Below are 57,671 nucleotides of genomic sequence, written 5' to 3'. Positions count from 1 at the left end.
TCCTGGTGCCAGCCCTCGCCGCTCGGCGGCTCCTCGTTCGGTCCGACGCAGACGACCTCGCCGCTGGGCCCGTACCAGACCGGGATGCGGTGGCCCCACCACAACTGGCGGGAGATGCACCAGTCGTGGAGGTTGTCGACCCAGTCGAAGTACCGCTTCTCCATCTCCTGCGGGTGGATCTTGACCTTGCCCTCGCGGACCGCGTCACCGGCGGCCTTCGCGAGCGGTCCGACCTTGACCCACCACTGCATGGACAGCCGCGGCTCGATGGTGGTCTTGCAGCGGGAGCAGTGGCCGACCGAGTGGACGTAGGGCCGCTTCTCGGACACGATCCGGCCTTCGGCGCGCAGCGCGGCGACGATGGCCGAGCGGGCCTCCAGGCGGTCCAGGCCCTGGAAGGGGCCGTGGGTGGTGATCACCGCGTGCTCGTCCATGACGGCGACGGACGGCAGGTTGTGCCGCTGCCCGATCTCGAAGTCGTTCGGGTCATGGGCGGGCGTGACCTTGACGGCGCCGGTGCCGAACTCGGGGTCGACGTGCTCGTCGGCGACCACGGGGATGCGGCGGCCGGTCAGCGGCAGCTCGATCTCGGTGCCGACCATGTGCCGGTAGCGGTCGTCGTCCGGGTGCACCGCGACGGCGGTGTCGCCGAGCATCGTCTCCGCGCGGGTCGTCGCGACGACGATCGAGGCGTCGCCCTCGCCGTAGCGGATGGACACCAGCTCGCCGTCGTCGTCCTGGTACTCCACCTCGATGTCGGAGATGGCGGTCAGACAGCGCGGGCACCAGTTGATGATGCGCTCGGCGCGGTAGATGAGTTCGTCGTCGTAGAGCCGCTTGAAGATGGTCTGAACGGCCTGCGACAGCCCCTCGTCCATGGTGAAGCGCTCACGCGACCAGGCGACGCCGTCTCCCAGGCGCCGCATCTGACCGGAGATCTGCCCGCCGGACTCGGACTTCCACTGCCAGACGCGGTCGACGAAGGCCTCGCGGCCCAGGTCGTGCCGCGACTTGGCTTCCTTGGCGAGCTCCCGCTCGACGACGTTCTGCGTGGCGATACCGGCGTGGTCCATGCCGGGCTGCCACAGCGTCTCGTAGCCCTGCATGCGCTTGCGGCGGGTGAGGGCGTCGATGAGGGTGTGCTCGAAGGCGTGCCCGAGGTGCAGGCTTCCGGTGACGTTCGGCGGCGGGATGACGACGGTGAAGGGGGGCTTGTCGCTCTTCTCGTCGGCCTCGAAGTAACCCTGCTCTACCCAGCGCTCGTACAGCGGCCCCTCTACGTCGGCCGGCGCGTACTGGGTCGGCAGTTCGGTGGAGGGCGCTGATGGCTGCTGCTGAGCGTTATCGGTCACGGGGCCAGTTTAGGGGTGGTACGGGCCAGCCCCGAAACGCCTTTGTTTGGTAACGGTGTGCGGCCCGATGACGTGCGCGCGCCATATCTGAGCCAGGATGTCTTGAACGTATAAGCACCTGGAGGGGAACCCACGCAATGAGCTACAACCAGCCGGGCCCGTACGGCGGGCAGCCCCAGCAGCCCGGACCGTACGGCCAGCCGGGGCAGCAGCCTGGGCCCTATGGCCAGCCGCCGCAGGCCCCCCAGCCCGGCTACGGCTACCCCCAGCAGGCCCCGCCGGCCCAGCCGCAGCCCGGGTACGGCTACCCGCAGCAGCCCCCGCAGGGCGTCCCGCCCCAGCAGAACCCGTACGGGCAGCAGCAGCCGCCGTACGGTCAGCAGCCCCAGTACGGCCAGCAGCCGCCTTACGGCGCCATACCGGAGCCGCCGCCGGCCTCCGGTGGCGGCGGGAAGAAGACGGCCCTGATCATCGGCGCGGTCGCGGTCGTGGCGGCGATCGCGGTGGGCGCGTACCTCGTGATCGGCGGGGGTGGGGGTTCGGGCATCAAGGATGACGGCGCGCACAAGCTGACGACGCCGGCGACGGTTCTCGGCGGTAAGTTCAAGAACGCTGGCAGCGACAAAGGCGGCGGCTTCAGCAAGAGCGACGTGCAGGACGCCGAGAAGCACGGCGTGAAGAATGCCAAGGATGTGAACGCCGCCTACCAGGCCGGGGACGAGGCCAACCCGCTGAGCGCGCAGGCGATCAACTTTATGGGCGTCTACGGCGAGATCGACGATCCGGAGAAGGTCGTCGATCTCATGTTCGCCGATACCAAGAAGAACGCATCGAAGGACAGCGACGGCGAAGTCATCGGCAGCCCGCAGGCCTACAAGCCGAGCGGTCTCGACGGTGCGGTCCTCAAGTGCCAGGAGATGAAGGTCAAGGAGGGCTCGCAGGATATCCACTTGCCTGTGTGCATCTGGGGCGACCACAGCACGATCGGCGTCTTCATCCACGTGGACATGGCCGACGCCGCGTCCGGCAAGAGCCCCGATCTGCAGAGCGCGGCCGAGCTGACCGCCAAGTTCCGCAAGGAAGTTCGCGTCAAGGCCTGATGCCAGGCGCGTGACATGGGAAAGGGGCCCCGGTCGACCGGGGCCCCTTTCCCATGTGTGGAACCGGCGGCTACGCCGTCTTCTGCTCCCCCGACCCGAGTCCGCGTGAATCCCGCGGGATCAGCGTCGGGTTGACGTTCGACAGGACCACGTCCGCCGTGATGACGACGCGGGCCACGTCCTTGCGGGACGGGACCTCGTACATCACCGCCTGGAGGACCTCCTCCATGATGGCGCGCAGGCCCCGGGCGCCGGTCTGGCGGAGGATCGCCTGGTCCGCGATCGCCTCCAGCGCCTCGCGCTCGAAGTCCAGTTCCACGCCGTCGAGTTCGAAGAGGCGCTGGTACTGCTTCACCAGCGCGTTGCGCGGCTCGACGAGGATCTGGAGGAGCGCCTCGCGGTCCAGGTTGTGCACCGAGGTGATGACCGGGAGGCGGCCGATGAACTCCGGGATCATCCCGAACTTCACCAGGTCCTCGGGCATCACGTCCTCGAACTGGTCCTTCGCCGCCAGTTCGCGCTTCGAGCGGATGGTCGCGCCGAAGCCGATACCCTTCGCGCCCGCCCGAGACTCGATGATCTTCTCCAGGCCCGAGAACGCGCCGCCCACGATGAACAGCACGTTCGTCGTGTCGATCTGGATGAACTCCTGGTGCGGGTGCTTGCGGCCGCCCTGGGGCGGGACCGAGGCGGTGGTTCCCTCGAGGATCTTCAGCAGCGCCTGCTGGACGCCTTCGCCCGAGACGTCCCGCGTGATCGACGGGTTCTCGCTCTTGCGGGCCACCTTGTCGATCTCGTCGATGTAGATGATGCCCGTCTCGGCCTTCTTGACGTCGTAGTCGGCGGCCTGGATCAGCTTCAGGAGGATGTTCTCGACGTCCTCGCCCACATACCCCGCCTCCGTCAGCGCCGTGGCGTCGGCGATGGCGAAGGGGACGTTGAGCATGCGGGCCAGGGTCTGCGCGAGAAGCGTCTTGCCGGAGCCCGTGGGGCCCAGCAGCAGGATGTTCGACTTCGCCAACTCGATGGCGTCGTCGCGGCCTTGGGCGCCGCCGTTCTCACCGGCCTGGACCCGCTTGTAGTGGTTGTACACCGCGACGGAGAGGGCCTTCTTGGCCGCCTCCTGGCCGACTACGTACCCCTCGAGGAACTCGTAGATCTCGCGGGGCTTGGGGAGTTCCTCCCAGCGCACCTCGCTGGTCTCCGCGAGTTCTTCCTCGATGATCTCGTTGCAGAGATCGATGCACTCGTCGCAGATGTACACACCGGGGCCTGCGATGAGCTTCTTGACCTGCTTCTGGCTCTTGCCACAGAACGAGCACTTGAGCAGATCGCCGCCGTCACCGATGCGTGCCACGGTGTGCTTCCCCTTCGCCTGGGAGACGCCTTGGGTCCAGCGGCTCCTGGTGCTGCCTTATATCCGACGGTACCTTGCCGAGCCCCCCGTTCGGGCCCCCCTCGGCACGGTTCACTGGGAGGTGCACCGTGCCGAACCGTGCCGAGGAGCGGCAGACGATACAGGCCCGGACGACGAATCGAGTGGATTCGCGTCAGCGGACCGATGCGTTGTTCATCTTGCGGGTCGAGACGATCTGGTCGATCAGACCGTACGCCAGCGCGTCCTCGGCCGTGAGGATCTTGTCGCGCTCGATGTCCTCGCGGATCTTCTCGATCGGCGTGTTCGAGTGCTTGGCCAGCATCTCCTCCAGCTGCGCGCGCATCCGGAGGATCTCGTTGGCGGCGATCTCCAGGTCGGAGACCTGGCCGCGGCCCGTCTCGCTGTACGGCTGGTGGATCAGCACACGGGCGTTCGGGAGCGCCATGCGCTTGCCCGGGGTGCCCGCGGCCAGCAGGACCGCCGCGGCGGAGGCCGCCTGGCCCATGCAGACCGTCTGGATGTCCGGCTTCACGAACTGCATCGTGTCGTAGATGGCCGTGAGCGCGGTGAAGGAGCCGCCGGGGCTGTTGATGTAGACCGAGATGTCACGGTCGGGGTCCATCGACTCCAGGCACAGCAGCTGCGCCATGACGTCGTTGGCGGAGGCGTCGTCGATCTGGACGCCGAGGAAGATCACGCGCTCCTCGAAGAGCTTCGCGTAGGGGTCGTACTCGCGGACGCCCTGCGAGGTGCGCTCCACGAAGCGCGGGATGACGTAACGGGACTCGGCCACGGGGGCGGTGTACTCGGCGCGCACACGGCCGTAGAGGCCGCTGCCGGGGAAGTCGTTCACGATGTCTCCTGAAAAGGGCTGAGGCGGTGGCTTGGGGCTGGAGGGGCGCTGGGAGCCTGTGGGGCCCTCGCGGCCTTGCGAGGGCCTGGACCGGCCCTCCTGCTGGCCTCCGGGCCAGTACGGCCCTTGAGGCGCTGGTGGCCGGTGCAGGCGGCCGGCCGGGCCGGGCCCGGCCGGGTGGGAGCCCTTACGAGCCCGCCCCGGTGCCTCCGCCACCCGGCATGCCGACAGCGGTGGTGATGACCTCGTCGATCAGGCCGTACTCCTTGGCCTCGTCGGCGTCGAACCAGCGGTCGCGGTCGGAGTCGCGGGTGACCTGGTCGACCGACTGGCCGGTGTGGAAGGCGGTGAGCTCGGCCATCCGCTTCTTGGTGTGCAGCAGCCGTTCGGCGTGGATCTTGATGTCGGACGCGGAGCCGGCGAGGCCGGCCGAGGGCTGGTGGATCAGGATCTCGGCGTTGGGCAGGGCGAAGCGCTTGCCCGGGGTGCCCGCGCTGAGCAGGAACTGCCCCATGGACGCCGCCATGCCCATGGCGATCGTCACCACGTCGTTCTTGATGTACTGCATGGTGTCGTAGATCGCCATGCCGGCCGTGATGGACCCACCAGGGCTGTTGATGTACAGGTAAATGTCCTTGTCCGGGTCGGCGGCAAGGAGCAGCAGCTGTGCGGTGATCCGGTTGGCGATGTCGTCGTCGACCGGCTGGCCGAGGAAGATGATCCGCTCGTTGAGCAGCCGGCTGTAGACCTGGTCACCGAGGCCGCCACCAATGGAAGGCTCGCCGGCGGCGGAGGGCATCAGATTCGTCACGTATCCACCTGCTCGTCTTACGACGGCGCGGGGCCGTCTCACGTGTTCTGCTGGGGCGTGGGACCCCGCGCGGCCTCTGCCGGGGCGGCTCCGGGGACTCCCCTGCCCTCGTATTCATGGACCCTAACGCGCAGGCAGGCGGGTGCCATCCCGCTTCCGCGGGTGTTCGCTGTCAGCGCATGGGCCCTGGCCCGTACCGGGTCCGATGGCCATGGCGCCGTTGCGGACCGCGCCCCGGACCCGGGTCCATTGTCGCCGCAGGCGCCGCAGTCGTCGCGTCGGTGGGGTCGATCCGCGCTCGCTCGGCGCCACGGACGTCACGGCCGTGGATCGCGTCCGTCATCGGGCGGGCACAGACGGCGACGGGCCCCAGGGCGCTGTGCGTCCTGGGGCCCGTCGTACAGCTGTCGTGCCGCGGGGAGGTTACGCCTCCGGCTTCTCCTCGGCGGAGCCCTCCGCCGTCTCGGCCTCGGCCTCGTCCTCGTCGCTCAGGTCGACGATCTCACCGTTGGTGTCCTTCACCGTGGCGGCCTCGACGACCACCGCGAGCGCCTTGCCGCGGGCGACCTCGCCGACCAGCATCGGGACCTGGCCACCCTCGACGACCGCCTGGGCGAACTGGTCGGGGGACATGCCGGAGGAAGCAGCGCGGCGCATGAGGTGCTCGGTGAGCTCCTCCTGGCTGACGCTCAGCTTCTCCTTGTTGACCAGCTCGTCGAGCACGAACTGGGTCTTGATGCCCTTGACCGCGGCCTCGCGCGTCTCGGCGTCGAACTCCTCGGCGGTCTTGCCCTGGATCTCCAGGTACTTGTCGAGGGTCAGACCCATCTGGGCGAGCTGGTGGTGCTCGAGGTTGTGCTTACGGGTGTTGACCTCGTCCTCGAGGAGCTTCTCGGGGACCGGGACCTCGACCAGCTCCAGCAGCTTGTCCAGGACACGCTCCTGGGCCTGCGTCGCCTGGTCGAACTCCTTCATGTTCTCGAGGCGCTTGCGGCTGTCCGCCTTCAGCTCCTCCAGCGTGTCGAACTCGGAGGCGAGCTGAGCGAACTCGTCGTCCAGTTCCGGCAGTTCACGGGCGGCGACCTGGGTGACCTTGACGGTGACCTCGGCCTCCTTGCCCGTCGCCGAGCCGCCCTTGAGCTCGGAGGTGAAGGTGGCCTCCTGGTCGGCGGACAGACCCTTCACGGCGTCGTCGATGCCGTCCAGCAGCTCGCCGGAGCCGATGGTGTAGGAGACGTCCTTGGCGACGCCGTCCTCCAGGACCTCACCGTCGACCTTGGCCTCCAAGTCGAGGGTGACGACGTCGCCGTCCTCGGCGGCACGCTCGACCGGGTTCGACGAGGCGAAGCGCTCACGCAGCTGCTCGACCGACTTCTCGATGTCCTCGTCGGTCACCTCGACGACGTCGACCTCGACCTCGATGCCGGAGTAGTCCGGGATCTCGAGGGTCGGGCGGACGTCGACCTCGGCGGTGAAGGACAGCACCTCGTTGTCCTTCAGCTCCTTGATGTCGACCTCGGGCTGGCCCAGCGGGTTCAGCTCGGCCTCGTTGACCGCCTCGGTGTAGAACTTCGGCAGCGCGTCGTTGACGGCCTCCTCCAGCACGGCACCGCGGCCGAACCGCTGGTCGATGACCCGGGCCGGGATCTTGCCCTTGCGGAAGCCCTTGACCGTGACCTGCTGGTTGATCTTCTTGTACGCCGCGTCGAGGCTGCCCTTGAGCTCCTCGAAGGGCACCTCAACAGTGAGCCGAACCCGAGTCGGGTTCAGGGTCTCCACGGCGCTCTTCACGGTTCGGTCTCCTTGTGGCTGACTTCTTGGGTTCTGCCGAGCTGCTCCGCCCGGGACGGGCGCTGCCTTCGGCGGATTCGCGGGCCCCGGCCTGAGAGACATGACAATGCAGACACACGGGCGCGCAGCTTGCATAGTAACCGCAGGCGGTACACGCCCCAAAAGGTGATCTTGCGAGGCCGCGCCGGAGGGCGCCTGCCGGTGGTCGGGGTGGCGGGATTTGAACCCACGGCCTTCCGCTCCCAAAGCGGACGCGCTACCAAGCTGCGCCACACCCCGTCTGGTGCGACACGTAGGGTACATGGCCGGGCTTGCTGCGTCGGCCGCTTTCTCTGCCTGACCGGCGTGCGGATCAACACGTTGGCCTACGAGGGTGACGACCCGCTACGATGCATCCTGTGCCGCGGTCACTGACCTGCGGCGCAACCTGTTGCGGGCGTAGCTCAATGGTAGAGCACTAGTCTTCCAAACTAGCTACGCGGGTTCGATTCCCGTCGCCCGCTCCATCCGCCGGAGGCCCGGCGAGGGACCGCTTCCCTCGCCGGGCCTCCGGCGTTCCCCGGTGCTCTGCGGGTGCCGTACGCCCGTGGCGCGCACCGCACCCCGGCGAGGGCCTCGGCCGGCCCCGTCGCCGTGTGCACGCCACGGCCCGTGCGGCGCCGTCGGCTCGCGCCCCGATGCGGTGCGCGTCCGGCCGGGTGCCGTCCGTACGGGCATGCGCGCCCGCGGGCCGCCCCGGGCGAGCGGTTCACGGCCCCGAGCCCGCACGGGGGCGGCCGTCCGCCCGCGCCGGTCCGCGGGCGGACGGTCGCCCCCTTCAGAATCTGATCGAGTTGATCGTCTCCGCTATCGAGTTCAGGAACCGGTTGATGTCCGGAGCCATGCCGGTCGAGGCGAGGAAGAAGCCGAAGAGGATCGCCACGATCGCCGGTCCGGTCTTGATCGAGCCCCCTCGGATCAACACCACCAGGATGATCGCCAACAGCAGCACCACTGACAGCGAAATGGCCACAACTGATCACACCCTCGGTCGGTCCGTTCTCCCGGCCCGGGTGCACCGTCCCCGCGCACCCCCGCCAGAACCATCGTGCCACCAACTGGCCCTCCGTATGCGGCTGGTGACACATCGTCGGCCATCCGTGCCGTGAGTCCACCCACGGGTACGCCGGTGGCCGCGGTGAACCCGGTCTTCTCTCCGGGCATTTCGAAGGACCCTCCGAACTGAAATGAACGTGGACGGTTTCCATGTCCACACATCGCGTTTACAGGGAATTCAAATACCGTCACCGGTCGGGCATTTCGCCGGAGCCACCCGAAGATGGTGGGTGTTTTGGGTTCATTCGTCATGGTGAAAACGGACACAACACCCCAACGGCATTGGGCAATCGACACTCTCCCCGATGTGTGCAAGAACACGTCCCGGCAAAACGGATCCTGGTGAATCCGGAGTATCCGCAGGCGATAAGGAGGATGCACATCGAGCGTTTTACGCGGCCCCACGGGAGCGTTAGGGTTTCTCAAATGTTCCACGCCGCCTCGTCCTCCTCAAGAGCAACGGGCCCGTCGTCGGCGCCCCCGTTGCGCGCGCCGCTCACCCCGACGCAGCCAACAGCGGACGCAGTGCCGAGTCCGCGCGAACCGCAGGCCGCCAGACCTCCCGCCAAGCAGCGTGACGCCTTCTTCGACAACGCCAAGTACCTGGCGATCGTCCTGGTGGCCATGGGCCACTCCTGGGACCCGCTGAAGGACGGCAGCCGCACCCTCCAGGCGGCGTACATGGTCGTCTACGCCTTCCACATGCCGGCCTTCATCCTCATTTCCGGCTATTTCTCGCGTAGTTTCGACATGCGCCCCGAGAAGCTGAAGCGCCTACTGACCGGCGTCGTCGTGCCGTACATCGTGTTCGAGACCGCGTACACCTTCCTGGCGCGCACCGTCGGCGGCGAGACCGACATGCCGATCAGCCTGCTCGACCCCTGGTATCTCACGTGGTTCCTGATCGCGCTCTTCGTCTGGCGACTGACGGCCCCGCTGTGGAAGGTGGTGCGCCATCCGGTCCCGCTGTCCATCGCGATCGCCATGCTGGCGTCCATGTCGCCCGACATCGGCAACGATCTGGACCTCCAGCGGGTGCTGCAGTTCCTGCCGTTCTTCGTCATCGGCCTGTCGATGAGGCCGGAGCACTTCCAGGCGGTGCGCGGCCGCAGGGTCCGGATGCTGTCCGTGCCCGTGTTCCTCTGCGCGTCGGCCGTGGCGTGGTGGGCGGTGCCGCGGATGAACCCGGCCTGGTTCTACCACCGCGACAGCGCCCAGGAACTGGGGGCGCCCTGGTGGTGCGGTCCGGTGATGGTCCTCATACTGCTGGGCTGCTCGCTGCTGCTCACGGCCTGCTTCTTCGCCTGGGTACCGCGCCGGACGATGTGGTTCACCACGCTGGGCACGGGCACGCTGTACGGCTACCTGCTCCATGGTTTCGTCACCAGGACCGCGGCCTACCAGGGCTGGTTCGACGCGAAGTGGCTCCACCGGCCGCTCGGTGAGGTGTGCGTGACCCTCCTTGCGGGCGCCCTGGTGACGGCCCTGTGTACGGCACCCGTGCGGCGCGTCTTCCGCTTCGTGATGGAGCCCAGGATGGAGTGGGCGTTCAGGAAGGACGCGGCACAGGTCGCTCGTGCGCGTACGAAGGCCTGAGCAAGTACGAGGACCCGGGCAAGGGGGCGCCCTCATCGTGCGCGGCGACCGCGATGAGGGTGCCCGCCGGCCGAAGGCCGACCGTACGGAGCGCCACCGAGTACGCGCTGCCACGGCCCTTGGGGGGCAGGCTCAGCGCGCTGCCTGGGCCGTCGGGCCCTCGCGGCTGATCAGCAGCAGCGCCCTGTCGTCGTTCACGTCCTTCGCGACCGCCTCGATGAGATGCCAGGCCGCGCCGTGGAAGCCGCCGGTCACATAGCGGTCGGCCTCGCCTGTGAGCCGGTCGATGCCCTCGACGATGTCGCGTTCGGCGGTCTCCACCAGGCCGTCCGTGAACAGCATCAGGACGTCCCCGGGGCGCAGCGAGCCCTTCACGGGGTCGAACTGGGCGCCGTCGTACACACCGAGGAGCGGCCCCTCCGCCGCCTTCTCCTCCCAGCGGCCGCTGCCCGCGCAGAGCTGGAGGCCCGGCGGGTGTCCGGCCGAATAGAGTTCGTAGTCGCCCGAATCCAGGTCCAGGACCAGGTGGATCGAGGTCGCGAAACCCTCGTCCCAGTCCTGGCGGAGCAGATAGCCGTTCGCCGCCGGCAGGAACGCGTGCGGTGGGAGCGATCCCAGCAGGCCGCCGAACGCCCCGGACAGCAGCAGGGCGCGCGAGCCCGCGTCCATGCCCTTGCCCGAGACGTCCGTCAGGACGACCTCCAGCGTGCGGCCCCCGTTCGTCCGGGCCGCCACCACGAAGTCGCCGGAGAACGACTGCCCTCCGGCCGGCCTGAGCGCCATCTCGCGGTGCCAGCCCAGCGGCAGCCTCGGCAGCTTGCTCTGGACACGGATGCGTTCGCGCAGATCGAAGAGCATGGTGCCGCCGCGCCGCCACGGCACCCCGACCCGGCTGCGGAACTGCGCGATCAGCAGCCCGAAGAACCCGCAGGCCGCGACCACGAGCACGATGCCGGGCGTGACCCGGGACGGTCCCTCCGTGTACGGGCCGAGCCGGACGGACTCGACGATCAGCGCGGTGGCGGCGGCGGCGTACAGCGCGAGCAGGCTGGAGGGCCTCAGCAGCAGGCCGCCCGCCACGATCGGCAGGACGAGGACGGCCGGCGAGCACCACACGGGGTTGGCCAGGGTCGTCGCCGCGATGAGCGGAACCGTCAGCAGCAGACCGGCCAGCGCGATCCAGTCCGAGCCGTCCCCGCGGAAGTAGTCCACGGCGGATCTGCGCAGGCCGGTGCGGACCCGGTGCCACTGCTTCTTCAACCGGGCCGTGATCGTCTCGGCTTCCGCGCGCCGCACTCGTCCTGCTGCCATCGTTCGGGACCCTATCCATCCGGCCTGCCGCTTGGCACGGGAGGTCCCACTTGTCCCTCCTCCGAGCGCTGAACTTCACACGGATCCGCCCCCCGCAACAGGAGAGAAATCCCCTCGCTCGCCCCGCATTGCCCTGGTAGGCATGGCCCATGGCGACTGATGTGCGACTGCTGCGGCAGGACGAGTGGAACACCTGGTACGACAACCTCCTCCGGGCCTTCGGCGGCGTGGACGAATCACCCGAAGAACGTGGACTCTGGAATCAACTCTCCGAATACGACAGATTCCTGGGCGCATGGGACGGAGAGGACTGTATCGGCACGGCGGGTGCGTTCAGTTTCCGTCTCACCGTCCCCGGCGGCGCCTCGGTCCGCGCGGCGGGTATCACGGGGGTGAGCGTCGCGGCCACACACCGCCGGCGCGGGGTGCTGACGTCGATGATGCGCCGGCAGCTCGACGACATCCGCTCCTGGGGGGAGCCACTCGCGGTGCTGACCGCGTCCGAGCCCGTGATCTACGGCCGGTTCGGCTACGGCATCGGCACGCTCCATGTGAACGCCGAGATCGACAGCCACCGGGTACAGCTGTCGGTGCCGCCCGGCACGGACGACGTACGCCTGCGGTACGCCGCTCCGGCCGATGTCCTCGACGTGTGCGAGGAGGTGTACGCGCGACTCGTGCCGGGGCGGCCCGGCATGCTGGCACGACAGCCCGACTGGGAGCGGCTGGCGCTGCTGGACCCGCAGAGGGAGCGGGAGGGGGCGTCGCCACTGCAGTGCGTGGTCGCGGAGCGGGACGGCGAGACCGTGGGCTACACCCGCTTCCGCGTCAAGCCGGATTGGCACCAGTCCAGCGCCAACGGCACTGTGATCGTGCAGGACTTGGAGGGCCTGGATGCGGCGGCGTGTGCCGCGCTGTGGCGGTTCGTCCTCGACATCGACCTGACGTCGCGGGTCATCGCGCACGGACGGCCGATGGATGACGCCTGGCAGTACCAGGTGTCGGACATCCGCCGCTGCGGCATACAGACGAAGGACTCGCTCCATGTCCGGCTGGTGGACGTGGGCGCGGCGCTTCAGGCGCGCACGTACCAGGCGCCGCTGGACGTGGTGTTCGAGGTCGAGGACTCCTTCTGCCCCTGGAACGAGGGGCGTTGGCGGCTGACGGGCGACGGGAAGGGCGCGTCCTGCGCACGGACGACGGACGCGGTCGATCTCTCCCTGTCCGTACGGGAGTTGGGGTCGGCGTATCTCGGCGGGATCTCGCTCACGGCGCTGGCGGCGGCGGGACGGGTGCGGGAGCTGCGGCAGGGGGCGCTGGCGGAGGCGTCCCTGGCGTTCGGCTCGGCGGCGGCGCCGTGGCTGCCGCACGGGTTCTAGGCCCGGATGCTAGGCCCGGGTGCTAGGCCCTCTGGCAGCTCGGGCACCAGAACAGATTGCGGGCGGCGAGATCGGCGGTGCGGATCTCGCCGCCACAGATGTGGCAGGGCAGGGTGGCCCTGCGGTACGCGTACACCTCGCCGCCGTGGTCGTCCACACGCGGCGGACGGCCCATGGCCTCGGGGGTGTGTTCGGGGCGGACGGTGTCGATGCGGTTGTTCCGGACGCCCTCGCGCATGAGCTCGACGAGGTCGGCCCAAATCGCGTCCCACTCGGCCGGGGTGATGCCCCTGCCGGGGCGATACGGGTCGATGCCGTGCCGGAAGAGGACCTCGGCGCGGTAGACGTTGCCGACACCGGCGATGACCTTCTGGTCCATGAGCAGGGCGGCGATGGTGGTGCGGCTGCGGCGGACCCGGCGGTAGGCGGCCGCGGGGTCGGCGTCGTCGCGCAGCGGGTCGGGACCGAGGCGGCCGTGGACGGCGGACTTCTCGGCGTCGGTGATCAGCGCGCAGGTGGTGGGGCCGCGGAGGTCGACGTACGAGGCCGGGTTCGCGAGCCGGAGACGGACCGTGTCGGTGGGCGGGGGCGCGGGGGCGTCACCGAAGGTGACCTTGCCGAAGAGACCGAGGTGGATGTGCACCCATTCGCCGCCGCGGAAGCCGAGGAAGAGGTGCTTGCCGTGGGCGTCGGCGGTGTCCAGCTCGGCCCCGTCGAGGAGGGCTGCGGCGTCGGCGAACTTGCCCTGGGGGCTGCGGACGGTGACGGGGGCGCCGGCGAACCGTGCCGAGTAGTCCTCGGCCAGCCGATGAATGGTGTGCCCCTCTGGCACGGTTGCCCTACCTCCCGGTGAATGTCACGGGGCCGGGGTTCCGCCCGGAACCCCGGCCCTGTCCGGACCTGCTCGGGGCCGTGCCCCGTACTCCTCTCCTCCGGATGCCGGAGGGGTGTCCTCAGCCCTGCGGGTGGTGGGAAGGAATCGGCGGGAGCTCGCCGGTCGTCTCGTACGACGACAGCATGGCGATGCGCCGCACGTGTCGTTCGTCACCCGAGAACGGTGTGTTCAGGAACGTCTCGACGAACTTCGTCGCCTCCTCCTGCGTGTGCATCCGCGCACCCACGGCGACGACGTTCGCGTTGTTGTGCTGCCGACCCAGCGAGGCCGTCTCCTCGCTCCAGGCGAGGGCCGCCCGTACGCCCTTGACCTTGTTCGCGGCGATCTGCTCCCCGTTGCCGGAGCCGCCGATCACGATGCCGAGGGAGTCGGGGTCCGCGGCGGTACGCTCCGCGGCGCGCAGGCAGAACGGCGGGTAGTCGTCCTGGGCGTCGTAGATGTGGGGCCCGCAGTCGACGGGCTCGTGCCCGGCTGCCTTGAGCCACTCGACGAGGTGGTTCTTCAGTTCGAATCCGGCATGGTCTGAGCCGAGATACACGCGCATGATCCGAGTGTGACACGGCTGTCGCGCTGCGGCTTCGCCGGGTGTCGGCAACACCACATGTGACCGTCACTACAGAACCTGAGGGGAACCTGCAGTAACAATCGGGGGTCGAAGGTTCTCGAATTCATAAGCCTCGGATTCACAGGACCGGCGCGTCACACCGCTCGTACGAGCCCCCGACTCCGCTCGTATGGGCCCCGTATTCCGCCCGTAGGGACAGAAGCGTCGCTACGTACGGGTGCCCCCACGTCCCCACACCCGGCGCAAAGGAATTACCCCCTATGACCTCGCTGCCGACCCCCAAGGCCGGAAACGACCCTGGCCGCCCCGGAGAGACCGGTGGCGGCCTTCAGGCCGGACTCAAGAACCGCCATCTTTCGATGATCGCCATCGGTGGCGTCATCGGTGCCGGTCTGTTCGTCGGCTCCAGTACGGGTATCGCCACCGCCGGTCCCGGCATCCTGCTCTCCTACGCGCTGGTCGGCACGCTCGTGGTACTCGTGATGCGCATGCTGGGCGAGATGTCTGTGGCGAACCCCACGTCCGGCTCCTTCTCCGCGCACGCGGACCGCGCGCTCGGTCGCTGGGCCGGTTTCTCGATCGGCTGGCTGTACTGGTTCTTCTGGGTGGTCGTGCTCGCCGTGGAGGCCACCGCGGGCGCCAAGATCCTCGAGGGGTGGATACCTGCCGTGCCCCAGTGGGGCTGGGCTCTCATCGTCATGGTCGTCCTGACCGCGACCAACCTGGTCTCGGTCGGCAGCTACGGCGAGTTCGAGTTCTGGTTCGCCGGGATCAAGGTCGTGGCGATCGGCGCGTTCATCGTCGTCGGCGCCCTCGCCGTCTTCGGGGTGCTGCCCGGCGTCCACAGCGACAAGGCGGGCCTGAGCAACCTCACCGCCCACGGCGGCTTCCTGCCCCATGGGCCGGGCGCCATCCTCACCGGTGTGCTGCTGGTGGTCTTCTCCTTCATGGGCAGTGAGATCCCCACGCTGGCGGCGAGCGAGGCGGAGGACCCGCAGCAGGCCGTGACCAAGGCCACCAACAGCATCATCTGGCGTATCGCCGTCTTCTACCTGGGCTCGATCTTCGTGGTCATCTGTCTGATCCCGTGGAACGACCCGTCGCTCGAGAAGAAGGGCTCGTACGTCGCAGCCCTGGACTCCCTCGGTATCGCGCACGCCGGCCAGATCATGAACTTCATCGTGCTGGCGTCGGTGCTGTCCTGCCTCAACTCCGGGCTCTACACGGCCTCCCGCATGGCCTTCTCGCTCGGTCAGCGGGGCGACGCGCCGAAGTCCTTCGCGCGGACGACCCGTCGTGGCGTGCCGTTGGCGGCGATCATCGTCTCCGTCCTGTTCGGCTTCCTGGCCGTCTTCTTCAACTACAAGTTCCCGGACTCGGTCTTCCTCTTCCTGGTCAACTCCAGCGGCGCGGTCGCCATCTTCGTCTGGCTGGTGATCTGCTTCTCGCAGCTGCGGATGCGGAAGATCATCCAGCGCGAGGCACCCGAGAAGCTGACCGTGAAGATGTGGCTGTACCCGTACCTGACCTGGGCCACGACCGCGCTGATGCTGGCCGTCCTCGGCTACATGCTCACCGACACGGAGCACAACGGACGCACGACCGTGTCGCTGTCCCTGCTCGTCGCCGCGGTGGTGGTCGCGATCGCTCTGGTGAAGCAGAAGCTGAGCCGCGACCGGACCGCCGAGGCGGTCACGGACGGGGAGGCGGACCAGGCACCGGCGAAGGTCGGCGCCTGACCGGCACACGAGCCCATACGGAAGGGCCCCGCGGCGTACAACGCCCGCGGGGCCCTTCCGCATACAGGGCCGCCGGGTGCGGGACCGCGCGGGCGGTGCTGGTCCCGGCGGTCGGAGAGGTGGCGCCGTGGACGGCCGGGCGGGCGCGGGGCTTCGCGTTCTGGGCCGGGGGCTGTACGGCAACGCGAAAGAGGCCCGCCGGGGTGAAGGCGCGTACGCCCCGGCGAGCCTCTTCCGCAGAACTACGGCGTCACTTCCTGACGAGCTTCCAGGCGGTGGGCAGCAGGCCCATCGCCAGGGCGGCCTTCAGGACGTCGCCGATCAGGAACGGGGTGAGGCCGGCCGCGATCGCCGCCGTGAGGGACATGCCGGTGACGACGGCCAGGTACGGGACGCCGACCGCGTAGATGATCGCCTCGCCCAGCAGCATGACACCGGCCGTGCGCAGCACCGAGCGGTCGGCGCCGCGGCGGGCCAGGGCGCCCACGACGGTGGAGGCGAGCAGCATGCCGAGGACATAGCCGAAGGAGGCGCCACCGGCACCGGAGGCGCCACCGGCGAACCACGGCACACCGGCCATGCCGACGAGCGCGTACAGGGCGAGCGACAGGAAGCCGCGGCCGGCGCCGAGGGCCGTGCCCACGAGCAGCGCCGCGAAGGTCTGTCCGGTCACCGGAACCGGGGTGCCGGGGATGGGCAGCGAGATCTGCGCGGCGAGCCCGGTCAGCACGGCGCCGCCGAGCACGAGGCCGGCGTCCAGGACGCGGGAGTCCGGCAGCAGATCGGCGAGGACCTCGCCGGGGCGGGCGGTGGCGGTGGCAGTGCTCATGGGACTCACTCCGGCGGTGGGACGGTTCGGGACACGGTGACGCTATCCCAGGCCGCATGAGCCGATCACCGTCAGCGCTCGACAAAGCGCGAAACAACGGCTTGGTGGGCTCCTTACAAAAGGCGCGCGCTACACCTGAGGCGACGTGATGCTGGTCACTGAGGTGGAGGGGTGTTCGGGCGCCCAGGCGTCAAGATGGGACTGTAGGTTCCGGCCAATTGGGCTGCCTCCTCGTGATCGGCGCCGCGCCGCCCGCAGCCACCCGGTGACCGCCCTCTCACCATCCGTGCCGCGCATGTCCGCATGGTGGTCGGCGGCCCCCTCGAAGTGGACAGGACGCCGAGACTGTGGGGGTCCTTCTCACGTACCGAACGGGTCGCAGCCATGCCAAGCCGCACCACCGTCGAGACGCCTCCCACCGCGGATGCCTCCCTCTCTCAAGGCCTCAAGCAGCGCCATCTGTCGATGATCGCCCTCGGTGGCGTGATCGGCGCCGGCCTGTTCGTCGGCTCCGGCGCGGGCATCGCCGCCGCCGGTCCGTCCATCGTGATCGCGTACACCGTCTCCGGTCTGCTCGTCATGCTGGTGATGCGGATGCTCGGCGAGATGTCGGCCGCCTACCCGTCGTCGGGCTCCTTCTCGGCGCACGCCGAGCGGGCGTTCGGCCCGTGGGCGGGCTTCACCGCGGGCTGGTCGTTCTGGGTCCTGCTCTGCACGGCCGTGGGCATGGAGGGCATCGGCGCCGCGAAGATCGTCACCGGCTGGTTGCCGGGCACGCCCGAGTGGGCGTGGGTGGCGCTGTTCATGGTGGTCTTCTGCGTCGCGAACCTCGCGGCCGTCAAGAACTTCGGCGAGTTCGAGTTCTGGTTCGCGGCGCTGAAGGTCGGCGCGATCACGCTCTTCCTGCTGCTCGGCGCGCTGGCGATCGCCGGAGTCCTGCCCGGCACGGACTCCCCTGGTGCCTCGAACCTCGGGGACTTCCTGCCCCACGGCAGCCAGGGCCTCGTGATCGGCCTGCTGGCCTCGCTGTTCGCGTACGGCGGTCTGGAGACGGTCACCATCGCCGCGGCCGAGTCCGAGAACCCGGTGAAGGGCGTGGCGAGCGCGGTCCGGACGGCGATGTGGCGCATCGCGGTCTTCTACATCGGCTCGATGGCGGTCATCGTCACGCTCGTCCCCTGGAACACGCCGGAGATCGTCGAGAAGGGCCCGTACGTGGCCACCCTCGACCACCTGGGCATCCCGGGCGCCGGCCAGCTGATGAAGGTGGTGGTGCTGGTCGCGCTGCTGTCCGCGATGAACGCCAATATCTACGGTGCGTCACGCATCGCGTATTCGCTGGTGGAGCGCGGCCAGGGCCCCGGGGCACTGGGCCAGGTCTCCGGGGGCGTCCCGCGGATCGCCGTCCTGGCCTCGTCGTTCTTCGGTTTCGTGTGTGTCGTCCTGAGCTACTGGCGGCCGAACGACGTCTTCCAGTGGCTGCTGAACATGATCGGCGCGGTGATCCTCGTCGTCTGGATCTTCATCGCGGTCTCGCAGCTGCGTCTGCGCCGTCAACTGGAGCGGGAGGCACCGGAGAAGCTGGTCGTCCGCATGTGGGCGTTCCCGGTGCTGACCTGGGTCGCACTGGCGGGCATGGCGGCGGTCTTCGTGCTGATGTGGCGGCAGCCGGAGACGCGCGTGCAGCTGTACTCGACCGGCGGTATGACGCTGGTCCTGGCGGCCGCGGGCTACGCCTGGCAGCGGGTACGCGCCCGGAGCTGACGCGCCGCGCCTGCACCGCAGGGCCCTCACGGGAGACACGTGAGGGCCCTCTTCTCGTACACGGGTTGTTTGTGGTCGGCGTGCACCCCCCGCAGGGAGACCCCCGCCGGGCATGGCTCGCGGGGGTCTTCCGGTATCGGAGGCTCCGGGTGATGGTGGCGGTATGCCGATGTACTGCTTCACCTGCGACGCCGATCAGCCGCACCGCCCGCTGACCCGCGCCGAGGAGGCCTGGCTCAAGGAGCGGCTGGGCCGCGCGAGTGTGCGCGAGTTCTGGATGTGTGAGGCCGAACTGAACACCGAGACGAAGAAACAGTGCCGGAACCTCCGTACGGGCATGAACAAGAAGCCGTTCGCCCGGCCCATACGGGTACCCGTGCCGGACTGAGGACAACACGCCGGGCTGCCGGATCCGGACGGGCCGCAGCCCGCGCGCGGCGCCTACAGGTTGCTGAAGTCCGGCCCCTGCGTGCGCGTGCGCTTGATCTCGAAGAAGCCCGGGACCGAGGCGACCGCCAGGGTGCCGTCCCACAGCTTCGCGGCCTCCTCACCCTTGGGGGCCGGGGTGACCACCGGGCCGAAGAAGGCGAGCTGCTCACCGTCGGCGCCCGGGACCGCGATCACCGGCGTGCCCACCTCCTGACCGACCTGGTCGATGCCCTCCTTGTGGGAGGCGCGCAGCTCGGCCTCGAACTCGAAGTCCTCCTGGTCGGCGTAGTCGATCAGTTCGGCCGGGAGGCCGGCGTCCTCCAGCGCCTCCGCGATGGCCTCGGTGGTCGCACCCTCGCCCCGGTTGTGGAAGCGGGTGCCGAGCGCGGTGTACAGCGGGCCGAGGACCTCCGCGCCGTGCTTCTGCCACGCCGCGGTCACCACGCGGACCGGCTTCCATGCCTGGGTGGCGAGCATCTCCCGGTACTCCTCGGGCAACTGGTCCAACTTGTCCTCGTTGAGCACCGCGAGGCTCATGATGTGCCAGCGGACCTCGATGTCCCGGACCTTCTCCACTTCCAGGACCCAACGGGAGGTCATCCAGGCCCAGGGGCACAGCGGGTCGAACCAGAAGTCGACGGGGGTCTTACCGGAAGCGGTCGCGGTCTCGGACATGACTCTCCTTGGAATGCGGGTGCGTTCCGGACAACGTCCGGGGCCGTCCCCGCCATTCCCCGGAGCGTCCTGATGTGCGCCCCGGTGCCAGGCGTCAGGGGCACATGGCAGGATCGGTCCTGTTCGCCCCACCCCAGCCGACCAGAGGGAGTGCCGCCTGTGCCCGGTGAGAACCTGTCCCGTGACGAAGCCCAGGAGCGGGCCGCCCTGCTGTCCGTCGACGGGTACGACGTGTCGCTCGACCTGCGTTCGGCGGTGGGCGACGCCCCCGGCACCGAGCCGCACACCTTCCGCTCGGTCACCACGATCCGCTTCCGCTGCGCCGAGCCGGGCGCCGCGAGCTTCGCCGACCTGATCGCCCCGAGCGTCACCGCGGTCTCGCTCAACGGCAAGGACCTCGACCCGAGCGAGGTCTTCGACGGCACCCGCATCCAGCTGGAGGACCTGGCCGCCGAGAACGAGCTGGTCGTCGACGCCCGGTGCGCCTACTCCCGTACCGGCGAGGGCATGCACCGCTTCGTCGACCCCGAGGACGGCGAGGTGTACCTGTACACGCAGTACGAGCCCGCCGACTCCCGTCGTGTCTTCGCGAACTTCGAGCAGCCGGACCTCAAGGCCCCCTTCCGCTTCGAGGTCCGCGCCCCCGAGGGCTGGACGGCGTGGAGCAACGGCGTCGGTGAACAGCACGACGGGGTGTGGCGGTTCGCGGAGACCAAGCCGATCTCCACGTACATCACCGCCGTGGTCGCCGGTCCGTACCACTACGTCACCGACACCTACTCCCGTACGTTCGAGGACGGTACGGCGCTGGAGATCCCGCTCGGCGCGATGTGCCGCAAGGGCCTGGCGAAGCACTTCGACGCGGACGACGTCTTCCTGGTCACCAAGCAGGGCCTGGACTTCTTCCACGACCACTTCGACTACCCGTACCCCTTCGGGAAGTACGACCAGGCGTTCGTGCCGGAGTACAACCTCGGCGCGATGGAGAACCCGGGCATGGTCACCTTCCGCGAGGAGTACATCTTCCGCGGCAAGGTCACGCAGGCGTCGTACGAGCGCCGGGCCAATGTGATCCTGCACGAGATGGCGCACATGTGGTTCGGCGACCTGGTGACCATGGTGTGGTGGGACGACCTGTGGCTGAAGGAGTCCTTCGCGGACTTCATGGGCTCCTTCTCGATGGTGGAGGCGACCCGCTTCACCGACGGCTGGATCACCTTCGCCAACAACCGCAAGGCGTGGGCGTACCGCGCCGACCAGCTGCCCTCCACGCACCCCGTCACGGCGGACATCCGCGACCTGGAGGACGCGAAACTCAACTTCGACGGCATCACCTACGCCAAGGGCGCGTCCGTGCTCAAGCAGTTGGTGGCGTACGTGGGCCGGGAGGCGTTCCTGGAGGGCGCACGCCGCTACTTCAAGCGGAACGCGTACGGCAACACGCGCCTCGGTGACCTGCTGTCGGTCCTCGAGGAGACGAGCGGCCGGGACATGGCGGCCTGGGCGCGGTCCTGGCTGCAGACGGCGGGCGTCAACTCCCTCACGCCGCAAGTGGTGCTGGGCGAGGACGGCCGGATCGCGGAGCTGTCCGTGCTCCAGGAGGCCGCCGCGTCGCATCCCGAACTGCGGCCGCACCGGGTGGCGGTGGGCCTGTACCGCAACGAGGCGGGCGCGCTCGTCCGGTACGCGCGTGCCGAGGTGGACGTCGCCGGTCCGCGCACGGTGATCGGTGAACTCGTGGGCGCCGAGGCCCCAGAGCTGGTCCTGGTCAACGACGACGACCTCACGTACTGCAAGATCCGTTTCGACGACGCCTCGCTCGCGACCCTGAAGGGCCACCTCGGCGTCCTCACCGACCCCCTCGCGCGGGCGCTGTGCTGGTCGGCGCTGTGGAACCTGACCCGGGACGCGCTGCTGCCGGCACGGGACTTCATCGATCTGGTGCTGCGGTTCTCCGGCCGCGAGAGCGACATCGGTGTGCTCCAGCAGCTGCACACCTGGACGAACTCGGCACTGACCAACTACGCGGCGCCCGAATGGCGCGCGGCCGGCGAGCAGTTGCTCGCTCAGGGCGCGCTGCGCGAGCTGCGGCAGGCGGAGCCGGGCAGCCAGCACCAGCTGACGTGGGCGCGGTTCTTCGCAGCGGTGGCGTCGAGCGAGGCCGATCTGCAGCTGTTGCGGGGTCTGCTGGAGGGCACGGCGAAGATCGACGGCCTGGACGTGGACCAGGAGCTGCGCTGGGCGTTCCTGGAGCCGCTGGCCGCGCACGGGACGGCGGACGAGTCGGTGCTCGCGGCGGAACTGGCCCGCGACGACACCGCCTCCGGCAAGCGCCACCAGGTCCGCTGCCTGGCCGCGCGCCCGTCGGCCGCGGTCAAGGCGGAGGCATGGGCGCAGGTCGTCGAGTCGGACACCCTGTCGAACGCGCTCGTGGAGGCGACCATCGCGGGCTTCGTGCAGCCGTCACAGCGGGAGTTGCTCGCGCCGTACACGGAGAAGTACTTCGCGGCGATCGAACGCGTGTGGGCCGAGCGGTCCATCCAGATCGGGATGGACGTGGTGAAAGGCCTGTTCCCGTCGCTGCGGGACTCGCAGGAGACGCTGGACGCGACGGACGCGTGGCTCGCCGCGCACGAGGACGCGCCGCCGGCACTGCGCAGGCTGGTACTGGAGGCACGCGACGACCTGGCACGCACCCTGCGCGGCCAGGCGCGCGACGCACAGGCGGCTGTCTAGAAGCGAGACGCCGAAGCCGGGCGGGGGACGGTGGTTGACGGGCCCTGCGGGACGACGGTTACGAAATACGAGTATCCGAACCCGTAACCCGTTCCCTCCCCCGCCCGGACCAGCCTCTTTCGGTAGTCGAACGCGCGTACCTCAGTGCCGACTTGTCCGTATGTGTCGACAGGCGTGTAACACACGGTAAGCAGACGGGCCGGGCACGGGAACCTCGGGGTCATGACCCACAACACCCCGCTCTCGCCCCGCCCGCTCCACTACCTGGCCGAAGTGCAGCGCCGGGCACTGACCGCGGCCCAGCTGCGCGCCCACGGCGTCTCGGCCGCCGAGACGAACGAGCGGTGCCGGCCCGGCGGACCCTGGCAGCAGTTGCTGCCGGGTGTGTATCTGCTGCACCCGGGGCCGCCGACCGCCGGCGAACGCCTGCACGCGGTACTGCTGTACGCGGCACGCTCGTCGCACGACGACCCGACGCCCATGGTCCCTTCACAGCCGCGCATGGGCGGCCCGCACGCCCCGCTGCACTACACGGACGCGATGATCACGGGCCTGGCCGCGCTGACGCTGTACGGCTTCACCTCGGCGCCTCCGCTGCCGTCGGTGGAGAAGATCGACGTCCTGGTGCCGCGGGCCCGTCGGCTGCGCAGCACCGGCTGCGCGCGGGTGATCCGTACGCCGTCGCTGCCCGCCCCGCGGCTGGTGGCCGGCCTGCCGGTCGCCCCTGTCCCGCGCGCCCTGGCCGACGCGGTGGCCGAACTCGCGGACCCGGGCGCGGTGTACCGCCTGATGACGGAGGCGGTACGCGGCCGCCACTGCAAACCGGCCGAGGTCGTACGCGAGTTGAACCAGGCGAAATTACTGAGCCGGCCGCACGTGGTGGAGGCGGTGGACTCGCTCCGTGCCGAGCGCCGGGCGATCGCGGAGGGCCGTCTGTACCGGCTGGTGCGCGAGTACGGCCTCCCCGAACCGGTCTGGAACGTGGACCTGAGGCTTCCCGGCGGCCCTCACCTCGGCGGTCTGGACGCGTACTGGCCCGAGCACGCGGTGGCCCTGGAACTCGACACCCTTGCCCCGCACCACGGCCTTCGGCAGGACGACGACGCCCTGGGGTCGCAGTACGCCCGTAAGCGCGAAACCCTGGAGCGGCTCGGCATCGCCGTCGTCCACATCACTCCGATGAAGCTGCGTCAGGCGCCCGAGCAGCTGGCATCGGTGGTCCGCACGGCGTTGAGGACGGCGCCGGACCGGGCACCGGCCGCACACGTCATGGTGCTGCCCCGGTGACGAAGAGGAGCGGCCGTCGGTTGCGGATCCTCATTTCTCGACGGCTCGGACGGTCGGCACGCTCACAGGATTGTCCCAGGCCGCCCCACTACGTCTTCGATGACGCATGGCGGGATTACGCCATGCGTTCATCCCGCCTCGGTCAACTCTCCACAAACATCTGTTGATCGGTAAGGCTGAGCGGTCACCCGGAACCAAATTCCGGACGGCTGCGGCCAGGAGCGATCCCCTGCGGGCTTCCGGCCGTGCCGCCCTCGTTCCTTTACCTACAAGGGATGCTGATGACGACCGACTCTCCCCGCGCCCCGATAACGGGCGCGAGACGCGTGGCCCGGATAGCCGTGGCCGCGGGTCTCGTCGCCGCACTCTCCGCGGCCGGGCCGATACCCCTGGCCTTCGCCGCCGACCACCAGCCCGTCGACACCCCCAAGTCGGCGGAACACAAGCTCGGTTCGGTCGACGCGGAGCTGCTCGCCAAGGCCAAGGCCCATGGCGACAAGAACGTCACGATGATGATCGCGACCGCGCCCGGTCAGACCGGTCAGGTCGCCCAGGAGCTGGACGCGATCAAGGGCGGCTCCGTGGGCCGCACCTACGACAAGCTCGGCTACGTCCGCGCCACCGTGCCGACCGGCAAGGCCGACTCGGCCATCGCCGCCGCCTCGAAGCTGTCCTCCGTGCACGCCATCGACCTGCGGCAGGAGATCCCGCTCGACGACCCGTCCCCGGCCGCGGACACCGCGAAGGGCGCCTCCGGCGAGGGCAGCGCGGTCACTTACCCCGCCCCGGGCAAGAACACCCCCGCCGAGAACCCGTACAACCCGTCCTTCGAGACGGGCGCCGTCGATTTCGTGAAGCAGAACCCGAAGGCGGACGGTCGGGGCATCACCATCGGCATCCTCGACTCCGGCGTGGACCTCGGCCACCCGGCCCTGCAGAAGACCACCACCGGCGAGCGGAAGATCGTCGACTGGGTGACCGCCACCGACCCGATCGTGGACGGCGACGGCACCTGGCGGCAGATGACCACCGGCGTCACAGGCCCCGAGTTCACCGCGGGCGGCACGACCTGGAAGGCGCCGGCGGGCGACTTCCTGTTCAACACCTTCAGCGAGTCCGCGACCAAGGGCGGCGACGCCAACGGAGACCTGGACCGCGACGGCAAGACCACCAGCGTGTGGGGCGTCCTCTACGACCCGGCGAGCGGCACCGTCCGCGTCGACCTGAACAACAACGGCGACTTCACGGACGACGTCCCGATGAAGCCGTACAAGGACGGCCACCAGGTCGGCTACTTCGGCGAGGACAAGACCGACCCGAAGACGGGCGCCGCCCTGCGCATCCCGTTCGTCGTGGAGATCCGCAAGAACGTGCCGATGGACCCCAAGGGCGGGTCCTGGGTCGGCAAGAAGGCCGACTTCGTCAACATCGGCGTCATCGAGTCCGAGCACGGCACCCACGTCGCGGGTATCACCGCGGCGAACAGCCTGTTCGGCGGGAAGATGAACGGCGCCGCCCCGGGCGCGAAGATCGTCTCCTCCAGGGCCTGCAACTGGAACGGCGGCTGCACCAACATCGCGCTCACCGAGGGCATGATCGACCTCGTCGCCAACCGCGGCGTCGACATCGTCAACATGTCCATCGGCGGCCTGCCGGCGCTCAACGACGGCAACAACGCCCGCGCGGAGCTGTACACGCGGCTCATCGACACCTACGGCGTGCAGCTCGTCATCTCGGCGGGCAACAGCGGCCCCGGCCTCGACACCATCGGTGACCCCGGCCTCGCCGACAAGGTCATCTCGGTCGGCGCGGCCATCTCCAAGGAGACCTGGGCGGCCAACTACGGTTCCGGCGTGGCCAAGTCGTACGCCATGATGCCGTTCTCCTCGCGCGGTCCGCGTGAGGACGGCGGCTTCACGCCGACCATCTCGGCGCCCGGCGCGGCCATCAACACCACGCAGACCTGGCTGCCCGGCGGCCCGGTCGCCGAGGCCGGCTACTCGCTCCCGGCCGGCTACTCGATGCTCCAGGGCACCTCGATGGCGTCCCCGCAGGCGGCCGGCGCGTCCGCGCTGCTGCTGTCGGCGGCGAAGCAGCAGGGCATCGACCTCACTCCGGCGAACCTGCGCACCGCCCTGACCTCGACCGCGCGGCACATCGAGGACGAGCAGCCGCACAGCGAGGGCGCGGGCCTGATCGACATCGTGAAGGCCTGGAAGTCGATCGAGAAGGGTGCTTCGGCGCACCAGTACGCGGTCAAGGCCCCGGTCAGCACCTCGCTGTCCTGGGCACTGAAGACGCCCGGCTTCGGCACCGGTCTGTACGACCGCGAGGGCGGTCTGAAGACGGGCCAGACGAAGACCTACGACGTCCAGGTCACCCGCACGACGGGTCCGGCCGGTCCGGTCCAGCACCACCTGAGCCTGAAGAACGACGACGGCACCTTCAAGATCCTCGGCTCGCCCGAGGTCTCGATGCCGCTGAACAAGCCGGTGACGGTCCAGATCCAGGCGCGTCCCGGCGCCATCGGTGTGCACAGCGCGATCCTCGAGGTCGACGACCGAGGCACCGAGGGCGTGGACCGGCAGATCATGCTGACCGTCGTGGTCTCCACGGACATCGCCAAGCCGTCGTCGACCTACTCGGTGTCGGGTGTCGCGCAGCGCAACAGCACCCAGTCGTACTTCGTGACGGTCCCGGAGGGTGCGAAGACCCTCGAGGTCTCGATGAGCGGTCTCAAGGACAAGAGCCAGACCCGCTTCATCACGATCCACCCCTACGGTGTCCCGGTGGACACCACCTCGACCCCGAACTGCTACCCGAACTACGAGAACCCGGCCAACACCTGCCGTCCGGACGTGCGTTCGTACGCCAGCCCGATGCCGGGAGTCTGGGAGATCGAGGTCGAGGCGCGTCGTACCTCGCCGCTTTTCGACAACCCGTTCACGCTGAACGCGGCGGTGTACGGGCTGGACTTCAGCCCCGCGGTGCAGACGGTCCCGGAGGCGAAGGCCGGTACGCCGGTCCCCGTGGCCTGGACGCTGACGAACAAGTTCGCCGGCCTGGACGCCAAGCTGAAGGGCGGCTCGCTGGGCTCGTCGAAGTCGGAGCGCCCGACCATCGCCGACGGTGACACCCACACCAGGACGGTCGTCGTACCCGCCGGGGCCGAGCGCCTGGACGTCGCCATCGGCAACGTCTCCGACGCGGGAGCCGACCTGGACCTGTACGTGTACAACGCCGCCGGTCAGCGGGTCGCCTACTCGGCGAAGGGCGGCTCGGAGGAGTCCGTCTCCATCGCCAAGCCCGCCGCGGGCACGTACACCATCGAGATCGACGCCTACTCGGTTCCGGCCGGCACCACGGACTACGACTACCGGGACGTGTACTACTCGGCGTCGCTCGGTTCGGTCAAGGTCGACGAGGCGAAGGTGTACCCGCTCACCCCGGACGGCACGGCACAGATCTCCGCCGACGTCGTCGCGAACGAACCGGCCCCCGACGGCCGCGAGTTCTTCGGTGAGCTTCAGGTGCTGAACGCCCGGGGCACCGTCGCGGGCCTCGGCAGCGTGAAGATCGGCCAGGTCATCCCGTAGCGGAGCCGGCACGACGATGGGGCGGGCGTCCGTACGGCGGGCGCCCGCCCCTTTGCATGGCGTGCGCCTCACGTCCCGCACCTGGCCGTACCCGACGGCGGCAGGCCCTGGAGGATCCAGGCGCGTTCGCCCGCGATGTCCTCCTCTCCCGTCACCCACAGGTCCGGCACCTTGGAGCCGCCCAGGATGCCGACGAGGACGTGTTCGCCCTTGTGCGGCCGGGGATCGGTGTCCCGGTCCATGAGGAAGGTGACCTCGCCCTCGCCGGTGGCGGGTACGTAGTGGCGGTCGACGGCCAGCGTGATCCGCTCCCGGGTGCTGCCCGGCACGCCCCTGACGTCGGTCACCCGCCCCTCCACGACGAGCCGGGCGCAGGCCAGGTAGCCGGACGCGCGGTCGGATGCCGCCGCGCGCTTGCTGGACGCGTCCGCCGAACCGGTGACGGGGTTCTGCGCGACCAGCCATCCCATCCCCAGGACCGTGGCCGTCACGGCGGCCGCGACGAGGACGCCGAGAGACCATGCGCCGGGGTGGCGCATCCACGTCCGTCGCGGCCGGGGCACCCGGACCGGCTCGGCCCGCGGCCCGGGTTCCTGTTCGGCCAGAGCGTCCCCGATGATCCCCAACTGCTCGCGCAGCAGCGCCACATCGTCCCGTGCCGACCGGTGCTCGGCCATGAAGGCGGCGTCGGCGTGTGCCCCGTCCGGCAGCGGCTCGCCGGTGATCGCGGCCATCAGCGCGTCGGCGCCGTCGTACTCGGCGGCCACGTCACACCACCTCGTTCTCGTGCAGACGGTCGCGCAGCGCGCGGACCGCCGAGTGGAGCCTGCTCTTGACCGTGCCCTCGGGGATGCCGAGTTCCTGCGCGATCCCCCGGACCGGCAGATCGGCGTAGAAGCGCAGGACGAGAACCTGGCGCTGGGCGTCGGGCAGCTCGTCCAGGCCCTGGGCGACGGCGAGGGAGAGCAACCGGGAGTCCTCACCCGAGGAGTGCTCGACCGGCCGGAGCACGGCAAGGCGCTCGCCGAGCCGCTCCTGGCGGCGCTTGGCCCGGTGCCAGTCCATCGCCAGGTTGGAGGCGACGACCGCCGCCCACGCCGAGACGTCCCGCGGCGCCTCGCGTCCGCTCGCGGCCCGCTCCAGCAGCCGCAGGCGGACCTGCTGTACCCCGTCCGGCAGGTCCGCCTGCGGCACCCCGCCGAGCGCGAGCACCGCCCGCACCCTCCGTTCCTGGGCCGCGTCCAGGGGGTCGTCCACCGTGTGGTCCGCCCCCGGCCCGCGGCGGGCCATTCTGCGCAGCACAGCACCCTCCCCTTCTCCGCGTCCCCCTACGACGCCACAGCGGCCCGAAACGTTCGGCCGACTTCCACGGGCATGCGAAAGAGGCGTACGTCACACCGTGGTGTGCGCCGGGCAGGCGCGGGGCGGCACGGCTTGCGGTCCGGGGTGCCCGGCAGCCGGATTCCCCCAGCTCAGAGAGGGTGGACGCCGGACATCTGCAACCGGCGGCCGGACGGTCACGTCCCACTCCTTGGGCACACCATGCAGAGAATTGGACAGGTGTGCCGGGGTCGGCCGCATGATGGAGAAGCCTCGGCCGAGCAAAAGGTACGTACAGCACAGACAGAGGGAGTCGCCGTGAGGGTCGGAATCGTCGGAGCCACCGGTCAGGTCGGCACGGTCATGCGCGGGATCCTCACGGAACGGAACTTCCCGGTCACCCAGCTGCGCCTGTTCGCGTCCGCCCGTTCGGCGGGGACGGTCCTGGACGGCGTGACGGTGGAGGACGCGGCGACGGCCGACTACACGGGCCTGGACATCGTGCTGTTCTCCGCGGGCGGCGCGACCTCGAAGGCGCTGGCCGAGAAGGTCGCCTCGCAGGGCGCCGTGGTGATCGACAACTCCTCCGCCTGGCGCCGGGACCCGGACGTACCGCTGGTCGTCTCCGAGGTGAACCCGCACGCGATCGTGAACCGGCCGAAGGGCATCATCGCCAACCCGAACTGCACGACGATGGCCGCCATGCCGGTGCTGAAGCCGCTGCACGAGGAGGCGGGCCTCGAGGCGCTGGTGGTCGCCACCTACCAGGCGGTGTCCGGCTCGGGCCTCGCGGGCGTGGCGGAACTGCACGGCCAGGCCCAGAAGGTGATCGCCGACGCCGACAAGCTGACCCACGACGGCGAGGCGGTCGACTTCCCCGACCCGGCGGTCTACAAGCGCCCGATCGCCTTCAACGTCCTCCCCTTCGCGGGCAACCTCGTCGACGACGGCCTGCACGAGACCGACGAGGAGCAGAAGCTCCGCAACGAGTCCCGCAAGATCCTGGAGATCCCGGGGCTGAAGGTCTCCGGCACCTGCGTCCGCGTCCCGGTCTTCTCCGGCCACTCCCTCCAGGTCAACGCCCGCTTCACGCGTCCGCTGTCGGTGGAGCGCGCGACGGAACTGCTGGCCGGCGCCCCGGGTGTGGTCCTCTCCGACATCCCGACCCCGCTCCAGGCGGCCGGTCAGGACGCGTCGTACGTGGGCCGCATCCGCTCGGACGAGACGGTGGAGCACGGCCTCGCCCTGTTCGTCTCCAGCGACAACCTGCGCAAGGGCGCGGCCCTGAACGCGGTGCAGATCGCGGAACTGGTGGCGGCGGAGCTGAGCGAGTAGGAACCGTCATACGCCGAAGGGGCGCGCACCGGCAGCGGTGCGCGCCCCTTCGGCGTGTCCGGTTCCTCATCGGTCCCTGCGGACCTCGTACAGGAAGCACCCGTATTCCACAGCCCGGACGTGGACGAGCGTCACGGCCGGGTCGGCGAACGCCTCCGCGAAGGCCGCCTCGAAGTCTTCCTCGACCAGACGGCCACCGAGGATGTGGCCCTCCCGGGAGTAGCGGCGGACGGTGCGGTGGGCGTTCGAGAACGGATGTCCGCGCAGGTCGGGGCCCTCGCACTCGTCAGCGTGAAGGAAGACCGGCCCCTGCTCGTCGTACGCGCCCAAGGCGGCGCCCGTCCGTGCCGCCCAACGCCGCAGGGGCGCGTAGGAGACCAAGGCGATCCGCTCGCCGGGCGCACTGCGGCGCAGGCAGCAGCGCAGGGGCGCGCCGCCCTCCCGGTCCGTGAAGGGATTCATGGGGCGGCCGGCGTCATCGGTGGTGCGAAGCTCCTTCAGGACTGCCGGTTCGATGGGGCGTGCCGTGTACGTCGTCATGGCCCCAGGCTCTCGCCCGCCCGCGCGGTTCTCCGGCGGATTCCGGACGTCGCGTTCCGGATCCGGTCCGTGCGGTGTCCGCAGGCAAGTCCGTCCAGGCCGAAGCGAAGGTCCGGGGCGGGGCCTCACCTGCGCGCGGTGCCGTGCCGGCGGACGGTGCATCAGGCCCCGTTCATCGCCCAATGTGGTGACGACGTGCAAGGATGGCGCAACCCACACATACCGAGGAGATGACCGCGTGCCTGGCACAAACCTGACTCGCGAAGAGGCGCAGCAGCGGGCGAAGCTGCTCACCATTGACTCGTACGAGATCGATCTCGACCTCTCCGGCGCGCAGGAGGGCGGTACCTACCGGTCCGCGACCACGGTGCGCTTCGACTCCGCGGAGAACGGCGCGGAGTCCTTCATCGACCTGGTGGCCCCGGCCGTCCACGAGGTCACCCTCAACGGCGACCCGCTGGACCCCGCCGAGGTCTTCAAGGACTCGCGGATCGCGCTGCCCGGGCTCCTCGAGGGGCGCAACGTGCTCCGCGTGGTCGCCGACTGCGCGTACACCAACACCGGTGAGGGCCTGCACCGCTTCGTCGACCCCGTCGACCAGCAGGCGTACCTCTACACCCAGTTCGAGGTGCCCGACGCGCGACGGGTGTTCGCGTCGTTCGAGCAGCCGGACCTCAAGGCCACCTTCCAGTTCACCGTGAAGGCGCCCACCGGCTGGAGCGTCGTCTCCAACTCGCCCACCCCCGAGCCCAAGGACGACGTCTGGGTCTTCGAGCCGACCCCGCGGATCTCGACGTACATCACGGCTCTGATCGTGGGCCCGTACCAGTCCGTGCACAGCGTGTACGAGAAGGACGGGCAGAACGTCCCGCTCGGCATCTACTGCCGGCCCTCCCTGGCCGAGTTCCTGGACGCCGACGCCATCTTCGAGGTGACCCGGCAGGGCTTCGACTGGTTCCAGGAGAAGTTCGACTACGCGTACCCGTTCAAGAAGTACGACCAGCTCTTCGTACCGGAGTTCAACGCGGGCGCGATGGAGAACGCGGGCGCGGTCACCATTCGCGACCAGTACGTCTTCCGGTCCAAGGTCACCGACGCCGCGTACGAGCTGCGTGCCGAGACGATCCTGCACGAGCTGGCCCACATGTGGTTCGGCGACCTGGTGACCATGGAGTGGTGGAACGACCTGTGGCTGAACGAGTCGTTCGCCACCTACACCTCCATCGCCTGCCAGGCGTACCACCCCGAGAGCCGGTGGCCGCACTCCTGGACGACCTTCGCCAACTCCATGAAGACGTGGGCGTACCGGCAGGACCAGCTGCCGTCGACCCACCCGATCATGGCCGAGATCAACGACCTCGACGACGTCCTCGTCAACTTCGACGGCATCACGTACGCCAAGGGCGCCTCGGTCCTCAAGCAGCTCGTCGCCTACGTCGGCATGGACGAGTTCTTCGCGGGTGTCCAGGCGTACTTCAAGCAGCACGCGTACGCCAACTCCCGTCTGTCCGACCTGCTGGGCGCCCTGGAGAAGACTTCCGGCCGCGACCTGAAGACGTGGTCGAAGAAGTGGCTGGAGACGGCGGGCATCAACACCCTCCACCCGGAGATCGAGACGGACGACAGCGGCGTCATCACCTCCTTCGCCATCCGCCAGGAGGCCCCGGCACTCCCGGCCGGCGCGAAGGGCGAGCCGACCCTGCGTCCCCACCGCATCGCCATCGGCCTGTACAGCGTGGACGGTTCGGGCGACGGCCGGCTGGTGCGCGAGAAGGACGGCCGGATCGAGCTGGACGTCGACGGCGAGCTGACCGCCGTGCCGCAGCTGGTCGGCCGGAGCCGCCCGGACGTGATCCTGCTCAACGACGACGACCTGTCGTACGCGAAGGTCCGCCTGGACGAGAAGTCCCTCGCCTTCGTCACCGAGCACCTGGGCGACTTCGAGTCGTCGCTGCCGCGTGCCCTGTGCTGGGCCTCGGCCTGGGACATGACCCGTGACGCGGAGCTGGCGACCCGCGACTACCTCTCCCTCGTCCTGTCCGGCATCGGCAAGGAGTCGGACATCGGTGTCGTGCAGTCGCTGCACCGCCAGGTGAAGCTGGCCGTCGACCAGTACGCCGCCCCGGCCACCCGCGAGGCGCTGCTGACCCGGTGGACGGACGCGACCCTCGCCCATCTGCGCGCCGCCGAGCCGGGCGGCGACCACCAGCTGGCGTGGGCGCGTGCCTTCGCCGCGACCGCGCGTACGCCGGAGCAGCTGGACCTCCTGGAGGGGCTGCTGGACGGTTCGCAGACCATCGAGGGGCTGGTCGTCGACACCGAGCTGCGCTGGGCGTTCGTGGAGCGGCTCGCGGCGGTGGGCCGTTTCGACGAGACGGAGATCGCGGGCGAGCTGGAGCGGGACAAGACGGCGGCCGGTGAGCGGCATGCGGCCACCGCCCGCGCCGCCCGCCCGACCGCGGAGGCCAAGGCCGAGGCCTGGGCGTCGGTCATCGAGTCCGACAAGCTGCCGAACGCCGTGCAGGAGGCGGTGATCGCCGGCTTCGTCCAGACCGACCAGCGTGAGCTGCTCACTCCGTACACGGACCGGTACTTCGAGGTGGTCAAGGACATCTGGGACTCCCGCTCCCATGAGATCGCCCAGCAGATCGTGACCGGCCTGTATCCGTCGGTCCAGGTCTTCGAGGCGACGCTGGCGAAGACCGACGCGTGGCTGGCCGCCGCCGAGCCGCCCCCGGCGCTGCGGCGACTGGTCTCGGAGTCGCGCTCGGGCGTCGAGCGGGCGCTGAAGGCACAGGCGGCGGACGCGGCCGCGGCGTAGTCGTACTGCCCTGCACGGCAGCGGGCGCCCGGCACATCGCCGGGCGCCCGCTGCCGTTCGGCCGGTGTGCGCCGCTCGAGCCGGCCGAGGACCGTCGCCCCGAAGGCCAGGGGCCAGGAGCGCGGTCCTGCGCCCCGTGCACGCACAGTGGGTCGGCCAACCGGCCGACCCGCCAACGACCTGGGGAGCAATAGGGAGTGGGTGAAGGAGCGGCGTCCGGTGCGGTCGATCGCAAGGCGCCGGAAGGTCCTCGTAGCGGAGCTACCAGGACCTTCCGGCAACGCCGTGATCGGCCGTGCCGGACGCCGCGACGCCGCTCCCTATTGCTCCCCAGGTCGTAAGTCAGTTGCTCTCCGGTACGGTCAGCTCCGGCCCGTCCATTCGGTCAGCGCCGCCTCGAGCCGCGCCGGGTCGGGCGCGTCGGCCGCCCAGGCGACGTATCCGTCGGGCCGCACGAGCACGGTCGTACGGCGCTCGCTCGCCCAGCGCTCCACCGCCAGTCGGTCCTTGCGGCCGGCGGCGTCGCCCGCCTGCGGGGTGATGAGGACGAACCGGCCGCCGCGCAGGGCCTCGTAGAGCCGGCCGCCGCCGGCGAGCGCGACATCGGGGATGCGCTTGCCGGTCAACGGATGGGCGCCGCGGGGAGCGGCATACGCGTACCCGATGCCGGTGAGCTGGCCCATCGCCCGCTTCCGGACCGGACCGACATGGTCGATGAGAGTGACCAGCCCGGCACGCAGCGCCCGCGTCCAGGGGCGCCTGGCCATCCCCATCCGGACGATCCCGCCGCTGCTGCGCAGCACTGACTTTCCGACCGGGTGGCGCTCGGACTGGTAGGTGTCGAGGAGCGCGGGGTCGGCGTGGTCGCGGAGGACGGCGGCAAGCTTCCACGAGAGGTTCGCGGCGTCCTGCAGACCGGTGTTCATGCCCTGGCCGCCGGCCGGGGTGTGCACATGTGCGGCGTCCCCGGCGAGGAAGACGCGGCCGACGCGGTACGCGGGCGCCTGGCGCTCGTCGCTGTGGAAGCGGGACATCCAGCGGGCGTCACGCATGCCGTAGTCGCGGCCGAGCGCGCGGCGGACGATCTCCCGGACCTCGTCGAGGTCGAGCGGCGCACTGTCGGGGACGTCGCGGTCGCGGCGCCAGCCGATGACCCGGTAGTAGCCGTCGCCGAAGGGTGCGAGGAAGGCGAACGCGCCACCGGCCGCGTTGGCGGTCAGCACCTCCTCGGGCTTCTCGTCGAGCAGGACGTCGGCGAGGACGACGGAGCGGATGACGGACTTGCCCGGGAAGGGCAGTCCGATCGCCTGGCGCACGGCACTGCGCATGCCGTCGGTGCCGACGACGTAGGCGGCACGCATGTCCGCGGATTCCCCGTCCGGGCGGCGCACCTGGAGCGTCACGCCGTCGGCGTCCTGGCTCAGCCCGGTGACCTCGGTCTGGTGGACGAACCGCGCCCCGGCCTCGACCGCGCGCCGCTCCAGCGCGCTCTCCACCTCGTACTGCGGGAGGACGAGAAGGTGGTTGAAGCGGGAGGGGAGGGTGTCGAGCCGCACGCGGAGAGCACCGAAGAGCCGAAGGTCGCTGAGGGGCTGCCCCTTGACCTCCACCTCGTCCGCGAGGCCGCGGGCGTCGAGCTGCTCCAGGGTGCGGGCGTGCAGGACGAAGGCGCGCGAGAGGTTGCTGATCCCGTGGGGGCGCCTGTCGACGAGGGTGACGGGGACGCCGGCGGTCGCGAGGTCACCGGCGAGCAGGAGTCCGGTGGGGCCGGAGCCGACGACGATCACATCACCAGTGGTGGCGGTGCTGGAAGCGGTGCTGCGGGTTGTGCCCTTCATGACGACCTCCTGATGCCAACACTCGCTGGCCAACTCCCGTTGGCCAACTTCCGTTTGCCAACATAGAACGGCCTGGCTGGACTGTCAACGGATGTTGGCCTACATTTGTTGGCATGCCCGACAGACCACCTCGTCGCTCCGACGCCACCCGCACCGCGATCCTCGCCGCCGCGCGCGAGCGCTTCGCCTCCGACGGCTACGAGCGCGCCACCATCCGCGCGATCGCCAAGGACGCCCGGATCGATCCGTCCATGGTGATGCGCTACTACGGCTCGAAAGAAGGCCTCTTCGACGCCGTCCTGGACGTCGATCTCCGTATCCCGAACCCACGGGAACTGCAGCGGCAGACCGTGGGCGAGACCCTGGTGAGCCACTTCCTCACTCTCTGGGAGGAGAACAACGACGCGCTCACGGCGATGCTGCGCGTGAGCGTCACCAACCCGGCGGGGGCCGAGCGTCTCCAGGGGATCTTCCGGGACCAGATACTGCCGGTCGCACGGCATGTCTGCCCGGATCCCGAGCAGGCGCCCGCCCGGGCCGGGCTCACCGCGTCGCAGGTACTGGGGATGGCGCTCACGCGGTATGTGCTGAAGTTCCCGCCGGTCGCCGCCCTGGCCCGCGAGGAAATCGTGGCCTGGCTGGCTCCGACGCTGCAGCGCTACCTCACGGCGCCACACCCATGACACGCGCCGAGCCCGGGTGATGCGGCAACGCGACGAGGCACCGTGCCGGGCGTCGCGACAGGGCAGACATTGCCCGTTCGGGGCATTAGCCCGTCCGGGTGAGGCAGGCTCGGGTGAAACGCGTCGAGGGAGCCCACGCACCGGACGGGTGCGTGGACTCCCTCGGGGGAAGTGCATGCCGGCCGAAGGCCGGGGGCCCAGGAGGCCCGGGGCGGTGACCCCGTGACCCCGGAGGGCGTCAGCCCTACTTGGTCTGCTTGCGCGACTTGTCGAGGACCATGACGAGACCCGCGATGACCAGGAACAGCACGATCGGAGCCACCACGAAGTACCCCAGCGTCGCGGCCGCACTCAGGCCCTGGCCGGGGTCGTCGCCGTCGTCGCGGGTCAGCGCGAGCGCGGGGGACGACATGAGCAGCATCATCAGCGTCGTACCGGCGGCCAGGGCGCCGGCGCGCAGGGCGTTCTTCTTGTCCACGGTGCAAAAGTAGCGAACGCCCGAACGAGCCGCGCGCCCGGGGTCCCGCTACCGGGCCTCCACCCCGCGTACCCACCCCCGTCCCGCACGTCCCGCCACTCACTCTTCGGCCCCGGCCGCCGTCCCGGCACTCTCCGACGCCGAGCCTCGCCCCCGTGGGCCGCCGTCGCCGCCGGTCGCCCGGACCCTCCCGCGCAGCACGTCCACCAGCGCGTGCAGTCGCGGTGACGCCGCCAGTTCCTCCAGGGCCACCGGGTGCCCGTCCGCGTCCGCGATCGGCAGGCGCCAGTTCGGGTACTGGTCCCAGGTGCCCGGCAGGTTCTGCGGGCGGCGGTCGCCCACCGCATCGGGGAGCCAGACCCCGATCAGCCGGGCCGGGGTGCGCAGCAGGAAACGGTGGACGGCCTGGATCTCGATCTCCTCCATGGCCGTGGGGCCCCCGCCACTCGTCCCCTTCAGCAGTCCGAGCCGGGACAGCAGGACGAGCCATGCGCGGGTGTCGGCGGCGGCCGCGGCCCGCTCCCGGTCCAGGGGGCGGTTCAACAGGCCCAGCCGGTCGCGGAGTTCGACATATTCGCCGGTGAGCCGGGCGGCGGTCGGCGGCAGGTCGTGGGTGGTGGCGGTGGCAAGGCAGTCCGCCCTCCAGCGCTCGGGCTGCAGGGGCCGCCCCGTACCCTCCCAGTCGCGCTCGAACCACAGTACGGACGTGCCGAGCACCCCGCGCTCGTGCAGCGTCTCGCGCACCCCGGGCTCCACCGTCCCGAGGTCCTCACCGATGACCGGCGCCCCGGCGCGCGAGGCCTCCAGCACCAGGACGGCGAGCATGGCCTCGGCGTCGTAGTGGACGTAGGTGCCCGCAGTGGGCGGCTGCCCCTTCGGCACCCACCACAGCCGGAACAGGCCCATGACGTGGTCGATGCGCAGGGCGCCCGCGTGCCGGAGGAGAGCACGCAGGAGGCGGCGGTAGGGGGCGTAGCCGGAGGCGGCGAGGCGGTCGGGGCGCCAGGGGGGCAGGCCCCAGTCCTGGCCGCGCGCGTTGAACGCGTCCGGCGGTGCGCCCACCGACATGCCGGCCGCGAGGTGTTCCTGCTGCGCCCAGGCGTCGGCACCGCCGGGGTGCACGCCGACCGCAAGGTCGTGGATCAGCCCGACCGCCATCCCGGCATCGCGCGCGGTGCGCTGGGCGGTGGCGAGCTGGGTGCCGGTGAGCCAGGCGAGCCGGGTGTGGAAGTCGACGCGGTCCATCAACTCGGCACGGACGCGGACGGTTTCGGCCGAGCGCGGGTCGCGCAGCCGGGCGGGCCAGGCGTGCCAGTCGGAGCCGTACACCTCCGCGAGCGCACACCAGGTCGCATGGTCCTCCAGCGCCTCGCCCTCCTCGGCGAGGAAGTCGGCGTACGCGGCGCGCCGCCCGGGTCCGAGGGGCACGGCGTGGACGAGTTCGAGGGCCTCGCGCTTGAGGTCCCACACGGCGTCGCGGTCGATCAGCTCGCCCTTGCCGAGCACGGCCTCCCGCAGCCGGGCGGCGCGCTCCAGCAGCGTACGGACGCGGCCTTGGTCCTCGACGTACGCGAACTCGGGGACGTCCTCCACGCGCAGGTGCACGGGGTCCGGGTAGCAGCGGGAGGAGGGGCGGTAGGGGGAGGGGTCGGTGGGGGCGCCGGGTACGGCCGCGTGCAGGGGATTGACCTGTACGAACCCGGCGCCGAGCGCACGCCCGGCCCACGCGGTCAGCTCGGCGAGGTCGCCGAGGTCGCCCATCCCCCAGGAGCGGCTGGAGAGGAGGGAATAAAGCTGGACGAGCAGTCCGTAGGAGCGTCCGGGTGGCGCGGGCAGCCGGGCGGGCGCGGCGACGAGATGGGTGTCGGCGGTGCGTCCGTCGGGTGCGGTGGCGCGCAACGCGTGGACGCCGGGCGGAAGTTGTCCGGCAACGGCGCGCACCTCGCCCTGTTCGGTCTCGATCCGCAGGCGGGTGCCGTCGGGGAGCCCGGCGAGTGCGGCGGGCGGCCGTCCGCCCCAGCTCACCACGGTCGGCGGCAGCAGACGGCCGCGCAGCTCCCCTTCCCGTGCAGCGAGAGCGCGGCGCACGGCGTCCGGGGTGCTCGCATCGACGCCGAGCGCGGCCAGCGCGGCGGTGACCGCGGTGTCCGGCGCCTGGGCCGTGCGGTCCGGGGAGGGGCGGTAGGAGGTGGCGACGCCGTGCAGCGCGGCGAGCCGGGCCAGCGGCGTCCCGTCGCGCGCGGGGTCGGCCGGCGTCATCTAACGCCCCGCGGGATCCGGATGGACGGCGGAGGGCTCGCTGGTCAGGGGCGTGAGGTCGGCGAGCGGCGGTTCGCTGGTGAGGGGCTCGGCGTCGGGCAGCGGCGGCTCACTGGTCAGCGGCGCCTCGGTGCGGACGCTCTCCGCGCTGAGGATGTGAGGGGCGGCGGACGGCCCCGCGTCGCGTTGAGCCTGGGCCGGAAGCGGGAGGTGTTCCGGTGCGGCCACGGGGGCCTCCTTGTCGTCGTACGACGGATGCGGGTGAGAGCAGGCCTACCCAGCGGGCGCGTTCACAGACGCACCAGGACGGACAACGTGTGTTCGGCCATGGACCGTACCGGGGGCCCGGACGGACCGCGTGCGCGCCGACAGGCTGTGCGGACAGGCACCCGTGGACGGGCGTCCCCGGCAATCAGGGGGCGCACAACATTCCGAGAAATTCCGCTCCACTATTCACTCGCTACATATATCGAGTGCATACTGATCTCCATGAGCACTCGTCATGTCCTTCTCGGGTTGCTCGCCGCGGGGCCGAGTCACGGCTACGACCTCAAGCGGCGGCACGACGAGCAGTTCCCACAGGCTCGGCCCCTGGCATACGGGCAGGTCTACACGACGCTGCAGCGCCTGGTCCGCGATGGTCTCGCCGAGGTCGAGGGAACCGATTCCGAGGGCGGTCCGGAGCGCACGCTGTACCGCTCGACGGACGCCGGAGCGCACGAGCTGACCCGCTGGGCCGGGGAGGTCATGCCGCCCGCGCCGTTCGTGACGAACGAGATCTTCGCCAAGGTCGTCGTGTCGATCCTCGCGTCAGGGGATCCGGCCGCCTACCTCACGGCGCAGCGCGCCGCGCACATGGCGCGGATGCGGGAGCTGACGGCGGTGAAGACCGCGCCCGGCACCGATCTCGCGACGGCACTCTCGGCCGACTACGCCCTCAACCACCTCGACGCCGACCTCCGTTGGATGACCACCACGGCGGCCCGGCTCACGACTTTGACCGCGGAGGTCGACTCAGCATGAGCACCCCCCTTCTGACGGGACGACGCCTGTTCAAGGCGCATGGCTCCACGCCGGCGCTGCGCGGCGCCTCCGTCGAGCTGCACCCGGGCGAGATCCTCGCCGTCACCGGGGCGAGCGGCAGCGGCAAGTCCACGCTGCTGCACTGCCTGGCAGGGATCGTCCGACCCGACGAGGGCACGGTGGAGTACGCCGGCGAGCGCCTCGACGAGGCATCGGAGGCGCGCCTCGGTGAGCTGCGGCGAACGGAGTTCGGGGTGGTGTTCCAGTTCGGGCAGCTGATCCCCGAGCTGACCGCCGTCGACAACGTGGCTCTGCCGCTGCTGCTCGCTGGCACACCGCGCCAGGCCGCGCGGGAGCGGGCCATCGCGTGGCTGGAGCGGTTCGGAGTGCGCGGGCAGGAGGCGCTGCGGCCCGGCGAGATGAGCGGGGGCCAGGCTCAGCGAGTGTCGCTGGCGCGGGCGCTCGTGACCGGACCGAAGGTGGTCTTCGCGGACGAACCGACCGGCGCGCTGGACTCCCTGTCCGGGGAGCAGGTGATGACCGCCCTCACGCACACGGCCCGCGAGGCCGCTACGGCGGTGCTCCTGATCACGCACGACGCGCAGGTGGCGGCGTACGCGGACCGGGAGGTGACGCTGCGGGACGGGGTCCTGGCGGCGGAGGCCGCGGAGGTGGCGCGATGAGCGTGGAACTCCGCCTGGCCTGGCTGCTGACCAAAGACTCCGACCGACGGGAACGGTGGCGGGTACTGCTCACCGCGCTGGGCGCCGGGCTGGCCACCGGATTCGGGCTGGGCGCGGTCGCCGTCGCCGCGCTCCGCGGACACCACAACATCGCACTCGCGAGCGGGCTGCTGAACGACCAGGGTGAGCGCTCGGGCATCGTGTTCACGCTGCTGCTCCTGCTCGTACCCGTACTGGGCTTCCTCGGCCAGTGCGCCCGCGTCGGCGCCGTCCACCGCGACCGGCGGCTGGCCGGGCTGCGGCTGTCCGGGGCCACGCCGGGCCAGGTGCGGCGGATCGCCGGGCTGGAGGCGGGGCTCGCCTGCCTCGCGGGCTCGATGGCCGCGTCGGTCTGCTTCGTGCCGCTGCTGCTGCACCTGTGGCAGGCCCCACCGGCCACGGTGTGGGTGGCAGGCACGCTGGTCGTCCTGGCCGTGCCGGTGCTGGGGACGCTGGTGAGCCTGCTGGCGCTGCGGCGGGTGGTCGCCGAGCCGCTGGGGTGGGTACGCCGGGTGCGGCCGCGCGGCAAACGGGGCCTGGGCCTGCTGTTCCCGCTGGTGGCACCCGCCGGGGTCCTAGTCGTCGGGATGCTCGTGGCGCCGCGCTCGTTCGGCGGTTTCTACACATCCCCGGCGCTGGTGCTCGCGGTGGTGATCGTCACCGGGCTGAGCGCCGTCCGGCTGAGCGGCGTCACCTCCCGGCGCATCGGTCGACACCTCGCGGAGCGGACCGGCGACCCGGCGGTGCTGATCGCGGCGGAACGGCTCCGCGACGACCCGTGGGCAGCCGCCCGCACCCACGCGGCCGTACTGCTGGTGACCGTCGTCGGGACCGGGTTCATGGGCGTGCGGCAGGTGCTTCTGGACACCCTGCGCCTGCGCGGTCCGGACACGCTCGCCGCGGACATCTCCTTCTACACCACCGGCATCGACCTGACCGGGGCCGCTCTGCTGCTCGCCCTCGCGATCACGCTCTTCGGCCTCGCCGTGGGCACCGCCGAATCGCTGGCCACCCGCCGCCGGGGGCTGGCCGCGCAGGCCGCCGCCGGGGTGCCGATCGCCGTACTGGCCCGCGCGCTGCTCCTGGAGACCGCGCTGCCTCTGGCGCCCGCGGTGGCACTGGCGGGTCTCGGGGGCATGGGCATCAGCACCTGGTACGCGCTGCTGGCCGACACCGAAGGGACGTCCGTACTGCCCCTGGTCCCGCTGCTGGTGCCGGTGGCTGTCTACGCGGCCTGCATCCTGGCCGCAGCGACCTCGCTGCCCCTTCTGCGCCGCTCGGTCCGCCCCGCCGAACTGCGCTACGCATGACGGCCGGCCCCGGGAGCACAGGGGACTCCCGGGGCCGGACCCGGAACTCGGACGGCCGGCGCCCTCAGGAACGCGAAAGCCCGGATCGTCAGGCGGAAATGCCGTCGATCCGGGCCATGGCGTCATCCGCGCCGTACGGCCGCAGATATGGCAACCAGCGCGGGTCCCTGTGCCCGGTGCCGATGATGCGCCACGCCAGACCGGTGGGCGGGGCGGGTGCGTGGCGGAGCCGCCAGCCGATCTCGAAGAGATGCCGGTCGGCCTTGACATGGTTGCAGCGGCGGCAGGACGCCACCACGTTGTCCCAGACGTGCTGACCACCGCGGCTGCGCGGAATGACGTGGTCGACGCTGGTTGCGACGCCACCGCAGTACATGCACCGGCCTCCGTCGCGGGCGAAGAGCGCGCGCCGGGTAAGAGGAACGGGCCCCCGGTAGGGAACCCGCACGAATCGCCTCAGCCGGACCACGCTGGGTGCGGGGACAGTGACGGTTGCGCTGTGCATGAAGGCGCCGGACTCCTCGAGGCATACGGCCTTGTTCTCGAGGACGAGGACGAGCGCGCGGCGGAGCGGTACGACGCCGAGTGGCTCGTACGACGCGTTGAGGACCAGGACGTGCGGCACGGATGCCTCCTTGTACGCCGGCGGCGCGTGGCTCGCGCCGGGACGATCTGCAGTCAGTCTCCCCTCATGCCTGGTGGAAGCGCCACCATGTCCCGGTAACGTGCCGGGAGTGTTTTCGACCACACCGGGTGCATCCCCCGTCGCGCGCCCCCCTGCTTCCCAGGGTGAGCAGGGCCTCACCTTCGGGCATCGCCGCGATCCCCGCGCGATGCACCGTTAGTGTGGTAACCCTGCCCGTCCGGTGACCTCTCCGAGACCTGTTACCGCTCGCACCGGAGGCAGACACGCACCTGGAGGTACCTGCCGTGTCCCTGCCCGCGACCCTGGCCGCCGGCGCATCACCGTCCCCGTCACCGTCGTTGACGACCGATCCGCTGGTCCCCACGCTCCAGGACGCTCAGGAGAGCGCGACGAACGCCGCGAGCTGGGTCCAGGAGAACTGGTCGACGTGGCTGGCGATCGGCCTCAGGGTCGTACTGATCCTGGTGATCGCGTCGGTGCTGAGAGTGATGGTGCTACGGGCGCTCACCAAGCTCGTCGACCGCATGAGCCGTACGGTCGAGGCGGTGGACGGCACGGCGCTCGGCGGTCTGCTGGTGAACGCGGAGCGCCGCCGGCAGCGCTCGCAGGCGATCGGCTCGGTGCTGCGCTCGATGGCATCCTTCTTGATCCTCGGTACGGCCGCGCTGATGGTGCTGTCCGCCTTCCAGATCAACCTGGCGCCGCTGCTGGCGTCCGCCGGTGTCGCGGGTGTGGCGATCGGTTTCGGTGCGCGCAACCTGGTGACGGACTTCCTCTCCGGCGTGTTCATGATCCTCGAGGACCAGTACGGCGTCGGCGACAAGATCGACGCGGGGGTGGCCTCCGGCGAGGTGATCGAGGTCGGCCTGCGTGTGACGAAACTCCGCGGCGACAGCGGCGAGATCTGGTACGTCCGCAACGGCGAGATCAAGCGCATCGGCAACCTGTCGCAGGGCTGGGCGACGGCCGGGGTGGACGTGACCGTCCGGCCGACCGAGAACCTGGACCGGGTGAAGGCGACGCTCGACGCGGTGGCGGAGCAGATGGGCAAGGACGAGCCCTGGAACGAGCGCCTGTGGGGCCCGATCGAGGTGCTCGGCCTGGACAGCGTGCTGCTGGACTCGATGGTGGTCCGCGTCTCGGCGAAGACGATGCCGGGCAAGGCGACGTCGGTGGAGCGGGAACTGCGCTGGCGGATCAAGCGGGCCTTCGACGAGGCGGGCATCCGCATCGTGGGCGGCCCCGCGGCCGAGCCGGAGGAGGAGCCCGAGGCCGATCCGACGGCGGCGGTCGCGGCACCGTCGGCGTTCTCGAACGCCGAGTCCCCGCAGGCGAAGGCGGCCTCCCCGATACCGCCGACGCGACAGGCCAGGAAGTAGCGGGTCGTACACGGAAGAGGCGGCACCCGGGTGTTCCGGGTGCCGCCTCTTCGTGCGTACGCCGCCGCAGGCGTCCCGGCCCACGTCCTGATCAACCGCAACACCGGCACGGCCCACTGCTACACCGACCCGACCCTCCCCGGCGACGACCCACCAAGGCGTACTACGGCAACGAGTCCAAGGTCCACCTGGGTGAGCCCCTTCCGCTCCCCGCCCCCTACCCCACCCTGGACACGGCCCCGTTCCTGGCGGGCTGAGCGCCTCTTCCCCGGGTATTGACGCCCCTCTTCACCCTCGCTACGTTCCCTCCCACCGACAGGAAGCTTTCCTAACAACAGGGGGTGGGCTCACACATGGCAGGGTCCGTCGGCATACCGGGCACCCCTCGCGTGCTGCGCGCCATGAACGACCGCGCCGCCCTCGACCTGCTCCTGGAGCACGGCCCGCTCAGCCGCACCCGCGTCGGCAAGCTCACCGGCCTGTCGAAGCCCACCGCCTCCCAGCTCCTCGCCCGGCTCGAAGCCGCGGGCCTCGTCCTGATGACGGGCACGAGCGAAGGCCGCCCCGGCCCGGGAGCGCAGTTGTACGCGGTCAACCCGGCCACCGCGCACGTCGCCGGCCTCGATGTCACCTCCGAGCGGCTCCTCGCCGCCGTCGCCGACATCACCGGCAGGACGGTGGGCGAGTACGAGCTGCCCACCCCGGGCCGCCGGCCGGCACAGCCCGTCGTACGCCAGGTCACCGACGCCCTGACCGGCGCCGTGAAGGCCGCCGGCCTCGGCCTCGGCGACGTGCACCGTGCCGTCATCGGCACCCCGGGCGCCTTCGACCCGAGCACCGGCCGTCTGCGCTACGCCCCCCACCTGCCCGGCTGGCACTCCCCCGCGCTCCTGGACGAACTCGCCGCCGCCCTCCCGATGCCCGTGGACTACGAGAACGACGTCAACCTCGTCGCCCTCGCCGAGCAGCGGCTCGGCGCGGCCAGGGGCCATCAGGACTTCGTCCTGCTGTGGAACGAGGGCGGCCTCGGCGCCGCCCTGGTCCTCGGCGGCAGGCTGCACCGCGGATGGACCGGCGGCGCCGGCGAAGTCGGCTTCCTACCGGTGCCCGGCGCCCCTCTGGTGCGCCAGGTGACCCGGACGGGCAGCGGCGGCTACCAGGAACTGGCCGGTTCCCGGGCCATCCCCCGGCTGGCCCGCGAACTCGGCATCGAGGACCTGCCCGCCGGCCCCTACGCCGAGGTCGCCGCCGCCCTCGTCGCCCGGGGCGCCGACAGCGCCACGGGCCCCCACCGGCGCCTCCTTCAGACGTACGCGACACGGCTCGCCACCGGTCTCGCCGCGCTCGTCTCCGTGCTCGACCCCGAACTCGTCGTCCTCAGCGGCGCCTGCCTCACGGCCGGAGGCGAGCCGCTACGGGCCCTGCTCCAGGCCGAACTGGAGGAGCTGGCCGCGTCCCGGCCGCGCCTCGCCGTCGGCGACGTACGCGAACACCCCGTGTTGCGCGGCGCATTGGAAAGCGCGCTCGCGACCACCCGCGACGAGGTCTTCGACACCTCGCGCTGAGCCCCCGCGGGGCCCCACCCCGGTTCCACCCCGGCCCCGGCGTCCGCCCGGTCGAACCCACACCCCGCCTATCCCAGGGAGACCCTGTCATGCCCGAAGTGAGCCGGAAGACGGCTCTCGCCGCGACCTTCTCCGTCGCCCTCCTCGCCACCGCGTGTACCGGCCAGTCCTCCTCCGGCGCGAACGACGACGCGTCCAAGGAAACCACCATCACCTTCCGGCACGCCTGGAGCGCGCCCTCCGAGACGAAGGCCGTGAACGCCCTGATCGCGGGCTTCGAGAAGGCGCACCCGAACATCCACGTCAACGTGGTCGCCAACATGACCGACGACAAGATGAACCAGGCCCTGCGCACCGGCGGCGACAAGGCCCCCGACGTCATCAGTTACGGCCTGGAATCGTCCAAGGGCGCGCACCACACCGACCGGAATCTCACCATGGCCGCGACCGTGCTGGTCATGGCCCCCGTGATCCTCGTGTTCTTCTTCGCTCAGAAGGCGTTCGTCGAGGGTGTCACCCTCACCGGAGTAAAGGGGTAACGACGCATGAAACTCACCGTGGTCGGCGGAGGGTCGACCTACACACCCGAACTCGTCGACGGATTCGCGAGGCTGAGGGACACCCTGCCCGTCGAGGAACTGGTCCTCGTCGACCCGGCCCCCGAACGCCTGGAGTTGGTGGGCGGGCTGGCCCGGCGCATCTTCGCCAAGCAGGGGCACAGCGGCCGGATCGTCACCACCTGCGATCTGGACGCGGGCGTGGAGGGCGCCGACGCCGTACTGCTCCAACTGCGCGTCGGCGGGCAGGCCGCGCGCGAGCAGGACGAGACCTGGCCGCTGGAGTGCGGCTGCGTCGGCCAGGAGACGACCGGAGCCGGCGGTCTCGCCAAGGCGCTGCGCACGGTACCGGTGGTCCTCGACATCGCCGAACGGGTCCGCCGTACCAACCCGGATGCCTGGATCATCGACTTCACCAACCCGGTCGGCATCGTCACCCGCGCCCTCCTCCAGGAGGGCCACCGGGCCGTCGGCCTGTGCAACGTGGCGATCGGCCTGCAGCGGAAGTTCGCCGCCCTGCTCGGCACCGCGCCCGCCGATGTCCACCTCGACCATGTGGGCCTCAACCACCTCACCTGGGAGACCGGGGTACGCGTGGGCGGCCCCGAAGGCGAGAACATCCTGCCCAAGCTGCTCACGGAGCACGGCGCCGCGATCGCCGCCGACCTGCGGCTTCCGCACGCCCTCCTGGACCGGCTGGGCGTGATCCCCTCCTACTACCTGCGCTACTACTACACGCACGACGAGGTCGTACGGGAGATGCGCACGAAGCCCTCCAGGGCCACCGAAGTAGCGGCTATGGAACGGCAGTTGCTGCAGATGTACGGCGACCCGTCGCTCGACGAGAAGCCGGCACTGCTCGCCAAGCGGGGCGGCGCCTACTACTCGGAGGCGGCCGTCGACCTCGCCGCCGCGCTGCTGGGCGGCGGGGGCTCGCCGTACCAGGTGGTGAACGCGTACAACAGGGGAACGCTGCCCTTCCTGCCGGACGACGCGGTGATCGAGGTACAGGCGGCCGTCGGACCGCAGGGGCCGTCCCCCCTGCCCGTCGCCGAGGTGGACCCCCTGTACGCGGGGCTGATGGCGAGCGTGACCGCGTACGAGGACCTGGCCCTCGAGGCAGCGCTGCGCGGGGGCCGCGACCGGGTGTTCCGGGCGCTGCTCGCCCACCCCCTCATCGGACAGCACGCCTACGCCGACACCCTCACCGACCAGCTGATCGCGCACAACCGGGAGCACCTCGCGTGGGCCTGACCACAACCGTTCTCGCCATCGACGCGGGCAACAGCAAGACGGACGTCGCCGTCGTGACCACCGGCGGCGACGTCCTCGGCACCGCCCGGGGCGGAGGCTTTCGGCCCCCTGTCGTGGGCGTGCGGACGGCCGTGGACGCCCTGGCCGAGACCGTCGGCGAGGCCTTCGCCCGGGCCTCGGTCACCTCTGTCGGCCATGTCTCGGCCTGTCTCGCCAACGCCGACCTCCCGGTGGAGGAGGAGGAGTTGGCCCAGGCGCTGCACGCGCGCGCGTGGGGCACGACCGTGGAGGTGCGCAACGACACGTTCGCGATCCTGCGCGCCGGTGTGGCCGAGCCGCGGGGGGTGGCGGTCGTGTGCGGCGCCGGCATCAACTGCGTCGGTATGCGTCCCGACGGGCGCACCGCCCGCTTCCCGGCGATCGGCCGGATCTCCGGTGACTGGGGCGGCGGTTGGGCCCTGGCGGAGGAGGCGCTGTGGTGGGCGGCGCGCGCGGAGGACGGCCGGGGCGGTCCCACGGCCCTGGCGCGCGCGCTGCCCGCGCACTTCGGGCTCGACTCCATGTACGCGCTGATCGAGGCGCTGCACCTGGAGCACATCGAGCACGCCCGGCGCCACGAGCTGACGCCGGTGCTGTTCGCCACTGCCCGGGACGGCGACCCGGTCGCCCGCGCGATCGTCGAACGGCTCGCGGAGGAGGTCGTCGCCCTGGCCACGGTCGCACTCACCCGCCTGGGCCTGCTCGACGAGGAGGCCCCCGTGCTGCTCGGCGGCAGCGTCCTGGCCGCCGGCCATCCCCAACTCGACGGCCGTATACGTGACCTGCTCGCGGCCCGCGCACCCAAGGCGGTCCCCCGGGTGGTCGCGGCCCGCCCGGTCCTCGGAGCGGCCCTCCTCGGCCTCGACCACGAACACGCCCCGCGCGAGGCCCACGCGCGCGTGCGGGCGTACTTCGAGAGCTTGTGACACCAGCGAGGCAGGCGGGGAACCGAACAGGAGCAGAGAGCGTGTTCATGAAGGGGGGTGGTGCGACAGAACGTGTGTACGTCGGCATCCGCCGGCATGCGGCGATCCGCAACAAGATCGTGTGAAGGCCTGTGCGGATACCGCTCCGGACGGGAATACTTGCCGCCGTGCACTTGCACCCGCTCCCGCGCACCGGGCGGAGTTGACCGACGGACGACCATGGGGGAGGTCACGTGACATACCCGCAGCAGGGCGGCGCGCCACCGGCGCCGCCCACGATGCCGGCCGTTCCGCCGCAGGCCGGCGGGCCCGCGGCGCAGGCGGCCCTGGTGCCGCAGGGACATCCCGCCGCCGCGCCGCGCCGCACGGCCTTCGCCGAGGGCGTCGATCGGCTGCGGGCGGCCGCGACCACCGAGCCGGGCCGGCTGCGCATCATCGGCGCCGTCCTCGCCCTGCTGGTCGTCGCGTTCGGGGCCGTCACCGCCTGGCAGATGTCCGACCGCTCGACCGCCGCGGACGACGTGCTGCACCGCAGCCAGCCGCTCAGTGCGGGTGCCGCCGACATCTACCGCTCCCTCGCCGACGCCAACACCGCGGCCGCCAGCGGCTTCCTGTCGGGCGGCCAGGAACCCCCCGCGACCACCAGGCGCTACGAGAAGGACATCCAGACCGCCGCGGTGGGGCTCGTCACGGCGGCCGCGAGCACCGAACCGGGCTCCCCTTCCGCGCAGACCGTCGCCAAGCTCAACAAGCTGCTGCCGGAGTACAAGGGCCTCATCGAGCGAGCCCGGGCCAACAACCGGCAGGGCTTCCCGGTGGGCGGCGCCTACCTGCGGGCGGCGAACGAGAAGATGCAGCAGGAGATGCTGCCGGCCGCGCAGGACCTGTACACCAAGGAGAACCAGCGGCTGGCCTCCGACTACGGGAACGCGACCCCGTACCCCTGGTTCGCCATCGCCCTCGGCGTCGTCGCGCTGGCCGCGCTGGGCTGGGCGCAGCGGCGCCACTACCTGCGCACGAACCGGCTGCTCAACCATGGCCTGGTCGCCGCCACCACAGCATCCGCGATCGTCCTGCTGTGGCTGGTCGTCGGTCACAGTGTCGCCCGCGCGGGGCTCAACTCCTCGTACGACCACGGCATCCGGTCGCTGAACGTGCTGCACGACGCGCGCATCGCGTCCCTGAACGCACGCGGCAACGAGAACCTCACGCTGGTCAGCCGCGGCGCCGAGACCAAGAAGCTGTCCGACGGGACGATCGAGGACGCGTACGACTATGCGTTCAAGCAGGACATGAAGACGCTCTCCACCGGCCTCGCCAAGGCCGAGTCCCTCGCCGACGACAAGGCGGGCAAACAGCCTGTGAAGGACGCCACCGGCCAGATGAAGGTCTGGCAGCAGCGTCACCAGCAGGCGCGGACCGCCGACGACGACGGCAACTACCAGGCGGCACTGGACAAGATCATCGGCTCCCGGACCGACCAGCCGACGGGCGAGTGCTTCGACAACGTGGACGCGAACCTGGCGAAGGCACTGGACCACGAGGAAAGCCAGTTCGAACAAGCTGCGGGCGACGGCCGGGACGCGATGACCGGGCTCCCGGTCGGCGCGGCGGTCCTCGCGGTGCTGGGCGCGTCCGGCGCGGTGCTGGGCATCGGACGCAGGCTGTCGGAGTACCGGTGAGAGGGGGAGCGACGATGATCGCACGGCGTCTGCGAGCGAGCCTGAAGGGCTGGGGCGGTGTGGGGACGATGCTGGCAGCCTGCGTCCTCGCCGTCGTCTTCGTGCTGCTGCTGCCGCTGGTCGGCGCGCGCGGGGACGGTTCCACGGGCACCGGCGGTCCGGGCCTGGCCGAGGCGACCCAGGCAATGGCCGACTCCTGCGGAGCCCACCCCGAACAGCTGAGCCCTCCCCCGTCCACGGACGAGAGCGGGCCGGCGGTCTCGGCCATCAAGAGGCGCGGCTATCTGTCAGTGGGAGTGGACCAGAACAGCTACCGCTGGGGCTACCGCGACCCCAACAGCAAGGGCAGCGACCTGGAGGGCTTCGACATCGACCTCGCCCGCGAGATCGCGCGGCAGATCCTCCACGACCCGAAGGCCGTCCGCTTCCACGCCATCCCCACCAACCAGCGCATCCCGGCCATCAAGAGCGGGCAGGTGGACATGGTGGTGCGCACCATGACGATCAGCTGTGACCGGCTGAAGGAAGTCGCCTTCTCCGACCCGTACTTCACGACCGGCCAGCAAGTCCTCGCCCCCAAGGAGTCCGACATCTCGGGCTACGACAAGTCCCTTGCGGGCAAGAGGATCTGCTCGGCGGCGGGGTCCACGGCCAACACCGATCTGACCGAGGACAAGAAGTCCGGTCGGTTGCCGGCGTCCGCCGACATCTCCACCACCGTCCCCAACCAGCTCGACTGCCTGGTCAAGCTCCAGCTCGGCGAGGTGGACGCGGTCGTCACCGACGGCGCGCTCGCCGCGAGCCAGGCAGCCCAGGACCCGACCCTCGCGCTCAAGGGAAAGCCCTTCACGACCGAGTACTACGGCGTGGCGATGAACAAGCAGGCCGGCGATCTGGTTCGCCGGGTCAACCAGGTACTCGTGGACTACCGCAAGAGCGGCTGGCAGACCTCGTACGACAGGTGGCTGTCCCAGACGCTGGGCGACAAGTCGGCGTCGTCGCAACCGCCGTCCTCCTGAGGGATGCCGCCGACCTGATACCACTGGAGAGTTACCCCGGCGCACCGCACACGCGCCCAGGGCACGACGAGAGCGAGAGGTGATCGATGGGCGTCACGGGACCCACCGGGCCGGTGCTGGACCGGGACGAGGTGGACCGTGCGCTGGCGCGGCTCGGCGCGGAGCACGAGGCCATAGAGACCTCGCTCCTCGCCCTGCAGGACCACGCGGGCCGCAGACTCCTCGAGGGCGCCGACCTGACGGGCGTCACCAGGGAGCGCTGGGCGTCGGCGGAGGCGTCGATCACCCTGCTGTGGGCGTACTTCGACGCCTACACGGCCACCCTGCGCACCGCGCGCGAGATCCGCGCCCGCCGGCGCTGGTCCAGCCGCGACGACCTGGCCGAGCTGACCGAACTGCTGCGCGGCGCCAGCGTCATCGTGGCGGGCAGCGCCGCGGCGACGGCGAACGCGCCGACATTGGCAGGCACCGGCAGGCTCAGCCAGCAGTTCACGCTGGCCGAGCTCGTGGAGCGGATGAACGAGCTGTACGCGTCCTCGCTCGACATGGTCGTCGCCGCCGACGCGGTGTGGTCGGCGCTGCCCGCCCGGATCGATTTACTGGCCGCGGAGTTGCAGCGCACCCGCGAGCTCGCCCACTCGGTGGGCGTACGCCCCGGCGAGCACCCGGCGGGCGACGACCTGGAGCGGATCACGCGCACGCTGACCAGGCTGCGCGAGGAGGTGGTCTCCGACCCGCTGGCGTACTGGACTCCGACGCAAGGGAGTTCGGCGCCCGGCGGCGGTCGGCCGGACACGACCACATACGACCGCGAGGCGCGCGCCCTGGAGGACGTGCGCCGGGAGATCGACGCTGTGCTGACGGTGCGCCAGGACGCCGAGGCGCGACTGGTGAAGCTGCGCGACGTGCTCAGTCGCGCGGACCGCACGCTGGCGGAGGCCCGTAGCGCGCGCGGCGAGGTCCTCGCGAAGATCGCCGCCTCGGAGGTGCCCGCGGTCAGCGGTCCGCCGACCGTGCTGCAGGAGCAGTTGGCGACGGCCGCCGAGTACCGCAGGCACGCCCAGTGGCACCGCCTGTCGCCGCTGCTGGAGTCCCTGGAGCAGAAGGCGGAGGACGAACTGCTGCGCGCCCGCGAATCGTTGACGGCGGTCACCGCGCCCCTCGCGGTCCGCGCCGAACTGCGCGGCCGTCTGGACGCGTACAAGGCGAAGATCGCCCGGCACGGGCTGGCCGAGGACCCGCTGCTGGTCGAGCGGTACGACGCGGCGCGGCGGATGCTGTGGAGCGCGCCCTGCGACCTCAGGGTCGCCGAACAGGCGGTACTGCGCTACCAGCGGGCGGCCGCCGAACTGCTCGGCCCGCGCGTGCCCCAGCAGGGCGCACCGGCTGACCGGAGGGGGAGGACATGAGTCAGGCAGGGCAGAAATGCCAGCGGCCCGGCTGCGACGGGACGTACGAGGACGTCGGCGGCGGCGAGCTGTACTGCGACACCTGCGGTCTGGCACCGGTCGTTTCCGCATCCGGGATGGTCGGCTCGCCGGCCACGGGGATCACCGTGGGCGGCAGGGGCTCGCGCGGCTCGGGAAGCAGCAGTTCGCGCTCCAGTTCCCGTACATCGTCGCGGTCGTCCCAGTCCCGGCGCTCGGTGTCGGGCCGGCTGTCCGGCAAGACCACCGGCCGGTCGGTGTCGGTGCGCAGTTCCGGCGCGGTGTCCGGGAGCGCCGGACGCAGCCGGCTGGGCCTCGGCCTGGTGCGGGTCCCGGATGTGCCCCGGCCCGACCCCCGCGTGATGGTGCTGAAGAACCCCGAGGTGCCCGAGCGCAAGCGGTTCTGCTCGCGCTCGGACTGCGGGGCCCCGGTGGGCCGTGCGCGCGGCGAGAGGCCGGGGCGCACGGAGGGGTTCTGCACGAAGTGCGGCCACCCCTACTCGTTCGTGCCGAAGCTGCACTCGGGGGATGTCGTCCACGGCCAGTACGAGGTCGTGGGCTGCCTCGCGCACGGCGGGCTCGGCTGGATCTACCTGGCCGTGGACCGGGCGGTCTCCGACCGGTGGGTGGTCCTCAAGGGCCTGCTGGACACCGGCGACCAGGACGCGATGGAGGCGGCGATCTCCGAGCGGCGCTTCCTCGCCGAGATCGAGCACTCCAACATCGTGCGCATCTACAACTTCGTGGAGCACCTCGACCAGCGCACCGGCTCGCTCGACGGCTACATCGTCATGGAGTACGTCGGCGGCAAGTCGCTCAAGGAGATCGCCAACTCCCTTCGTACACCGGACGGGAGGCGGGATCCGCTGCCGGTGGAGCAGGCGTGCGCCTACGGCATCGAGGCGTTGGAAGCCCTCGGCCATCTGCACAGCCGCAACCTTCTGTACTGCGACTTCAAGGTCGACAACGCGATCCAGACCGAGGGCCAGCTCAAGCTGATCGACATGGGCGCGGTGCGCAGGATGGACGACGACGAGTCGGCCATCTACGGCACGGTCGGCTACCAGGCGCCGGAGGTCGCGGAGGCCGGACCGTCGGTGGCGAGCGACCTCTACACGGTGGCGCGCACCCTCGCCGTGCTCACGTTCGACTTCCAGGGCTACACGAACGTCTTCGCGGACTCCCTGCCCGACCCGGACACCATCGAGGTCTTCCGCCGGTACGAGTCCTTCTACCGGCTGCTGGTCCGCGCCACCGACCCGGACGCGGCCCGGCGGTTCGCGTCCGCGCAGGAGATGTCGGAACAGCTGACCGGGGTGCTGCGCGAGGTCGTCGCCCTGCAGACGGGCCGCCCGCGGCCCGCCCTGTCGACCCTGTTCGGCCCCGAACTGAAGGTCACGGACACGGAGTTGTTCGCCGAGCTGGACGAGGACGTGTCACGGCTGGGGGCGCGGGTGGTGCCGCCACGGCGCCGACGCGGGACCGCCGCGGGCGCGCTTCCCGCGGCTCCGGGCACCACGGGCCGGGCACCCGCCGTCCCCGGGGGCGTATCCGGGTCGGCCGCGCTGCCGGGCGGCGAGAGCGCGAACACCCTCGTCAAGGCGCTCGGCACCGCTGCCGCGGCCCTTGCCCTGCCCGTCCCCCGCGTCGACCCCGGCGACCCCAACGCGGGCTTCCTCGCCGGTCTCACGGCCTCCGCGCCCGCGGACCTGATCGCCGCGCTGCACGTCGCACCGGCCACTTCCCTGGAGCTGCGGCTGCGCGAGCTGCGGGCCCGCCTGGAGATGGGCGAGACGGATGCCGGCGGCCGGGCCCTCGCCGCCCTGGAAGCCGACCACCCCGACGACTGGCGGGTCGTCTGGTACCGCGGCGTCACCGCGCTCGTGACCGGCGACCACGAGTCGGCCGCGATCTCCTTCGACGCGGTCTACGACGCCTTCCCCGGAGAGCCCGCGCCCAAGCTGGCTCTCGGCCTGTGTGCGGAAGTCCTCGGCCAACTCGACAACGCGGCCGAGTACTACCGCCTCGTCTGGACGACCGACCCCAGCTATGTCGGCTCGGCGTTCGGCCTGGCCCGCGTGCAACTCGCCACCGGTGACCGGCATGGCGCCGTCCGTACCCTGGAGTCGGTGCCGGAGGCGTCCATCCACTACACCGCGGCCCGTGTCGCCGCCGTACGGGCGCGGCTGCGCAGCCGTACCGGCCAGGGCCAGGGCCCGGCCTTCCTGGACGACCTCGTGGCCGCGGCGAGGCAGATCCAGGCGCTGGAGGCGTACGGCCTGGACGCCGTGCGCCGCGAGCAGTTGTCCACAGAGGTCCTCGGCTGTGCCCTGGACTGGATACTCTCCGGGGGCCAGAGTTCCGCTCCGCCCGCGGCGGGCGGACGGGTGCTGCTCGGCAGCCAACTGGACGAACGCGGCCTCCGCTTCGGCCTGGAGCGCTCGTACAGGACGCTGGCCAGGCTCGCGCAGGGCGGCGAGGAGAGGATCGACCTGGTGGAACGTGCCAACCGTTACCGCCCCCGGACGTGGGTGTGATCGATGTCCCAGATGCCCCAGCCGACGGCCCTTTCGAGGTGCCCCAGTTGCGAGGAGCCCGTCGAGTCGGGTGACCGCTTCTGCGGCGCCTGCGGGTACGACCTGTCGACGGTGCCCGACCCGCCGCAGGACTCCCCGGCGCCGGCCGTCAACGGCACGTCGGCGCGACTCCCCGCGCAAACGGCCTCGGTGAACTGGCCGACCGCCCCCCCGTCGGGCAGCCCGGAGGCGTCCGCGGAGGTGCGTCTGCCGGCCGACGTCCAGGGCGCGGACTCCGGCGGCTCCGCACTGCCTGCCGCGCCCGCCGCCCAGAGCGTAGGGCTCGGCCGTCCGGACCAGTCCGAGGACTACCACCTGGCCTCCCCCAAGCCCCCGGCGTCGTTCGGACAGGCCGCGCCCGCGGGCCGGCCCGTCGACCCGCGCACCGTCGCACTGTCGACGCCGGCCGCCGGTTCGAAGATCTGCGTGGCCTGCCGCGCGGGCACTGTGGACAGCGACGGCTACTGCGAGAACTGCGGCCACGCGCAGCCGCGCGAGCGCGACCACATGGAGCGGGAGTTGGGCGCGGTCGCCGCGGTCAGCGACCGGGGCCTGCGCCATCATCGCAACGAGGACGCGTTCGCGGTCTCCGAGACCGCGCTGCCCGACGGCTCGCCCGCCACGGTCGCGATCGTCTGCGACGGAGTCTCCTCGGCGACGCGGCCGGACGACGCCTCCCTCGCCGCCTCCCGGGCGGCCAACAAGGTGCTGCTGGAGGCCCTTCCGCTGGGCACGCACCCCCAGCAGGCCATGCACGAGGCCATCATCGCCGCCTCGCACGCCGTCAACACGCTGGCCACCGAGCCGGAGACGGCCCGCCAGCACGCCCCGCACCAGAATGCGCCCGCCTGCACGTTCGTCGGCGCCGTCGTCACCTCCCGGCTGCTCGTCGTCGGCTGGGTCGGCGACAGCCGGGCCTACTGGGTCCCGGCGGACCGCACCGCGCCGTCGGCCCGGCTCACCGAGGACGACTCATGGGCCGCGCAGATGGTCGCCGCGGGCCTGATGAGCGAGGCCGAGGCGTACGCCGACGAGCGCGCCCACGCGATCACGGGCTGGCTCGGCGCGGACGCGTACGAACTGGAGCCGCACACCGCCTCGTTCAAGCCGGACGGTCCGGGTGTGGTGGTGGTGTGCACCGACGGGCTGTGGAACTACGCGGAAGCCGCCGAGGAGATGGCCGAGGTGGTGCCGTTCGACGCCGGCCCGCGCCCCCTGCACAGCGCCCGCGTCCTGGTGGGCCACGCGCTGGACGGCGGGGGCCACGACAACGTAACAGTGGCCGTCCTCCCGTTCCCGGCACCGTCGCGGGGGGCAGGATCCGCCTGAAGGGCGTTACTGGAGGGTCCTGCGGCCGACGGCGCGGCCGGCCCGGGGGCCTGAAGGGGGACCGGTCCGCAACCAGTCGTCACCCCACAGCATCGGGGACCTTTGAGGGGGATCAGAGAAGGCATGGCCAATTTCTCGAAGTCGAACGTGCCGCAGTTCTCGGTGGACGTCTACCAGAACGAGTACCTTCCGGAGGGCGGTCGCGAGGTCAACGCCATCGTGACGGTGACGGCGACCGGCGGCGGCACGATCGGAAACGCGATCACGGCGCCGCACCTCTACTCTCCGGGGCAGGGCCCCTCCGCCGCCGTGGCGATCATGGTCGACTGCTCCGGGTCGATGGACTACCCGCCCACCAAGATGCGTAACGCGCGCGACGCGACGGCCGCCGCCATCGACACGCTGCGCGACGGCGTGCACTTCGCGGTGGTCGGCGGCACCCATGCGGCCAAGGAGGTCTACCCGGGCGGCGGCCGGCTCGCGGTCGCCGACGCGACCACCCGCAACCAGGCCAAGCAGGCTCTGCGCAGGCTCAGCGCGGGCGGTGGCACGGCCATCGGCACCTGGCTGCGGCTGGCGGACCGGCTGCTGTCCTCGGCGGACGTCTCCATCCGGCACGGCATCCTGCTCACCGACGGCCGCAACGAGCACGAGTCGCCCTCGGACCTGAAGGCCGCACTGGACGCCTGTGCCGGTCATTTCACGTGTGACGCGCGTGGAGTGGGCACCGACTGGGAGGTCAAGGAGGTCACGGGAATCGCCTCCGCGCTGCTCGGCACCGCCGACATCGTCGCCGACCCGGCCGCCCTGGCCGCCGACTTCACGCAGATGATGGAGACGGTCATGGGCAAGGAGGTCGCGGACGTCTCGCTGCGGCTGTGGACGCCCGTCGGCACGGAGATCAAGTTCGTGAAGCAGGTGGCGCCCACGGTCGAGGAACTGACCGACCGCCGGGTCGACGCCGGCCCACGCGCCGGGGACTACCCGACCGGCTCCTGGGGCGACGAGTCCCGCGACTACCACGTGTGCGTCCAGGTCCCGCCGGCCGGCATCGGCCAGGAGATGCTCGCGGCCCGGGTCTCGCTGGTGATCCCGCAGAGTGAGGGCACCCACAACCTCGGAGCCCAAGGACTCGTACGGGCGGTGTGGACCGACGACATGGCGGCGTCCACCTCGCTCAACGCCCAGGTCGCCCACTACACGGGCCAGGCCGAACTCGCACAGGCCATCCAACAAGGCCTGGACCTCCGCAAAGCGGGCGATTTCGACGGCGCAACGGCCAAGTTGGGCCGGGCCGTTCAGCTCGCCAGCGCCTCGGGAAACGCGGATACTGCGAAACTGCTTTCGAAGGTGGTGGACGTGGTCGATGCCGCGACAGGTACTGTGCGACTGAAAGCGAAGGTCGCGGAGGCCGACGAGATGACACTCGAGACTCGGTCCACAAAGACTGTTCGTGTAAAGAAGTGACATAGCAAACCCGACAGCAACGAGCCCGGCCCCCAGGGGTTGGAGAACCACGCCGGTCACGACGACCGGACGAAGGAGAGGGGGAAGCGCCGACATGCCGACCTGCCCGAACGGACACCAGTCGGGTTCCGACGACTGGTGCGAGGTCTGTGGTCACCGTATGGCCGGTGCCGTACCCCCACCGCCTCCCCCACCGCCGCCGCCCGCCGCCGGCTACGGCTTCCCGGCGCCGGGTTCGCCCCCGCCCCCTCCGGGCGCGGGCGGTCAGTCCGGGGGACGTCCGCCGGTACCCGCC

At 70.8% G+C, this 57,671-nt stretch carries 45 protein-coding genes, 2 tRNA genes and 3 pseudogenes (1 of these 50 running past the window's edge); 29 read left to right on the top strand and 21 right to left on the bottom strand.

Features of this window, described 5'->3' with window-relative positions; all coding sequences use genetic code 11:
* Positions 1-1,352: the 5' portion of a valine--tRNA ligase gene (locus tag BIV24_RS18330; protein ID WP_071367421.1), read on the bottom strand. It extends 1,273 nt beyond the left edge of the window; the window shows 1,352 of its 2,625 coding nt (coding positions 1-1,352); the start codon lies at positions 1,350-1,352; the stop codon falls past the left edge of the window.
* 137 nt (positions 1,353-1,489) lie between these two features.
* On the opposite strand from BIV24_RS18330, the gene BIV24_RS18325 reads away from it, so the two are divergent.
* Complete coding sequence (locus tag BIV24_RS18325) at positions 1,490-2,452, top strand: hypothetical protein (RefSeq protein WP_071367420.1); 963 nt, start codon at positions 1,490-1,492, stop codon at positions 2,450-2,452.
* A gap of 70 nt (positions 2,453-2,522) precedes the next feature.
* Here the strand turns inward: BIV24_RS18325 and clpX are convergent, their stop codons facing one another.
* The 5 genes from clpX to BIV24_RS18300 all read right to left on the bottom strand — a co-directional run bounded on the left by clpX (position 2,523) and on the right by BIV24_RS18300 (position 7,564).
* Positions 2,523-3,809, bottom strand: coding sequence for an ATP-dependent Clp protease ATP-binding subunit ClpX (gene clpX, locus BIV24_RS18320; RefSeq protein WP_071367419.1), 1,287 nt, complete (start codon positions 3,807-3,809; stop codon positions 2,523-2,525).
* A gap of 193 nt (positions 3,810-4,002) precedes the next feature.
* Positions 4,003-4,683 (bottom strand): ATP-dependent Clp protease proteolytic subunit, encoded by a 681-nt coding sequence (locus BIV24_RS18315; protein WP_071367418.1) that lies wholly within the window; start codon positions 4,681-4,683, stop codon positions 4,003-4,005.
* Between the two features lie 187 nt (positions 4,684-4,870).
* The gene (locus BIV24_RS18310; protein ID WP_071367417.1) at positions 4,871-5,482 is read right to left on the bottom strand and encodes an ATP-dependent Clp protease proteolytic subunit; all 612 of its coding nucleotides are present in this window, start codon (positions 5,480-5,482) and stop codon (positions 4,871-4,873) included.
* A gap of 435 nt (positions 5,483-5,917) precedes the next feature.
* Complete coding sequence (gene tig / locus BIV24_RS18305; protein WP_071367416.1) at positions 5,918-7,285, bottom strand: trigger factor; 1,368 nt, start codon at positions 7,283-7,285, stop codon at positions 5,918-5,920.
* Positions 7,286-7,487: 202 nt separating this feature from the next.
* Positions 7,488-7,564, bottom strand: a tRNA-Pro gene (locus BIV24_RS18300).
* 153 nt (positions 7,565-7,717) lie between these two features.
* Between BIV24_RS18300 and BIV24_RS18295 the strand changes: the two genes are divergently transcribed.
* Positions 7,718-7,791, top strand: a tRNA-Gly gene (locus BIV24_RS18295).
* Between the two features lie 311 nt (positions 7,792-8,102).
* Here BIV24_RS18295 and BIV24_RS18290 read toward each other — a convergent pair.
* Positions 8,103-8,297: a hypothetical protein gene (locus BIV24_RS18290; RefSeq protein WP_071367415.1), complete on the bottom strand. Its 195-nt coding sequence runs from the start codon at positions 8,295-8,297 to the stop codon at positions 8,103-8,105.
* Positions 8,298-8,905: 608 nt separating this feature from the next.
* Between BIV24_RS18290 and BIV24_RS18285 the strand changes: the two genes are divergently transcribed.
* Positions 8,906-9,976: an acyltransferase family protein gene (locus tag BIV24_RS18285; protein ID WP_071367414.1), complete on the top strand. Its 1,071-nt coding sequence runs from the start codon at positions 8,906-8,908 to the stop codon at positions 9,974-9,976.
* A gap of 132 nt (positions 9,977-10,108) precedes the next feature.
* On the opposite strand, the gene BIV24_RS18280 is transcribed toward BIV24_RS18285, so the two are convergent.
* Positions 10,109-11,287 (bottom strand): PP2C family protein-serine/threonine phosphatase, encoded by a 1,179-nt coding sequence (locus BIV24_RS18280; protein ID WP_071367413.1) that lies wholly within the window; start codon positions 11,285-11,287, stop codon positions 10,109-10,111.
* 149 nt (positions 11,288-11,436) lie between these two features.
* Here BIV24_RS18280 and BIV24_RS18275 point away from each other — a divergent pair, with 149 nt between their 5' ends.
* Positions 11,437-12,666 carry a GNAT family N-acetyltransferase gene (locus BIV24_RS18275; protein ID WP_071367412.1) on the top strand — a complete coding sequence of 410 codons (1,230 nt, stop codon included), beginning with the start codon at positions 11,437-11,439 and terminating at the stop codon, positions 12,664-12,666.
* A 22-nt stretch (positions 12,667-12,688) separates the two neighbouring features.
* On the opposite strand, the gene BIV24_RS18270 is transcribed toward BIV24_RS18275, so the two are convergent.
* Together BIV24_RS18270 and BIV24_RS18265 are read right to left on the bottom strand one after the other, a co-directional pair.
* Positions 12,689-13,498 carry an Fpg/Nei family DNA glycosylase gene (locus BIV24_RS18270; RefSeq protein WP_071367411.1) on the bottom strand — a complete coding sequence of 270 codons (810 nt, stop codon included), beginning with the start codon at positions 13,496-13,498 and terminating at the stop codon, positions 12,689-12,691.
* Between the two features lie 121 nt (positions 13,499-13,619).
* Complete coding sequence (locus BIV24_RS18265) at positions 13,620-14,105, bottom strand: ribose-5-phosphate isomerase (RefSeq protein ID WP_071367410.1); 486 nt, start codon at positions 14,103-14,105, stop codon at positions 13,620-13,622.
* Positions 14,106-14,386: 281 nt separating this feature from the next.
* Between BIV24_RS18265 and BIV24_RS18260 the strand changes: the two genes are divergently transcribed.
* Complete coding sequence (locus BIV24_RS18260; protein ID WP_071367409.1) at positions 14,387-15,865, top strand: amino acid permease; 1,479 nt, start codon at positions 14,387-14,389, stop codon at positions 15,863-15,865.
* 250 nt (positions 15,866-16,115) lie between these two features.
* Here BIV24_RS18260 and BIV24_RS18255 read toward each other — a convergent pair whose 3' ends face one another.
* Positions 16,116-16,694 (bottom strand): biotin transporter BioY, encoded by a 579-nt coding sequence (locus tag BIV24_RS18255; protein ID WP_071367408.1) that lies wholly within the window; start codon positions 16,692-16,694, stop codon positions 16,116-16,118.
* A gap of 384 nt (positions 16,695-17,078) precedes the next feature.
* On the opposite strand from BIV24_RS18255, the gene BIV24_RS18250 reads away from it, so the two are divergent.
* Entirely contained in the window at positions 17,079-18,458 is a 1,380-nt protein-coding gene (locus BIV24_RS18250; RefSeq protein ID WP_071367437.1) for an amino acid permease, read from the top strand.
* A 163-nt stretch (positions 18,459-18,621) separates the two neighbouring features.
* On the top strand, positions 18,622-18,846 hold the full coding sequence (locus tag BIV24_RS18245) for a hypothetical protein (RefSeq protein ID WP_071367407.1): 225 nt from the start codon (positions 18,622-18,624) through the stop codon (positions 18,844-18,846).
* Positions 18,847-18,899: 53 nt separating this feature from the next.
* Here BIV24_RS18245 and BIV24_RS18240 read toward each other — a convergent pair whose 3' ends face one another.
* Positions 18,900-19,562, bottom strand: a complete 663-nt coding sequence (locus BIV24_RS18240) for a mycothiol-dependent nitroreductase Rv2466c family protein (RefSeq protein WP_071367406.1) — start codon at positions 19,560-19,562, stop codon at positions 18,900-18,902.
* A 159-nt stretch (positions 19,563-19,721) separates the two neighbouring features.
* Between BIV24_RS18240 and pepN (BIV24_RS18235) the strand changes: the two genes are divergently transcribed.
* The 3 genes from pepN (BIV24_RS18235) (at position 19,722) to BIV24_RS18225 (ending at position 27,181) form a co-directional block, all read left to right on the top strand.
* Positions 19,722-22,298: an aminopeptidase N gene (gene pepN, locus BIV24_RS18235; protein ID WP_071367405.1), complete on the top strand. Its 2,577-nt coding sequence runs from the start codon at positions 19,722-19,724 to the stop codon at positions 22,296-22,298.
* 222 nt (positions 22,299-22,520) lie between these two features.
* Positions 22,521-23,585: a hypothetical protein gene (locus BIV24_RS18230; protein WP_071367404.1), complete on the top strand. Its 1,065-nt coding sequence runs from the start codon at positions 22,521-22,523 to the stop codon at positions 23,583-23,585.
* Positions 23,586-23,866: 281 nt separating this feature from the next.
* Entirely contained in the window at positions 23,867-27,181 is a 3,315-nt protein-coding gene (locus BIV24_RS18225) for a S8 family serine peptidase (RefSeq protein ID WP_071367403.1), read from the top strand.
* A 68-nt stretch (positions 27,182-27,249) separates the two neighbouring features.
* Here BIV24_RS18225 and BIV24_RS18220 read toward each other — a convergent pair whose 3' ends face one another.
* Positions 27,250-27,948, bottom strand: coding sequence for a hypothetical protein (locus BIV24_RS18220; protein WP_071367402.1), 699 nt, complete (start codon positions 27,946-27,948; stop codon positions 27,250-27,252).
* A 1-nt stretch (position 27,949) separates the two neighbouring features.
* Positions 27,950-28,471: an RNA polymerase sigma factor gene (locus tag BIV24_RS18215; RefSeq protein WP_071367401.1), complete on the bottom strand. Its 522-nt coding sequence runs from the start codon at positions 28,469-28,471 to the stop codon at positions 27,950-27,952.
* Positions 28,472-28,819: 348 nt separating this feature from the next.
* Here BIV24_RS18215 and BIV24_RS18210 point away from each other — a divergent pair, with 348 nt between their 5' ends.
* A complete protein-coding gene (locus tag BIV24_RS18210) occupies positions 28,820-29,836 on the top strand; it encodes an aspartate-semialdehyde dehydrogenase (RefSeq protein WP_071367400.1) in 1,017 nt (338 codons plus the stop codon).
* A 66-nt stretch (positions 29,837-29,902) separates the two neighbouring features.
* On the opposite strand, the gene BIV24_RS18205 is transcribed toward BIV24_RS18210, so the two are convergent.
* Positions 29,903-30,376 carry a DUF1203 domain-containing protein gene (locus tag BIV24_RS18205; protein ID WP_071367399.1) on the bottom strand — a complete coding sequence of 158 codons (474 nt, stop codon included), beginning with the start codon at positions 30,374-30,376 and terminating at the stop codon, positions 29,903-29,905.
* A 238-nt stretch (positions 30,377-30,614) separates the two neighbouring features.
* Between BIV24_RS18205 and pepN (BIV24_RS18200) the strand changes: the two genes are divergently transcribed.
* A complete protein-coding gene (gene pepN / locus BIV24_RS18200; protein ID WP_071367398.1) occupies positions 30,615-33,197 on the top strand; it encodes an aminopeptidase N in 2,583 nt (860 codons plus the stop codon).
* Positions 33,198-33,559: 362 nt separating this feature from the next.
* Here pepN (BIV24_RS18200) and BIV24_RS18195 read toward each other — a convergent pair whose 3' ends face one another.
* On the bottom strand, positions 33,560-35,035 hold the full coding sequence (locus tag BIV24_RS18195) for an FAD-dependent monooxygenase (RefSeq protein ID WP_071367397.1): 1,476 nt from the start codon (positions 35,033-35,035) through the stop codon (positions 33,560-33,562).
* A gap of 113 nt (positions 35,036-35,148) precedes the next feature.
* On the opposite strand from BIV24_RS18195, the gene BIV24_RS18190 reads away from it, so the two are divergent.
* Positions 35,149-35,718 carry a TetR/AcrR family transcriptional regulator gene (locus BIV24_RS18190; protein ID WP_071367396.1) on the top strand — a complete coding sequence of 190 codons (570 nt, stop codon included), beginning with the start codon at positions 35,149-35,151 and terminating at the stop codon, positions 35,716-35,718.
* Positions 35,719-35,962: 244 nt separating this feature from the next.
* Here the strand turns inward: BIV24_RS18190 and BIV24_RS18185 are convergent, their stop codons facing one another.
* From BIV24_RS18185 to BIV24_RS18175, 3 genes are all read right to left on the bottom strand, one after another.
* Positions 35,963-36,196, bottom strand: coding sequence for a hypothetical protein (locus tag BIV24_RS18185; protein ID WP_071367395.1), 234 nt, complete (start codon positions 36,194-36,196; stop codon positions 35,963-35,965).
* Between the two features lie 99 nt (positions 36,197-36,295).
* Positions 36,296-38,455 carry a 4-alpha-glucanotransferase gene (malQ, locus tag BIV24_RS18180; protein WP_079168352.1) on the bottom strand — a complete coding sequence of 720 codons (2,160 nt, stop codon included), beginning with the start codon at positions 38,453-38,455 and terminating at the stop codon, positions 36,296-36,298.
* Positions 38,456-38,683 carry a hypothetical protein gene (locus BIV24_RS18175; protein ID WP_071367394.1) on the bottom strand — a complete coding sequence of 76 codons (228 nt, stop codon included), beginning with the start codon at positions 38,681-38,683 and terminating at the stop codon, positions 38,456-38,458. It abuts the gene before it with no gap.
* A gap of 261 nt (positions 38,684-38,944) precedes the next feature.
* On the opposite strand from BIV24_RS18175, the gene BIV24_RS18170 reads away from it, so the two are divergent.
* The 3 genes from BIV24_RS18170 to BIV24_RS18160 are packed head-to-tail and all read left to right on the top strand — an operon-like array spanning position 38,945 to position 41,510.
* The gene (locus tag BIV24_RS18170) at positions 38,945-39,478 is read left to right on the top strand and encodes a PadR family transcriptional regulator (RefSeq protein ID WP_071367393.1); all 534 of its coding nucleotides are present in this window, start codon (positions 38,945-38,947) and stop codon (positions 39,476-39,478) included.
* A complete protein-coding gene (locus BIV24_RS18165) occupies positions 39,475-40,161 on the top strand; it encodes an ABC transporter ATP-binding protein (protein WP_071367392.1) in 687 nt (228 codons plus the stop codon). The genes BIV24_RS18170 and BIV24_RS18165 overlap by 4 nt, the downstream gene beginning before the upstream one ends.
* On the top strand, positions 40,158-41,510 hold the full coding sequence (locus BIV24_RS18160; RefSeq protein ID WP_071367391.1) for a hypothetical protein: 1,353 nt from the start codon (positions 40,158-40,160) through the stop codon (positions 41,508-41,510). Before BIV24_RS18165 ends, BIV24_RS18160 begins: the two co-directional genes overlap by 4 nt.
* Positions 41,511-41,598: 88 nt before the next feature.
* Here BIV24_RS18160 and BIV24_RS18155 read toward each other — a convergent pair whose 3' ends face one another.
* On the bottom strand, positions 41,599-42,135 hold the full coding sequence (locus BIV24_RS18155; RefSeq protein ID WP_071367390.1) for an HNH endonuclease: 537 nt from the start codon (positions 42,133-42,135) through the stop codon (positions 41,599-41,601).
* A gap of 305 nt (positions 42,136-42,440) precedes the next feature.
* Between BIV24_RS18155 and BIV24_RS18150 the strand changes: the two genes are divergently transcribed.
* From BIV24_RS18150 to BIV24_RS18115, 9 genes and pseudogenes are all read left to right on the top strand, one after another.
* Complete coding sequence (locus BIV24_RS18150) at positions 42,441-43,535, top strand: mechanosensitive ion channel family protein (RefSeq protein WP_071367389.1); 1,095 nt, start codon at positions 42,441-42,443, stop codon at positions 43,533-43,535.
* A 353-nt stretch (positions 43,536-43,888) separates the two neighbouring features.
* Complete coding sequence (locus tag BIV24_RS18145; RefSeq protein ID WP_071367388.1) at positions 43,889-45,100, top strand: ROK family transcriptional regulator; 1,212 nt, start codon at positions 43,889-43,891, stop codon at positions 45,098-45,100.
* 89 nt (positions 45,101-45,189) lie between these two features.
* A pseudogene (locus BIV24_RS18140) lies at positions 45,190-45,486 on the top strand (ABC transporter substrate-binding protein); the annotation flags it as partial.
* Positions 45,481-45,639: pseudogene (locus BIV24_RS34470) on the top strand (carbohydrate ABC transporter permease); the annotation flags it as partial. The pseudogenes BIV24_RS18140 and BIV24_RS34470, both read left to right, overlap by 6 nt.
* Before the next feature lie 6 nt (positions 45,640-45,645).
* Positions 45,646-46,911 carry a 6-phospho-beta-glucosidase gene (locus tag BIV24_RS18135; RefSeq protein ID WP_071367386.1) on the top strand — a complete coding sequence of 422 codons (1,266 nt, stop codon included), beginning with the start codon at positions 45,646-45,648 and terminating at the stop codon, positions 46,909-46,911.
* Positions 46,902-47,876: an N-acetylglucosamine kinase gene (locus BIV24_RS18130; RefSeq protein ID WP_071367385.1), complete on the top strand. Its 975-nt coding sequence runs from the start codon at positions 46,902-46,904 to the stop codon at positions 47,874-47,876. The genes BIV24_RS18135 and BIV24_RS18130 overlap by 10 nt, the downstream gene beginning before the upstream one ends.
* A 233-nt stretch (positions 47,877-48,109) precedes the next feature.
* Positions 48,110-49,558 carry a hypothetical protein gene (locus BIV24_RS18125; RefSeq protein ID WP_107459550.1) on the top strand — a complete coding sequence of 483 codons (1,449 nt, stop codon included), beginning with the start codon at positions 48,110-48,112 and terminating at the stop codon, positions 49,556-49,558.
* Positions 49,559-49,572: 14 nt separating this feature from the next.
* Positions 49,573-50,577, top strand: a complete 1,005-nt coding sequence (locus tag BIV24_RS18120) for a glutamate ABC transporter substrate-binding protein (protein WP_071367384.1) — start codon at positions 49,573-49,575, stop codon at positions 50,575-50,577.
* 86 nt (positions 50,578-50,663) lie between these two features.
* Positions 50,664-51,986: a hypothetical protein gene (locus tag BIV24_RS18115; protein ID WP_071367383.1), complete on the top strand. Its 1,323-nt coding sequence runs from the start codon at positions 50,664-50,666 to the stop codon at positions 51,984-51,986.
* 1 nt (position 51,987) lies between these two features.
* Here the strand turns inward: BIV24_RS18115 and BIV24_RS36490 are convergent, their stop codons facing one another.
* The gene (locus tag BIV24_RS36490; RefSeq protein ID WP_425442574.1) at positions 51,988-52,251 is read right to left on the bottom strand and encodes a hypothetical protein; all 264 of its coding nucleotides are present in this window, start codon (positions 52,249-52,251) and stop codon (positions 51,988-51,990) included.
* 10 nt (positions 52,252-52,261) lie between these two features.
* On the opposite strand from BIV24_RS36490, the gene BIV24_RS18110 reads away from it, so the two are divergent.
* The 4 genes and pseudogenes from BIV24_RS18110 to BIV24_RS35490 all read left to right on the top strand — a co-directional run.
* Positions 52,262-54,541, top strand: coding sequence for a serine/threonine-protein kinase (locus tag BIV24_RS18110; protein ID WP_425442573.1), 2,280 nt, complete (start codon positions 52,262-52,264; stop codon positions 54,539-54,541).
* A gap of 3 nt (positions 54,542-54,544) precedes the next feature.
* Positions 54,545-55,909, top strand: coding sequence for a protein phosphatase 2C domain-containing protein (locus BIV24_RS18105; RefSeq protein ID WP_071367381.1), 1,365 nt, complete (start codon positions 54,545-54,547; stop codon positions 55,907-55,909).
* Between the two features lie 123 nt (positions 55,910-56,032).
* Positions 56,033-57,376 (top strand): vWA domain-containing protein, encoded by a 1,344-nt coding sequence (locus BIV24_RS18100; protein ID WP_071367380.1) that lies wholly within the window; start codon positions 56,033-56,035, stop codon positions 57,374-57,376.
* Positions 57,377-57,470: 94 nt separating this feature from the next.
* Positions 57,471-57,671 (top strand): annotated as a pseudogene (locus BIV24_RS35490) (FHA domain-containing protein); the annotation flags it as partial.

Origin of the sequence: Streptomyces colonosanans (assembly GCF_001866645.1) — a bacterium.
Classification (GTDB): Bacteria; Actinomycetota; Actinomycetes; order Streptomycetales; family Streptomycetaceae; genus Streptomyces; species Streptomyces colonosanans.
Note: the sequence above shows the minus strand (reverse complement) of the source record. Positions and strands in the feature narration are given on the sequence as shown.

Coding starts and splice junctions, on each gene's coding strand:
- BIV24_RS18105 (WP_071367381.1), top strand. CDS start 54,545: ATGTCCCAGATGCCCCAGCCGACGGCCCTTTCGAGGTGCCCCAGTTGC.
- BIV24_RS18260 (WP_071367409.1), top strand. CDS start 14,387: ATGACCTCGCTGCCGACCCCCAAGGCCGGAAACGACCCTGGCCGCCCC.
- BIV24_RS18215 (WP_071367401.1), bottom strand. CDS start 28,471: ATGGCCCGCCGCGGGCCGGGGGCGGACCACACGGTGGACGACCCCCTG.
- BIV24_RS18265 (WP_071367410.1), bottom strand. CDS start 14,105: ATGCGCGTGTATCTCGGCTCAGACCATGCCGGATTCGAACTGAAGAAC.
- BIV24_RS18115 (WP_071367383.1), top strand. CDS start 50,664: ATGGGCGTCACGGGACCCACCGGGCCGGTGCTGGACCGGGACGAGGTG.
- BIV24_RS18205 (WP_071367399.1), bottom strand. CDS start 30,376: ATGACGACGTACACGGCACGCCCCATCGAACCGGCAGTCCTGAAGGAG.
- BIV24_RS18135 (WP_071367386.1), top strand. CDS start 45,646: ATGAAACTCACCGTGGTCGGCGGAGGGTCGACCTACACACCCGAACTC.
- BIV24_RS18280 (WP_071367413.1), bottom strand. CDS start 11,287: ATGGCAGCAGGACGAGTGCGGCGCGCGGAAGCCGAGACGATCACGGCC.
- BIV24_RS18160 (WP_071367391.1), top strand. CDS start 40,158: ATGAGCGTGGAACTCCGCCTGGCCTGGCTGCTGACCAAAGACTCCGAC.
- BIV24_RS18170 (WP_071367393.1), top strand. CDS start 38,945: ATGAGCACTCGTCATGTCCTTCTCGGGTTGCTCGCCGCGGGGCCGAGT.
- BIV24_RS18240 (WP_071367406.1), bottom strand. CDS start 19,562: ATGTCCGAGACCGCGACCGCTTCCGGTAAGACCCCCGTCGACTTCTGG.
- BIV24_RS18100 (WP_071367380.1), top strand. CDS start 56,033: ATGGCCAATTTCTCGAAGTCGAACGTGCCGCAGTTCTCGGTGGACGTC.
- BIV24_RS18230 (WP_071367404.1), top strand. CDS start 22,521: ATGACCCACAACACCCCGCTCTCGCCCCGCCCGCTCCACTACCTGGCC.
- BIV24_RS18275 (WP_071367412.1), top strand. CDS start 11,437: ATGGCGACTGATGTGCGACTGCTGCGGCAGGACGAGTGGAACACCTGG.
- BIV24_RS18190 (WP_071367396.1), top strand. CDS start 35,149: ATGCCCGACAGACCACCTCGTCGCTCCGACGCCACCCGCACCGCGATC.
- malQ (WP_079168352.1), bottom strand. CDS start 38,455: ATGACGCCGGCCGACCCCGCGCGCGACGGGACGCCGCTGGCCCGGCTC.
- BIV24_RS18225 (WP_071367403.1), top strand. CDS start 23,867: ATGACGACCGACTCTCCCCGCGCCCCGATAACGGGCGCGAGACGCGTG.
- BIV24_RS18325 (WP_071367420.1), top strand. CDS start 1,490: ATGAGCTACAACCAGCCGGGCCCGTACGGCGGGCAGCCCCAGCAGCCC.
- BIV24_RS18145 (WP_071367388.1), top strand. CDS start 43,889: ATGGCAGGGTCCGTCGGCATACCGGGCACCCCTCGCGTGCTGCGCGCC.
- BIV24_RS18195 (WP_071367397.1), bottom strand. CDS start 35,035: ATGAAGGGCACAACCCGCAGCACCGCTTCCAGCACCGCCACCACTGGT.
- BIV24_RS18120 (WP_071367384.1), top strand. CDS start 49,573: ATGATCGCACGGCGTCTGCGAGCGAGCCTGAAGGGCTGGGGCGGTGTG.
- BIV24_RS18245 (WP_071367407.1), top strand. CDS start 18,622: ATGCCGATGTACTGCTTCACCTGCGACGCCGATCAGCCGCACCGCCCG.
- BIV24_RS18255 (WP_071367408.1), bottom strand. CDS start 16,694: ATGAGCACTGCCACCGCCACCGCCCGCCCCGGCGAGGTCCTCGCCGAT.
- BIV24_RS18165 (WP_071367392.1), top strand. CDS start 39,475: ATGAGCACCCCCCTTCTGACGGGACGACGCCTGTTCAAGGCGCATGGC.
- BIV24_RS18250 (WP_071367437.1), top strand. CDS start 17,079: ATGCCAAGCCGCACCACCGTCGAGACGCCTCCCACCGCGGATGCCTCC.
- BIV24_RS18310 (WP_071367417.1), bottom strand. CDS start 5,482: ATGCCCTCCGCCGCCGGCGAGCCTTCCATTGGTGGCGGCCTCGGTGAC.